The organism is Pseudomonas sp. (assembly GCF_046581935.1).
Classification (GTDB): Bacteria; Pseudomonadota; Gammaproteobacteria; order Pseudomonadales; family Pseudomonadaceae; genus Aquipseudomonas.
Genome location: NZ_JAYGFK010000028.1, coordinates 57,672 through 115,342, shown reverse-complemented (window position 1 = coordinate 115,342; position 57,671 = coordinate 57,672). Strand labels below are relative to the sequence as shown.

The 57,671-nt window shown below is 59.7% G+C and carries 47 protein-coding genes (2 of these 47 cut by a window edge); 23 read left to right on the top strand and 24 right to left on the bottom strand.

All coding sequences use genetic code 11. The features are described from left to right. From fdhA to glyA, 7 genes are all read right to left on the bottom strand, one after another. Window positions 1–1,188 carry the 5' portion of a formaldehyde dehydrogenase, glutathione-independent gene (fdhA, locus tag VCA57_RS22970; RefSeq protein WP_411187999.1) on the bottom strand. The gene continues 12 nt to the left of window position 1, outside the view, so 1,188 of the gene's 1,200 nt are visible here — the first part of the coding sequence; it begins with the start codon at window positions 1,186–1,188; its stop codon lies off the left edge, out of view. 200 nt (window positions 1,189–1,388) lie between these two features. After that, window positions 1,389–2,252, bottom strand: coding sequence for a formyltetrahydrofolate deformylase (gene purU, locus VCA57_RS22965; RefSeq protein ID WP_411187997.1), 864 nt, complete (start codon window positions 2,250–2,252; stop codon window positions 1,389–1,391). A 102-nt stretch (window positions 2,253–2,354) separates the two neighbouring features. Next, window positions 2,355–2,987 carry a sarcosine oxidase subunit gamma gene (locus VCA57_RS22960; protein WP_411187995.1) on the bottom strand — a complete coding sequence of 211 codons (633 nt, stop codon included), beginning with the start codon at window positions 2,985–2,987 and terminating at the stop codon, window positions 2,355–2,357. Continuing rightward, entirely contained in the window at window positions 2,980–6,000 is a 3,021-nt protein-coding gene (locus tag VCA57_RS22955) for a sarcosine oxidase subunit alpha (protein ID WP_411187993.1), read from the bottom strand. The genes VCA57_RS22960 and VCA57_RS22955 overlap by 8 nt, the downstream gene beginning before the upstream one ends. Further along, the gene (locus VCA57_RS22950; protein ID WP_411187991.1) at window positions 5,997–6,323 is read right to left on the bottom strand and encodes a sarcosine oxidase subunit delta; all 327 of its coding nucleotides are present in this window, start codon (window positions 6,321–6,323) and stop codon (window positions 5,997–5,999) included. Before VCA57_RS22950 ends, VCA57_RS22955 begins: the two co-directional genes overlap by 4 nt. A gap of 12 nt (window positions 6,324–6,335) precedes the next feature. Next, window positions 6,336–7,586 (bottom strand): sarcosine oxidase subunit beta family protein, encoded by a 1,251-nt coding sequence (locus VCA57_RS22945; RefSeq protein ID WP_411187989.1) that lies wholly within the window; start codon window positions 7,584–7,586, stop codon window positions 6,336–6,338. Between the two features lie 172 nt (window positions 7,587–7,758). After that, window positions 7,759–9,012, bottom strand: coding sequence for a serine hydroxymethyltransferase (glyA, locus tag VCA57_RS22940; protein WP_411187987.1), 1,254 nt, complete (start codon window positions 9,010–9,012; stop codon window positions 7,759–7,761). Window positions 9,013–9,715: 703 nt separating this feature from the next. On the opposite strand from glyA, the gene VCA57_RS22935 reads away from it, so the two are divergent. Both VCA57_RS22935 and VCA57_RS22930 read left to right on the top strand, forming a co-directional pair. Beyond that, the gene (locus tag VCA57_RS22935; RefSeq protein ID WP_411187985.1) at window positions 9,716–10,582 is read left to right on the top strand and encodes a DMT family transporter; all 867 of its coding nucleotides are present in this window, start codon (window positions 9,716–9,718) and stop codon (window positions 10,580–10,582) included. 176 nt (window positions 10,583–10,758) lie between these two features. Then, window positions 10,759–11,805, top strand: a complete 1,047-nt coding sequence (locus VCA57_RS22930) for a low specificity L-threonine aldolase (protein WP_411187983.1) — start codon at window positions 10,759–10,761, stop codon at window positions 11,803–11,805. 147 nt (window positions 11,806–11,952) lie between these two features. On the opposite strand, the gene VCA57_RS22925 is transcribed toward VCA57_RS22930, so the two are convergent. The 8 genes from VCA57_RS22925 to VCA57_RS22890 form a co-directional block, all read right to left on the bottom strand. Continuing rightward, window positions 11,953–12,204 (bottom strand): hypothetical protein, encoded by a 252-nt coding sequence (locus VCA57_RS22925; protein WP_411187981.1) that lies wholly within the window; start codon window positions 12,202–12,204, stop codon window positions 11,953–11,955. 165 nt (window positions 12,205–12,369) lie between these two features. After that, window positions 12,370–13,143 (bottom strand): electron transfer flavoprotein subunit beta, encoded by a 774-nt coding sequence (locus tag VCA57_RS22920; RefSeq protein ID WP_411187979.1) that lies wholly within the window; start codon window positions 13,141–13,143, stop codon window positions 12,370–12,372. A 68-nt stretch (window positions 13,144–13,211) separates the two neighbouring features. Next, window positions 13,212–14,435, bottom strand: coding sequence for an electron transfer flavoprotein subunit alpha/FixB family protein (locus tag VCA57_RS22915; RefSeq protein ID WP_411187977.1), 1,224 nt, complete (start codon window positions 14,433–14,435; stop codon window positions 13,212–13,214). Then, window positions 14,432–16,396 carry a dimethylglycine demethylation protein DgcB gene (dgcB, locus tag VCA57_RS22910; RefSeq protein WP_411187975.1) on the bottom strand — a complete coding sequence of 655 codons (1,965 nt, stop codon included), beginning with the start codon at window positions 16,394–16,396 and terminating at the stop codon, window positions 14,432–14,434. Before dgcB ends, VCA57_RS22915 begins: the two co-directional genes overlap by 4 nt. A gap of 132 nt (window positions 16,397–16,528) precedes the next feature. Further along, entirely contained in the window at window positions 16,529–18,589 is a 2,061-nt protein-coding gene (dgcA, locus tag VCA57_RS22905) for a dimethylglycine demethylation protein DgcA (protein WP_411187973.1), read from the bottom strand. Window positions 18,590–18,741: 152 nt separating this feature from the next. Then, window positions 18,742–19,272: a DUF5943 domain-containing protein gene (locus VCA57_RS22900; protein ID WP_411187971.1), complete on the bottom strand. Its 531-nt coding sequence runs from the start codon at window positions 19,270–19,272 to the stop codon at window positions 18,742–18,744. 201 nt (window positions 19,273–19,473) lie between these two features. After that, window positions 19,474–20,451 (bottom strand): dipeptidase, encoded by a 978-nt coding sequence (locus VCA57_RS22895; RefSeq protein ID WP_411187969.1) that lies wholly within the window; start codon window positions 20,449–20,451, stop codon window positions 19,474–19,476. 178 nt (window positions 20,452–20,629) lie between these two features. Next, window positions 20,630–21,571, bottom strand: a complete 942-nt coding sequence (locus tag VCA57_RS22890; RefSeq protein ID WP_411187967.1) for a GlxA family transcriptional regulator — start codon at window positions 21,569–21,571, stop codon at window positions 20,630–20,632. 224 nt (window positions 21,572–21,795) lie between these two features. On the opposite strand from VCA57_RS22890, the gene choX (VCA57_RS22885) reads away from it, so the two are divergent. The 4 genes from choX (VCA57_RS22885) (at window position 21,796) to VCA57_RS22870 (ending at window position 25,391) form a co-directional block, all read left to right on the top strand. Beyond that, a complete protein-coding gene (gene choX / locus VCA57_RS22885; RefSeq protein ID WP_411187965.1) occupies window positions 21,796–22,734 on the top strand; it encodes a choline ABC transporter substrate-binding protein in 939 nt (312 codons plus the stop codon). A 73-nt stretch (window positions 22,735–22,807) separates the two neighbouring features. After that, on the top strand, window positions 22,808–23,695 hold the full coding sequence (locus tag VCA57_RS22880) for a 3-keto-5-aminohexanoate cleavage protein (protein WP_411187963.1): 888 nt from the start codon (window positions 22,808–22,810) through the stop codon (window positions 23,693–23,695). A 142-nt stretch (window positions 23,696–23,837) separates the two neighbouring features. Then, window positions 23,838–24,803, top strand: coding sequence for an L-carnitine dehydrogenase (locus VCA57_RS22875; RefSeq protein ID WP_411187961.1), 966 nt, complete (start codon window positions 23,838–23,840; stop codon window positions 24,801–24,803). Window positions 24,804–24,917: 114 nt separating this feature from the next. Next, window positions 24,918–25,391, top strand: coding sequence for a thioesterase family protein (locus VCA57_RS22870; RefSeq protein ID WP_411187959.1), 474 nt, complete (start codon window positions 24,918–24,920; stop codon window positions 25,389–25,391). A 368-nt stretch (window positions 25,392–25,759) separates the two neighbouring features. Here the strand turns inward: VCA57_RS22870 and gbcA are convergent, their stop codons facing one another. Further along, window positions 25,760–27,052 carry a glycine-betaine demethylase subunit GbcA gene (gbcA, locus tag VCA57_RS22865; RefSeq protein ID WP_411187957.1) on the bottom strand — a complete coding sequence of 431 codons (1,293 nt, stop codon included), beginning with the start codon at window positions 27,050–27,052 and terminating at the stop codon, window positions 25,760–25,762. A gap of 352 nt (window positions 27,053–27,404) precedes the next feature. On the opposite strand from gbcA, the gene gbcB reads away from it, so the two are divergent. Then, window positions 27,405–28,508, top strand: coding sequence for a glycine-betaine demethylase subunit GbcB (gene gbcB / locus VCA57_RS22860; protein ID WP_411187955.1), 1,104 nt, complete (start codon window positions 27,405–27,407; stop codon window positions 28,506–28,508). A gap of 199 nt (window positions 28,509–28,707) precedes the next feature. Here the strand turns inward: gbcB and VCA57_RS22855 are convergent, their stop codons facing one another. Together VCA57_RS22855 and VCA57_RS22850 are read right to left on the bottom strand one after the other, a co-directional pair. After that, window positions 28,708–29,811 (bottom strand): GlxA family transcriptional regulator, encoded by a 1,104-nt coding sequence (locus VCA57_RS22855; protein ID WP_411187953.1) that lies wholly within the window; start codon window positions 29,809–29,811, stop codon window positions 28,708–28,710. A 463-nt stretch (window positions 29,812–30,274) separates the two neighbouring features. Further along, window positions 30,275–31,654 carry an L-serine ammonia-lyase gene (locus VCA57_RS22850; RefSeq protein WP_411187951.1) on the bottom strand — a complete coding sequence of 460 codons (1,380 nt, stop codon included), beginning with the start codon at window positions 31,652–31,654 and terminating at the stop codon, window positions 30,275–30,277. A gap of 348 nt (window positions 31,655–32,002) precedes the next feature. Here VCA57_RS22850 and choX (VCA57_RS22845) point away from each other — a divergent pair, with 348 nt between their 5' ends. From choX (VCA57_RS22845) to VCA57_RS22825, 5 genes are all read left to right on the top strand, one after another. Continuing rightward, window positions 32,003–32,941 carry a choline ABC transporter substrate-binding protein gene (gene choX, locus VCA57_RS22845; protein ID WP_411188116.1) on the top strand — a complete coding sequence of 313 codons (939 nt, stop codon included), beginning with the start codon at window positions 32,003–32,005 and terminating at the stop codon, window positions 32,939–32,941. 803 nt (window positions 32,942–33,744) lie between these two features. Continuing rightward, window positions 33,745–34,950 carry a quaternary amine ABC transporter ATP-binding protein gene (locus VCA57_RS22840; RefSeq protein WP_411187949.1) on the top strand — a complete coding sequence of 402 codons (1,206 nt, stop codon included), beginning with the start codon at window positions 33,745–33,747 and terminating at the stop codon, window positions 34,948–34,950. After that, window positions 34,943–35,824 (top strand): choline ABC transporter permease subunit, encoded by an 882-nt coding sequence (choW, locus tag VCA57_RS22835; RefSeq protein ID WP_411187947.1) that lies wholly within the window; start codon window positions 34,943–34,945, stop codon window positions 35,822–35,824. The genes VCA57_RS22840 and choW overlap by 8 nt, the downstream gene beginning before the upstream one ends. A gap of 30 nt (window positions 35,825–35,854) precedes the next feature. After that, window positions 35,855–36,799 (top strand): choline ABC transporter substrate-binding protein, encoded by a 945-nt coding sequence (locus VCA57_RS22830; protein WP_411187945.1) that lies wholly within the window; start codon window positions 35,855–35,857, stop codon window positions 36,797–36,799. A gap of 235 nt (window positions 36,800–37,034) precedes the next feature. Continuing rightward, window positions 37,035–37,886: a glycine betaine ABC transporter substrate-binding protein gene (locus VCA57_RS22825; protein WP_411187943.1), complete on the top strand. Its 852-nt coding sequence runs from the start codon at window positions 37,035–37,037 to the stop codon at window positions 37,884–37,886. A 137-nt stretch (window positions 37,887–38,023) separates the two neighbouring features. Here VCA57_RS22825 and folK read toward each other — a convergent pair whose 3' ends face one another. Both folK and folB read right to left on the bottom strand, forming a co-directional pair. Then, window positions 38,024–38,563, bottom strand: coding sequence for a 2-amino-4-hydroxy-6-hydroxymethyldihydropteridine diphosphokinase (gene folK / locus VCA57_RS22820; RefSeq protein WP_411187941.1), 540 nt, complete (start codon window positions 38,561–38,563; stop codon window positions 38,024–38,026). Continuing rightward, on the bottom strand, window positions 38,554–38,910 hold the full coding sequence (gene folB / locus VCA57_RS22815) for a dihydroneopterin aldolase (RefSeq protein WP_411187939.1): 357 nt from the start codon (window positions 38,908–38,910) through the stop codon (window positions 38,554–38,556). The genes folK and folB overlap by 10 nt, the downstream gene beginning before the upstream one ends. Before the next feature lie 74 nt (window positions 38,911–38,984). On the opposite strand from folB, the gene plsY reads away from it, so the two are divergent. Next, entirely contained in the window at window positions 38,985–39,554 is a 570-nt protein-coding gene (gene plsY / locus VCA57_RS22810) for a glycerol-3-phosphate 1-O-acyltransferase PlsY (RefSeq protein WP_411187937.1), read from the top strand. A gap of 34 nt (window positions 39,555–39,588) precedes the next feature. On the opposite strand, the gene tsaD is transcribed toward plsY, so the two are convergent. Next, entirely contained in the window at window positions 39,589–40,614 is a 1,026-nt protein-coding gene (tsaD, locus tag VCA57_RS22805; RefSeq protein ID WP_411187935.1) for a tRNA (adenosine(37)-N6)-threonylcarbamoyltransferase complex transferase subunit TsaD, read from the bottom strand. 205 nt (window positions 40,615–40,819) lie between these two features. Here tsaD and rpsU point away from each other — a divergent pair, with 205 nt between their 5' ends. From rpsU to rpoD, 3 genes are all read left to right on the top strand, one after another. Then, complete coding sequence (gene rpsU, locus VCA57_RS22800) at window positions 40,820–41,035, top strand: 30S ribosomal protein S21 (RefSeq protein ID WP_003296736.1); 216 nt, start codon at window positions 40,820–40,822, stop codon at window positions 41,033–41,035. A 164-nt stretch (window positions 41,036–41,199) separates the two neighbouring features. Continuing rightward, complete coding sequence (gene dnaG / locus VCA57_RS22795; protein ID WP_411187933.1) at window positions 41,200–43,188, top strand: DNA primase; 1,989 nt, start codon at window positions 41,200–41,202, stop codon at window positions 43,186–43,188. 66 nt (window positions 43,189–43,254) lie between these two features. Continuing rightward, window positions 43,255–45,099, top strand: coding sequence for an RNA polymerase sigma factor RpoD (gene rpoD, locus VCA57_RS22790; RefSeq protein WP_411187931.1), 1,845 nt, complete (start codon window positions 43,255–43,257; stop codon window positions 45,097–45,099). 145 nt (window positions 45,100–45,244) lie between these two features. Here the strand turns inward: rpoD and VCA57_RS22785 are convergent, their stop codons facing one another. Beyond that, a complete protein-coding gene (locus VCA57_RS22785) occupies window positions 45,245–45,775 on the bottom strand; it encodes a hypothetical protein (RefSeq protein ID WP_411187929.1) in 531 nt (176 codons plus the stop codon). A gap of 76 nt (window positions 45,776–45,851) precedes the next feature. Between VCA57_RS22785 and VCA57_RS22780 the strand changes: the two genes are divergently transcribed. The 4 genes from VCA57_RS22780 to VCA57_RS22765 all read left to right on the top strand — a co-directional run bounded on the left by VCA57_RS22780 (window position 45,852) and on the right by VCA57_RS22765 (window position 50,768). Continuing rightward, a complete protein-coding gene (locus tag VCA57_RS22780; protein ID WP_411187927.1) occupies window positions 45,852–48,494 on the top strand; it encodes a putative bifunctional diguanylate cyclase/phosphodiesterase in 2,643 nt (880 codons plus the stop codon). 66 nt (window positions 48,495–48,560) lie between these two features. Then, entirely contained in the window at window positions 48,561–49,208 is a 648-nt protein-coding gene (msrA, locus tag VCA57_RS22775) for a peptide-methionine (S)-S-oxide reductase MsrA (protein ID WP_411187925.1), read from the top strand. 39 nt (window positions 49,209–49,247) lie between these two features. Further along, window positions 49,248–49,445, top strand: a complete 198-nt coding sequence (locus VCA57_RS22770) for a putative motility protein (RefSeq protein WP_411187923.1) — start codon at window positions 49,248–49,250, stop codon at window positions 49,443–49,445. Between the two features lie 72 nt (window positions 49,446–49,517). Beyond that, window positions 49,518–50,768: an HD-GYP domain-containing protein gene (locus VCA57_RS22765; protein ID WP_411187921.1), complete on the top strand. Its 1,251-nt coding sequence runs from the start codon at window positions 49,518–49,520 to the stop codon at window positions 50,766–50,768. Between the two features lie 83 nt (window positions 50,769–50,851). On the opposite strand, the gene VCA57_RS22760 is transcribed toward VCA57_RS22765, so the two are convergent. Together VCA57_RS22760 and VCA57_RS22755 are read right to left on the bottom strand one after the other, a co-directional pair. After that, the gene (locus VCA57_RS22760) at window positions 50,852–52,459 is read right to left on the bottom strand and encodes an FMN-binding glutamate synthase family protein (RefSeq protein ID WP_411187919.1); all 1,608 of its coding nucleotides are present in this window, start codon (window positions 52,457–52,459) and stop codon (window positions 50,852–50,854) included. Between the two features lie 63 nt (window positions 52,460–52,522). Continuing rightward, entirely contained in the window at window positions 52,523–53,368 is an 846-nt protein-coding gene (locus VCA57_RS22755; RefSeq protein ID WP_411187917.1) for a 23S rRNA (adenine(2030)-N(6))-methyltransferase RlmJ, read from the bottom strand. Between the two features lie 106 nt (window positions 53,369–53,474). Here VCA57_RS22755 and VCA57_RS22750 point away from each other — a divergent pair, with 106 nt between their 5' ends. The 3 genes from VCA57_RS22750 to VCA57_RS22740 form a co-directional block, all read left to right on the top strand. Then, complete coding sequence (locus VCA57_RS22750; RefSeq protein WP_411187915.1) at window positions 53,475–54,518, top strand: NAD(P)H-dependent flavin oxidoreductase; 1,044 nt, start codon at window positions 53,475–53,477, stop codon at window positions 54,516–54,518. Between the two features lie 197 nt (window positions 54,519–54,715). After that, window positions 54,716–56,518 (top strand): acyl-CoA dehydrogenase, encoded by a 1,803-nt coding sequence (locus tag VCA57_RS22745; RefSeq protein ID WP_411187913.1) that lies wholly within the window; start codon window positions 54,716–54,718, stop codon window positions 56,516–56,518. 184 nt (window positions 56,519–56,702) lie between these two features. Continuing rightward, window positions 56,703–57,671, top strand: the 5' portion of a protein-coding gene (locus tag VCA57_RS22740; RefSeq protein WP_411187911.1) for a potassium/proton antiporter. The gene runs 777 nt beyond the window's last position; the window shows 969 of its 1,746 coding nt (coding positions 1–969); the start codon lies at window positions 56,703–56,705; the stop codon falls past the right edge of the window.

The window sequence follows — 57,671 nt, the reverse complement described above, 5'->3', positions numbered from 1 at the left end:
GAACAGCTTATGCGGGTCAATGACGAATTTCTTCGGCACGCCGGCATCGAACTCGCCGTAACCACGCGGGGCGTCGTCCAGGCTGATGACCTGCACGCCAACCACCTCGGCGATGTTGATGCGGTCCCACATGATTGCCTGCATCAGTTGGCGGTTGTACTTCATCACCGGGGTTTGCCCGGTATGGAAGCTGTGTGACTTGGCCCAGCCGAGGCCAAAGCGAATGCTCAGGCTGCCGATTTTCGCCGCAGCGTCCACCGCACCCGGATCTTCAGTGACATAGAGACCGGGAATGCCGATCTTGCCGGCCACCCGCACCACGCCCATCAGCGAGTTAAGCACCGTCGCTGGAGCTTCATGCTGCACACCGGAATGACCGTGACCACGAGCCTCGAAGCCCACGGCATCGACGGCGCAATCGACTTCTGGCTCACCCAGTAACGCGGCGATCTGCTCATGCAGCGGCGTGTCTTGCGACAGGTCAGCAATCTCGAAACCTTGGGCCTTGGCATGCGCCAACCGCACTGGATTGACGTCACCGACGATCACCACCGCCGCACCGAGCAAGCGAGCGGACGCCGCAGCAGCCAAACCAACCGGGCCAGCCCCGGCGATATACACCGAGCTACCAGGGCCAACGCCAGCCGTTACTGCACCGTGGTAACCGGTGGGCAGAATGTCGGACAGGCAGGTCAGATCGCGGATCTTCTCCATGGCCTTGTCGCGATCCGGCAGCTTGAGCAGGTTGAAGTCGGCGTAAGGCACCAGCACATACTCGGCCTGGCCGCCGGTCCAGTCGCCCATGTCGACGTAGCCGTAGGCACCGCCGGCACGCGCCGGGTTGACGGTCAGGCAGACGCCGGTGTGTTGTTCTTTGCACGAACGGCAACGGCCGCAGGCCACGTTGAACGGCACCGAGACCAGATCGCCAATTTTCAGGTTCTCAACGTCGCGGCCCTTCTCGATCACCTCGCCGGTGATCTCGTGCCCCAGCACCAGACCGGTTTGCGCCGTGGTACGGCCACGCACCATGTGCTGGTCGGAGCCGCAGATATTGGTGGAAACCACCTTGAGAATGACCCCGTGCTCGATCTTCTTGCCGCGTGGGTCCTGCATTTTTGGATAGTCGATTTTCTGCACTTCGACCTTGCCAGCGCCGAGGTACACCACACCACGATTACCAGACATACGTATTTCTCCTTTCTATTTATTAATACAAAGACGCAACCAACGGTTGCGCGGCCTTGCTCTGGAGTATTTGCGTCTGTTGCAGGGTGGGCCGAGGGATTGGCAGTCGGTGATCCACCCGTAGTCCGGATGCAATCCGGGGTCAGTTTGTGCTGCGATAACAGCTCCCGGATTGCATCCGGGCTACAACTTGATGGTAGCTAGGCGTGCAACACCACCGTGCGACCAGCGTTGAGAAACACCCGCCGTTCGAGGTGGTAACCAATGGCTTTAGCCAGGGTCTGGCACTCGATATCACGGCCCTTGGCGATCAGGTCTTCGGGGTAATGGGCGTGGTCTACCGCCTCTACGCCCTGAGCGACAATCGGCCCTTCGTCGAGGTCATTGTTGATGTAATGGGCGGTGGCACCCACCAATTTGACGCCCTTCTCGTAGGCCTGATGGTAGGGCTTGGCCCCCTTGAAACCGGGCAGTAGCGAGTGATGGATATTGATCGCCCAGCCATCCAACTGGCGGCACAGTTCAGGTGAGAGCACTTGCATATAGCGAGCGAGCACCACCAGTTCGGCACCGCTGTCCTCTATCACCTGCAGCACCTTGCGCTCCTGCGCCGGCTTATCCGCCGGATCGAGGGGAAAGTGGTAATAGGGGATGTCGTGCCAGCGCGCCAGTGGCTCTAGATCAGGGTGGTTGGACACCACGGCGACCACATCCATGGACAAGTGGCCGATGCGCTGGCGGTACAGCAGGTCGTTGAGGCAATGGTCGGCCTTGCTGACCATCAGCACCACCTTGGCGCGGTAGCCTGGCGGGGTCAGCTCAACCTGCATACCAAAGCTGCTCAGACGCTCATCAAGCCCGGCGCGAAACGCCTGCTCGTCGAAGTCATCCGGCTGGCGAAATTCGACGCGGATAAAGAAGCGTGACGAAAGTCGATCATCAAACGAATGGTGCTCGGTGACGTAACAGCGCTGCTCGAAGAGAAAGCGCGTGACCGCATCCACCGTGCCGAGCACGCTCGGGCAGTGGGCGGTGAGAATCCAAGTATCGGGGGTGCGGCTCATGGTCGGTCCCTCGGTGGTCTGCGCCTTTGCAGTGCTCGTGGGAGGGGCTTTAGCCGCGATGGCTGCTCGCGGCTAACAGCACCTCACACAAAGAGTTGATGGTTAGGACTTGATCGCCAAACCGTACTCGGCGCTAGCGTCCTGCAGCCACAGCCAGAAGTAATCGGAGAAACTGCGGCGAACCACCAGCTCCCAGGTGTCTTCAGCGGTGTGACGGATCACCAATTGCGACTTGGCGAAATGTGTACCCACCGCCTTACCCACCGGGAAGTTGCTCGGGTGCACGTCGTAGCTGGTGGATTTCATCAGCACTTCGCGCACCTTCGCGCCGCTCAGCTCCAGCAGGGTTTGCCCGCCGCTGACGTTGACGATCGAGATGTGCTGACCGTCCAGGGCTGCACGCAGCTTCTGCTCCACGGCGAATTCAGTGCCGCTCGGCACAATCAGCAGCCACTCATCGGGGGCCAGCCATTGCAGCGAGGTCTCACCATTAGCGACCAGGCCCAGTGCGGACGGCAGTTCCAGGCCCAGCGCTTTGTGCACGCCGCCGGCGAAGGCAGGGTCTTTGCCGTCGCCACGCAGGGTCAGGTGACCGAGCAGCTTCTTCTCACGCAGGGTGACGCCAGCATTTGCCGCGCCCTTCCCCGCCAACTCGTCGAGCCCCGCATGGAACAGCGGCGACTCGGCGTGTGCAGCATCTGGACGCTGCTGATAAACATTGATCAAGTTAGACATTCTGGCGATCCCCTTTCGGGTCATAGAACACGGAGCTGACGATTTCGGCTTCGATCACGCTGCCATCCACCAACGGCGCGAATACCCGCTCGCCGATGCGTTTGAGGCCGCCCTTGACCACGCCCATGGCGAAGGAATAACCCAGCGCCGCGCTCATGTAGCTGGAGGTCACGTGGCCGACCATGCTCATCGGAATGGCCTGTTTCGGGTCGAACACCAGTTGCGCACCTTCCGGCAGTACCTTGTTTGGGTCGATGGGTTTCAGCCCAACCAACTGCTTACGCTCTTCACGCAGGCTGTCTTCACGGTTCATGCCGCGCCAGCCGATCCACGAGAACGGTTTGGTCCGCCCCACGCACCAGCCCATATTGAGGTCGTCCGGGGTTACCGAGCCGTCGGTATCCTGACCGACGATGATGAAGCCCTTCTCGGCGCGCAGTACGTGCATGGTCTCGGTGCCGTAGGGCGTCAGGCCATGTTTATTGCCGGCTTCGATGATCTTTTCCCACACGCCTAGGGCGTAGTCGGCCTGCACGTTGACTTCGTAGCTCAGCTCACCGGTAAAGGAGATGCGGAACACCCGCGCCGGCACACCGCCGACCAGGCCTTCCTTCCAGGTCATAAAGGGGAAAGCGTCCTTGTCCAGGTCGATATCCGTGACCTCGGCCAGCAGCTTGCGGCTGTTGGGGCCGGACAGGGTCATGGTCGCCCAGTGATCGGTGACTGAGGTGAAATACACCTTCAGCTCCGGCCACTCGGTCTGGTGGTAAATCTCCAGCCATTCCATCACCCGTGCGGCACCGCCGGTGGTGGTGGTCATCAGGAAGTGGTTGTCGGCCAGGCAGGCGGTTACGCCGTCGTCGAAGACCATGCCGTCTTCTTTACACATCAGGCCGTAGCGCGCCTTGCCCACATCCAGCTTGGTCCAGGCGTTGGTGTACACGCGGTTAAGAAACTCGCGGGCATCCGGGCCTTGAATGTCGATCTTACCGAGGGTCGAGGCATCCAGAATACCCACCGCGTTACGCACGGCCAGACACTCGCGGGCCACGGCGGCATGCAGGTCTTCACCGTTTTTCGGGAAGTACCACGGACGCTTCCACTGGCCAACGTCCTCGAACTCGGCACCGTTCTGCAAATGCCAAGCCTGCATTGCGGTGTAGCGTTTGGCTTCAAACAACTCCCCGCAATGACGACCGGCGACTGCGCCGAAAGTCACCGGGGTGTAGTTCGGGCGGAACATGGTGGTGCCCATCTGCGGGATGCTGATGCCAAGCGAGCGGGCGGCAATCGCCAGACCATTGATGTTGCCCAGCTTGCCTTGATCGGTACCGAAGCCCAGCGCGGTGTAGCGTTTAACGTGCTCAACCGACTCAAAGCCTTCACGCGTGGCCAGTTCGATACCGGCAGCGGTGACATCGTTTTGTAGATCGACAAATTGCTTGGGCGCACGCGCCGTCGGCTTGTCGTGCGGCACCTGGAACAGCGCCAAGGTCGGCTCTTCGATACGCGCAGCGACCTTCGGCAGGGTCGCCGACACGGCCGGATAACCGGCCTCGGCCGCCGCCGATACACCGGCTTCAAATCCATCAGCCAGGGCATCGCCAAGGCTGAATACGCCATTCACCGCGCCAGCGCACAGGCGCTTCTGGAAGCCACCCTCGCCCGGCACGAACGCCAGAATATCTTCACGCCAGGTCGGCTTGCCGCCCAGGTGCGAAGCCAGGTGCACCACCGGGCTGTAGCCGCCGGAGCTGACAATCAGGTCGCAGTCGAGCACTTCGCCGGGGCTCGTAACCTTATGGCTCTGCACATCAATGGCGCAGATGCGTGCCGCCGTGACGCGCTTGCTGCCAGCGGCTTCGACCACCGCGCTGCCAGTGAGGATGCGCACGCCACGTGCCCGCGCCTCTTCTACCCAGGTGCCGCGTGGGTTGCTGCGCGCATCGGCGACGGCTACCACCTGTAGGCCGGCGTCGAGCCAGTCGAGCACTACGCGGTAGGCGTAATCATTGTTGGTCGACAGCACCAGCTGCTTGCCCGGCGCTACGCCATAACGGCGCACGTAAGTGGACACCGCATCGGCGAGCATATTGCCCGGCACGTCATTGTTGGCGTACACCAGCGGCCGCTCGTGGGCACCGGTGGCCAGTACCACACGCTTGGCGCGTACGCGGTGCATGCGTTGACGCACCATACCCATTGGCGCGACTTCACCGAGGTGATCGGTGAGGCGCTGGTGAATGGTGAGAAAGTTATGGTCGTGGTAACCATTGACCGTGGAGCGTGGCAGCAGGGTGACATTCGCCATACCCAACAGCTCGGCAATCACCTGCGCGGCCCAATCCGCCGCCGGCATGTCGTCGAGGGTTTCCCGGCTGCTAAGCAGGCTGCCGCCGAACTCTTCCTGCTCATCGGCGAGGATCACCCGCGCACCGCTGCGCGCAGCAGCCAAGGCAGCGGCCAGACCCGCCGGGCCGGCACCCACCACCAACACATCGCAGTGCTGGTTCATATGGTCGTAGCTGTCCGGGTCCACTTCGGTCGGCGAACGGCCCAAGCCGGCAGCCTTGCGGATGTACTTCTCGTAGGTCAGCCAGAGGTTCTGCGGGTACATAAAGGTTTTGTAGTAAAAACCCGGCGGCATCATCTTGCCGCCGACTTTACCGAGAATCCCCATCAAATCGGTGTTCACACTCGGCCAGCCGTTGGTGCTGCTGGCAACCAGGCCGGCATACAGCGCCTGTTGAGTAGCGCGCACGTTAGGGATTTGCGCTGCTTCGCTGCTGCCGATTTGCAGCACGGCATTTGGCTCTTCTGCACCGGCGGCAACAATCCCGCGCGGCCGTGAGTACTTGAAGCTACGGCCGACAATATCCACACCGTTGGCCAGCAACGCAGCGGCCAGGGTGTCGCCGGCAAAGCCTTGGAAGTTCTGCCCGTTGAAGCTGAATGTCAGCGGCTGGCTGCGGTCGACGCGGCCGCCTGTAGCAAGACGATTGACCTGGCTCATGCCGTTACTCCTTGGTCGATGGCCTTTTTCTCGGCAGTGCTCGCAGCGGTGACGCTGGGCTTTTCGCCGATCTTGTAGGTTTCGAGAATTTCGTAAGTCACCGTGTGACGGGTGGCGTTGAAGTACTTGCGGCAACCGGCTGCGTGCACCCACAGCTCGTGGTGGATACCGCGCGGGTTATCGCGGAAGAACAGGTACTCGCCCCACTCCGCATCGGTGCAGGCGGCTGGGTCCAGCGGACGCGGAATATGCGCCTGGCCCTTGGCATGGAATTCTTCTTCGGAGCGCAGTTCGCCACAGTGAGGGCAAAAGATATGCAACATGGGAAAGCCCTCTTAGTGAGCGACGGCAGCAGCGCCGTGCTCGTCGATCAGTGCGCCGGTGTGGAAACGGTCGATGGAGAACGGCTTGGCCAGCGGGTGCATTTCGCCCTTGGCCAGGCTAGCGGCAAACACATGGCCCGAACCTGGCGTGGCCTTGAAGCCGCCTGTACCCCAACCGCAGTTGAAGAACAGGTTCGGCACAGGGGTCTTGGAAATGATCGGGCAGGCATCCGGCGAGGTGTCGACGATGCCGCCCCACTGGCGGTTCATGCGTACCCGCGAGAGCACCGGGAACATCTCGACGATGGCTTGCAGGGTGTGCTCAATGGTGCCGTAGGAGCCGCGCTGACCGTAGCCGTTGTAGCCGTCGATACCCGCGCCGATCACCAGGTCGCCTTTGTCTGACTGACTGATGTAACCGTGCACGGCGTTGGACATGATCACGCTGTCGATGATCGGTTTGATCGGCTCGGACACCAGCGCCTGCAGCGGATGCGATTCCAGCGGCAAGCGAAAGCCCGCGAGGCCGGCCATGTGCCCGGAGTTACCAGCAGTGACCACGCCGACGCGCTTGCCGCCGATAAAGCCCTTGTTGGTTTCCACGCCGATGCACACGCCGTTTTCCTTACGGAAACCGATCACTTCAGTCTGCTGCAGCAGGTCCACGCCCAACGCATCGGCGGCACGCGCATAGCCCCAGGCCACGGCATCGTGACGGGCCACGCCGCCACGCCGTTGCACGGTGGAGCCCATCACTGGATAGCGGGTGTTCTTGCTGCAATCCAGATACGGAATCTCCTCGGCCACCTGCTTGGCGTCCAACAGTTCTCCGTCCACACCGTTGAGGCGGTTGGCGCTGACGCGGCGCTCGGAGTCGCGCATGTCTTGCAAGGTGTGGCACAGGTTGTAGACGCCACGCTGGCTGAACATGACGTTGTAGTTGAGGTCCTGGGACAGGCCTTCCCACAGCTTCATCGCGTGTTCGTAGAGGTGCGCCGACTCATCCCACAGGTAGTTGGAGCGCACGATGGTGGTGTTCCGCGCGGTGTTACCGCCGCCCAGCCAGCCCTTCTCGATCACCGCGACGTTCTTTACGCCAAACTCTTTAGCCAGGTAATAGGCGGTGGCCAAGCCATGCCCGCCACCGCCGACGATGATCACGTCGTACACCGGCTTAGGCGTTGGGTTACGCCACATACGCTGCCAGTTTTCATGGTGGCTGAACGCGTGCTTGAACAGGCCGAAGCCGGAATAACGTTGCATGGGATGCTCCTAAAATCTTGGGTACTGCTTGGTCCGCCGCTTGAAACGAGTCAGAGCGTAGGGTGGGTTAACCGCGAAGCGGCGTAACCCACCGCTGCTATGGAAGCCCCCACGCGCCTTGGCTCTGGTGGGTTACGCCTTCGGCTAACCCACCCTACGGGTGATACAAAATTTATCGGTAGACCGGGTATTCGGCGCACAACCCGGCCGCCAGGGTCGCCACCTGCGCCTCGACATCGGCATCGCCAAGGTGGTCGAGAACATTACAAATCCACCCAGCCAGCTCGATGCTCTGTGCTTCCTTGAGGCCACGCGTGGTAATCGCCGGCGTACCGATGCGCAGCCCGGAGGTGACAAACGGCGACTGCGGGTCATTCGGCACGGCGTTTTTGTTAACGGTGATGCCGGTGCGGCCAAGGGCGGCATCGGCGTCTTTACCGGTGATGCCCTGCTTGATCAGGCTGACCAGGAACAGATGGTTATCAGTGCCGCCGGAGACCACGTCATAACCACGCTCGATAAACACCTTGGCCATGGCTTGAGCGTTGTTGATCACCTGCTGCTGATAGGTTTTGAAGCCCGGTTCCATGGCCTCTTTGAAGCACACCGCCTTGGCCGCGATAACGTGCATCAGCGGGCCACCCTGGGCACCAGGGAATACGGCTGAGTTGAGTTTTTTCTCGATATCCGGGTTGGCCTTGGCGAGGATCAGCCCGCCGCGCGGACCGCGCAGGGTTTTATGGGTGGTGGTGGTCACCACATCAGCAAACGGAATCGGGTTGGGGTACAGACCGGCGGCCACCAGGCCGGCAACGTGGGCCATATCGACAAACAGCAGCGCGCCAACCTTGTCGGCAATGGCGCGAAAGCGCGGGAAATCCAGAGTCTTCGAGTAGGCGGAGAAACCGGCCACGATCATCTTCGGCTGGCACTCGACGGCCAGGCGCTCGACTTCGTCGTAATCGATCAAGCCGGTCGCGGTGTCGATGCCGTATTGCACGGCGTTGTACAACTTGCCCGAAGACGACACCTTGGCCCCGTGGGTCAGGTGACCGCCGTGGGCCAGGCTCATGCCCAGAATGGTGTCACCGGCATTGATCAGCGCCAGGTACACCGCGCTATTGGCGGACGAACCAGAGTGCGGCTGCACGTTGGCGTAATCCGCGCCAAACAGCGCCTTAGCGCGGTCGATGGCCAACTGTTCGACCACATCGACATGCTCACAGCCGCCGTAATAACGCTTACCCGGATAGCCCTCGGCGTACTTGTTGGTCAATCCGCTGCCCTGGGCTTCCATCACGCGCTTACTGGTGTAGTTTTCCGAGGCGATCAGCTCGATATGGTGCTCCTGACGGCGCTCCTCGGCGTTGATGGCGCTGAGCAATTCGTCGTCATAGCCTTGAATCTGGTCGTGCTTGCTGAACATCGCTGATCTCCTGCGGCACCGGGGTACGGCGCATCTGTGTCGAAACGGGCAACAGGCCATTGAAAAACTATCTGCGTTGCCGATACGGCGTTAAAAACAGGCTCGAAATGCTCATTTACACCAGTAAACTCCGCTTTCTCACCTGTTTTTGCCTTGTCTCGGCCGCCTCGCCTACGTTTTTCAACGGCCTGTTAAGCCCTAGTGAGCCGATGGTATGACTCGCCCTGATCGGTCAGATGCCTAGGCACGCCACGGGAGATTGCGTTTGCGACATACCGAGGTCGCAAATCGACAACGGCGTCTCGCACACTTGATAGCTGCCACTGCCGTACGTCGGAGAAGACCTGCAGTTAGCCTGCTGACCTCGCTCAAAAGCCCATGCTATAGTCCCGCGCAGCTGGCCTGCCGAGCGTTAAAGCACGGCCACTGCCTTTCAATTCAAATGGCTAAAGCACACATGAATTCCGCGCGCACATTGACTCAGGTTTCCACGGTTGCTCTAACCGCTGAGCTCCTGCGCACGCTGCCTTTAGCTATCGCCCCACCACCTGTCGTCTCAAACCCTCGCGGCGTTTGCCCGCCGCCAGCGCCATAAGCATTCGCTTACTACCGACACCCTTTTTGGCCCCACGCTAAACCCTGCACGCACTTGCGACTAATCAGCCGGTGCCTGGGGCCTATGGTTTACGACAGGTAAATTTTAATGAAATCCATCTATGCACTGGGGGCGTATGCCTCTACCACACTGTTTGTATTGCTTTGGAGCAGCGGGGCCATTTTTGCTAAATGGGGGCTTGAGCACTCGTCAGCATTTGCTTTTTTGCTGCTGCGTTTTGCCCTAGCGTTCGGCGCACTGCTGTTAATCGGCCTCTATCGCAAACGCTTTCTACCAGCAAGCGGCACACGCGGGCGCGTTGCCGCAACGGGCTTACTGATGATTGGTAGCTATTCAATCTGCTACTTGCTGGCCCTCGATAACGGCATCACCCCCGGCGTACTGGCGACGCTGTTGGGCGTGCAGCCGATCCTGACGCTATTGCTGATTGAGCGCCGCTTTCCTGCAAGCCGCTTACTCGGGCTCAGCCTCGCGCTAGCAGGACTGGTTTTAGTCGTGCTGCAAAGCCTGCTAAAAGCCAATTTCTCGGTTGTCGGGATAGCCTTTGCTCTTGGCGCGCTCCTCAGCGTCACCAGCGGCGCAATTCTGCAAAAGAGTATCCAGCAAGAACCCGCGCAAGTACTGCCGCTGCAATATGCAATCAGCCTACTGCTGTGCCTGGCAGTGGCACCTAGCCAAGCGTTGCACTTTGAACAATCAATCGGCTTTCTAATTCCGCTGCTGTGGCTTGGGCTAGTAATTTCGGTGGTTGCGCAACTACTGCTGTATCGGCTAATTCGCGCCGGCAATCTGGTCAATGTCACCAGCTTGTTTTATCTCGTCCCCGTGGTCACCGCCGTCATGGACTATGTATTTCTCGGCAACCTGCTCTCTAGCCTGAGCGTGCTGGGGATGCTGGCAATTTTGTTAGGGCTGGCACTGGTTTTTCGCCGCGCTAACGCCACGAGTACTTAGCCCATAGCGAAACGCTAAACTCTGATAAGCCGTGCCGATGATGCCTGTGGGTTTAGTCGGCACGGACCAAGATAACAACCACGCAAACCGAGCCCACAAAGGCCCAGCCTTGCGTAAAATCTGCGACATTCACCGGCCCTCACGAAGGGCACCTAGACAACGGCAGAAGAACCTAAATGACCGATTTATCCCAGCAGTTCGCCAGCGACAACTATTCCGGCATCTGTCCCGAGGCTTGGGCCGCCATGGCTGAGGCCAATCAGGGCCACCAGCGCGCCTACGGCGATGACGAGTGGACAGCGCGCGCTGCCGACCACTTCCGCCGCCTGTTTGAAACTGACTGTGAAGTGTTTTTCGCCTTCAACGGTACAGCGGCCAACTCCCTTGCACTGGCCGCGTTGTGCCAGAGCTACCACAGCGTGATCTGCTCGGAGACCGCTCACGTTGAAACCGACGAGTGTGGAGCGCCGGAGTTCTTCTCCAACGGTTCCAAGCTGCTGCTGGCCAAAACCGAGAACGGCAAGCTGACGCCCGAAGCAATCCGCGAGCTCGCCCTCAAGCGCCAGGACATCCACTTCCCGAAACCCCGTGTAGTCACTATCACCCAAGCCACGGAAGTCGGCACGGCCTATAGCCCCGAGGAAGTCAGGGCGATCAGCGCGGTATGCCGCGAACTGGGCCTGCACCTGCATATGGATGGCGCGCGCTTTTCCAACGCCTGCGCCTTTCTCGGTTGCAGCCCGGCTGAGCTGACCTGGAAAGCCGGCGTGGATGTGCTGTGTTTTGGTGGCACCAAGAACGGCATGGCCGTGGGTGAGGCGATCCTGTTCTTCAACAAGGAGCTGGCTGAAGACTTCGACTACCGCTGCAAGCAGGCCGGCCAGCTGGCCTCGAAGATGCGCTACCTGTCCGCGCCCTGGGTTGGCATTCTGCAGAACGACGTCTGGCTGAAATACGCCCAGCACGCCAACCACTGCGCGCACTTACTTGCCGGCTTAGTCAGCGATATTCCAGGGGTCAACCTGATGTTCCCGGTTGAAGCCAATGGGGTGTTTTTGCAGATGTCGGAACCGGCGCTGGAAACCCTGCGCGGCCAAGGCTGGCGCTTCTATACCTTTATCGGGGCCGGTGGCGCACGCTTTATGTGCTCCTGGGACACCGACGAAGCACGCGTGCGCCAATTGGCGGCGGATATTCGCGCGGCGATGACGGCGGCGAGCTAAGGCGGCAATAAGCCGGTAAACCGTAGGTTGGGTTGAGGAGCAACGCGACAAAACCCAACAGACAATGCTGAGAGCAATGCGCGGTTCGGCAGGACATCGCCATTGGGTTTCGTGGAGCGAAAACCAACGGGAGCACCAGCCGGCAGATCACAAAGGGCGAGGCACCAAGGCCGGCAACAAAGTGCGCGAGATCGCTTCGCGCACATTCGGAAGCAAGGTCGCGCTGCCACCGAGCAACTCCTCCACCAGCCGCCGCAACGCAACGGCGCGCTCCGGGCTCAGGCCGCTGACGGCATGCTCGCAGGCCTGCTCCGCCGTCACCCCAGGCGGAATTGAAAGGCCCAGCGCCACCAGGCGCTCACGTAGATCTTCATGATCGATCAGGTCGGCGTGCATCATGGTCAAATCCTCTAATGGTGCAGCGATAAATGGGTTCTCAACTCGGGCTCCGCATGGGTATCGCTTCGCTCAACCCATCCTACGAACTGTAGCCCGGATGTAATCCGGGGATCGCGGCCTCCCGGATTTCATCCGGGCTACGACCTTTGGCTCGCTGAGGAAGCGCTAACGCAGCACACCTTCTTCCAATAACAACTTGAAGATAGCCTCGGCGCCAACCTCTGGCGAGACATCCTTGAGTACCTGTCCGCCACCGCCGGACGCTTTGGCGGTCGCGGCTTTCATCCGTTCAGCTCCGGTTTTCGCCTTGATCACTTTGAGGCGCTTAGGCCGTGACTTGGCCGGTTGCAACTGGGCACTGGCAAACAGCGGGTCAGCGACCAGTTCCACCTCTTCAGCGCTCAACACGCCACGTCGCGCCGGGCCGAAAGCACTCTGCCGCGCGGTGGGCGCGGCGTTATCAACACTGGCGACAAACGGCAGACGCACCTGCAAACGTCTGCGTTGGCCACGCGGCAACGCCTGCAGCACCTGAGCCACGCCGTTTTCTACCTGCTCCACAGCGGCGAGGCCGACCACCAACGGCCAGCCAAGCTGCTCGGCCAATAGATAAGGCAGCATGCCCGAGCCCTCGCCGGTTTCTGCCTGACTGCCGGTCAACACCAGCTGCGCGCTGGAATCCGCCAGATAGTCGGCCAGCACCGGCAACGCATCGCTATGCGCCGGCTGTTCGAGAATTTTGATCTGATTAAGACCCATGCCCAAATAAGCCCGCAGCGCTTCCTGCTGCGGATCGCCGGCATGCAGCACCTGCAAACGCTCACCGGCCAGACGCAAACCCAGCTCGACCGCACGGGCATCCTGCTCGGCGCGACGCGGTCGACCGGAAGTCGGGTGGGCACCCACCGAAACCAGCGCAACGATATTCAAGTCAGTCATGCATCCCCCGTAGCCCGGATGCAATCCGGGAATCGGTGTTGAGGGCCCCGGATTTTATCCGGGCTACGTTACGCGGCATCGCGGGCGGCCCCGTGGCGATGAGCGGCGACGCGCTCAATCAGCGCCTGCAAGATCGCGGCGGACTCGCCAATCACCGAGAGATCAGCGCGCTTGATCATGTCGCAGGTTGGGTCGAGGTTGATCGCCACCACCTTGTCGCAAGCTCCAATGCCTTGCAGGTGCTGGATCGCCCCGCTGATCCCCACCGCCACATACACCCGTGCGGTGACCCAGATGCCGGACGCACCCACCTGGCGTTCGCGGCCCATAAAGCCATCGTCCACCGCCACCCGCGAGGCCCCTTCGGTTGCCCCCAGCGCGGCAGCAGCCTGATGGAACAGCGCCCAATCCTTCACGCCGTTACCACCGGAGAGAATAAATTCGGCCTCCGCCATAGGAATCTGCGCTGGGTCGACCGCCACCGCGCCGAGGTCCTGAATCCGAGGCAAGTGGCTGACCAGCGCCTCATTAAGGTTCAGCGCACGCACTTCGTGACGGGTCTCGCTGACCGGCTCGGCGCACTCAACCGCCGCCAGAATCAACCGTGGCGCTGCCTGCACCAAGTCTTCCCGGCCGGCACCGGCACGCCCGCTGGCCATGCCATCGGCGACCTGCCAGACCCGCGTGGCTGGGCGCTCGCCGAGCTTGGCGGCCAAACGTCGGCCCAACTCGCCACCGCCACTGCGACTGTCCGGCAGCAACCAGTGACGCGGCGACAATTGCCGCTCCAGCGCGTCCAGTGCCAGCACCCGGGCTTCCGGCGAATAACCGTCGAAACCGTCACCCTCGAACTGCAGCAGGCGGTCGACGCCGTTGCAATCAAAGGCGCTTTCCTTGTGCTCACCGAAGACCACGGCCACGACCGCACCGTCATAACCGGCGAGCTTATGCGCCAGGCCGAGCAAGTCCTTGTCGTGGGCGCTGAGACGGCCACCGACCATGTCCGGCACCACCACGATATGGAAGGCCGGTTGTTCGATCACATGCAACGGCAACTGCACCACAGCGCTGGTCGCGCTGCGTTTCTGGCTGCCACCCTGCTGAGTGCCCGAGCGGTCGATGCGCTTGAGGCCGTTGGGGCCAATAAAACCGACAGCATGGGGATTTTTGCGGATGACACCATTGGGCCCCATCCAGCTTACGGCCGCTGGCTGCGATGCAGCATGCAGCGGGTGCAGGCGATTGCGGGCGATCCACTCAACCCTAGGATCACGGCGGATAATCTCGCTCATGGACTTACCTCGGCTATATCACGCGGGGCCACTGCAGTTTTTCTGACTTCGACAGCACCCTCGATCAATACATCAGCCACCAGCTCGGCAATGTCTTTGACCTCCGGCCGCTGGCCGACCACGCCTTCGAGCATGGCGGTGCATTGCGGGCAACCGACGGCCACCAACTCGGCACCGGTCTCCTTGATGTCGCCCATGCGCATATCGGGGATGCGTTGCTTGCCAGGAATGTCGGTGATCGGCGCACCGCCGCCACCGCCGCAGCAACGCGAGCGGAAGGCGGAACGCTGCATTTCCTTCACGTCGATACCGATGGCTTTGAGCACCGCACGCGGGGCTTCGTACTCACCGTTATAACGACCCAGATAGCACGGGTCGTGATAGGTCACGCTGCCGCCTTTATGCGTTCCCAGCGTCAACTTCTGCCCGCTGATCAGCTGCTCCATATAGGTGCTGTGGTGCAGCACTTGGTAGTGACCGCCCAGTTCGCCGTATTCGTTTTTCAGCACATGGAAGCTGTGCGGGTCACAGCTGACGATGGTGTTGAACTGGTATTTGGCCAGGGTGGCGATGTTGCGTTTGGCCAGCAGTTGGAAGGTCGCTTCATCGCCCAGACGACGGGCCACGTCACCGCTGTCGCGCTCCTCCAGACCGAGCACAGCGAAGTCGACCTTGGCCGCCTTGAGCACTTTGACGAAGGCGCGCAAGGTGCGCTGATTGCGCATATCGAAGGCACCGTCGCCAACCCAAAACAGTACGTCGACCTGCTGCTTTTCGCTCATCAGCGGCAGGTTCAAGTCCGACGCCCAGTTCAGTCGGCCGCCAGGGTTGAAGCCGCCAGGGTTGTCAGTGGCGATCAGGTTATCCAGTACTTCAGCGCCTTTGTTTGGCGTGGCGCCTTTTTCCAGGGTCAGGTGACGGCGCATGTCGACGATGGCATCGACGTGCTCGATCATCATCGGGCATTCCTCAACACAAGCGCGGCAGGTGGTGCACGACCATAGCGTCTCGGCATCGACCAGCGCCTTGCCGCCCAGGTTGACGATAGGCAGGTGTGGGCCTCCAGCATGTTCACCGATCGGCTTACCCGGGTAAGGGCTACCAGCAAACTTGGCATCAGTACCGCCGGCCAGGCCAACCACCATGTCCTGGATCAGTTTTTTCGGGTTGAGCGGCTGGCCGGCGGCGAAGGCCGGGCAGGCAGCTTCGCATTTACCGCACTGCACGCAGGCGTCGAAGCCAAGCAGTTGGTTCCAGGTGAAATCCGTGGGCTTTTCCACCCCAAGTGGGGCGTTGCGGTTATCCAGATCAAGGGCTTTCAACCCGGTGGAACGGCCACCCGCGAAGCGCTCGGCGCGGCGGTGCCAGGCTAGGTGCAGGGCACCGGCAAAGGCATGCTTCATCGGCCCGCCCCAGGTCATGCCGAAGAACAGCTCGGACACGCCCCAGGCCACACCGACCGTCAGCAGGAGCGCTAATACCCAACCACCAAAATCGGCGGGCAGAATGCCGGCCACCGGCAGGGTGGCGATAAAGAAGCTGCCGGCGAACATCAGCAGGCTTTTCGGCAGGCGCATCCACGGGCCTTTCGACAGCCGCGACGGCGGATCAAGGCGGCGCTTGGCGACAAATAGCGCGCCGACAAACATCAATGCGGTTGCGCCCAACAAGGCGAAGCCGAGGATGCGGCTGTGCAGGCCAAAGCCATGCACCAGAATCGCCAGCACCGCCGCCAGAACAAAACCGCCGGCCGTGGCCACGTGGGTGTTGGCGATGTATTTGTCGCGCGCGACCACATGGTGCAGATCGACCATATAACGGCGCGGCATGGCCAGCAGGCCGCCCAGCCAATCAACCTGGCTCGGCCGACCACGCCGCCACATCAGAAAGCGCTTGCCCGCGCCGATGACCGCAAGGGCCAGGGCGGCGAAGAGCAGCACGGGGAGAATGGTTTGCAGCATTCACATGCCCTCGTAGGGTGGGTTAGCCGGAGGCGTAACCCACCATCGATGCGTCAGGCACAAACTTGGCCTGCCTGGTAATCCGATTGGTGGGTTACGCCGCTGCGCGGCTAACCCACCCTACGGGTTTCGTTAAAAATCCTTACACAACCGCAGGGCGTCGTAGATCGCCGCGTGGGTGTTGCGCTGGGCTACGCAGTCGCCGATACGGAACAGCAGATAGCCGTCACCCGTCTCGGCTAAGCAAGGCTGCGGCTTGATCGCGAACAGCGCCTCCACATCAATCTGGCCCTTGTTGCGCGAGCCTTCTTTGAGTGCGTAGTAGAGGCGCTCATCCGGACGCACGCCGTTTTCCACCACCACCTGATCGACCACCCGCTCTTCTTTGGCACCGGTGTATTCGTTCTCCAGCACCGCCACCAGCTTGTCGCCTTCGCGGTAGACCTTTTCCAGCATCATGTCGCCGGTCATGATCACTTCTTTCGGGTACATGCTGCGGTAGTAGGTTGGGAACGTGGTACCGCCCATGGCCACACCCGGTTTGATGTCGTCGGTGACGATCTCCACTTTCGCGCCTTTTTCGGCGATAAAGTCGGCCACCGACATACCGCCGAACTCGCAAATGGTGTCGTACACCAGCACGTTATTGCCCGGTGCAACCGTGCCATCGAGGACGTCCCAGCTGCTCACCACCAAGCCTTCAGCGGCGCCCCAGTGTTCGTTTTGCTCGATGAATGGATGACCGCCGTTGGCCAGCACGACGATGTCCGGACGCAGGTCGAGGATGCTCGCCTCATCCGCGCCGGTCCCCAGGCGCAGGTCGATATTCAGCCGCGCCAGCTCCAGCTGGAACCAGCGGGTGATGCCGGCCATCTGGTCACGTTGCGGCGCTTTGGCGGCCAAGGTGATTTGCCCACCGAGGCTGTCTTTCTTCTCGAACAGGGTCACATCGTGGCCGCGCTCGGCAGCGACGCGCGCTGCTTCCATACCGGCCGGGCCACCACCGACGATCACCACCTTGCGTTTCGGTCCGCTGGTTTTCTCGATGATATGCGGCAGGCCCATGTATTCACGGCTGGTGGCCGCGTTCTGGATGCACAGTACGTCCAGGCCCTGGTATTGGCGATCGATGCAATAGTTGGCACCGACGCACTGCTTGATCTGATCAACCTGGCCCATCTTGATCTTGGCGATCAGGTGCGGGTCGGCGATATGTGCGCGAGTCATGCCGACCATGTCGACGTAACCACCTTCAAGAATCCGCGTGGCCTGGTTGGGGTCCTTGATGTTCTGCGCGTGCAGCACCGGCACCTTGACCACTTCCTTGATCCCGGCAGCCAGGTGCAGGAACGGCTCCGGCGGGTAGCTCATGTTGGGGATGACGTTGGCCAGAGTGTTGTGGGTATCGGCGCCAGAACCGACCACGCCGATAAAGTCGATCAGGCCGGTGGCATCGTAATAGGCGGCGATCTGCTTCATGTCCTCGTGAGACAGGCCGTCCGGGTGGAACTCGTCACCGGAGATACGCAGGCCCACGCAGAAATCGGCACCGACCTCGGCGCGCACAGCCTTGATCACTTCAAGGCCAAACTTCATCCGTCCTTCAAAGGTGCCACCCCACTCGTCAGTACGCTTGTTGACCCGTGGCGACCAGAACTGGTCGATCATGTGCTGGTGCACGGCCGACAGCTCGACGCCGTCGAGGCCACCTTCTTTGGCACGGCGTGCGGCCTGGGCGAAGTCACCGATTACGCGCCACATCTCCTCTGGTTCAATGGTCTTGCAGGTGGCGCGGTGCACCGGCTCGCGGATGCCAGACGGCGACATCAGGGTTGGCCAGTCGAAACCATCCCAGCGCGAGCGACGGCCCATGTGGGTAATCTGGATCATGATCTTGGCGCCATGCTTGTGCATGGCATCCGCCAGGTTCTGGAAGTGCGGAATGATGCGGTCGGTCGACAGGTTCACCGAGCTCCACCAGCTGTGCGGGCTGTCGATGGAGACCACCGAAGAGCCACCGCAGATCGCCAGGCCAACGCCACCCTTGGCCTTCTCTTCGTAATACTTAACGTAACGCTCAGTGGTCATGCCGCCATCGGTGGCCATAACCTCGGCGTGGGCGGTAGACACGATGCGGTTACGAATAGTCAGCTTGCCGATTTGAATCGGCTGGAACATTGCTTCGAAAGCCATGGGGCATCCTCTGAAAACTACTGCGCTCGGTTATGCGGCGTTGGAGGCTGAAGCGAAAATGCTCATTTACAGCAGTAAACTCCGCTTTTCGCTTCAGCCTCCGCCTTGCCTATCCTTCGCTCGCTACGTTTTCTCTCACGGTTGAAATGTTTTTAGAGCGGCTTAACCACAAACAGACCATCGTCGTGGCCTTCTTCGGAACCGCTGTATGCCTGCACGGTGACGGTGCGGATTGGGCTACCAGCGGCGGCGAGAATCTGGTCGATGGCGCCGGAGAACCAGCCGGTGAACATGTAGTCCACCTTGCGATTGACCTTGCCGTAGACATACACAAAGGCCGAGTGCTTGAGTTTGACTTCGGCGTGGCCGGTCTCAAGGTCGAGCGTCTGCGTTTCGAACAATCCCCAGCCGCGCTGCGACAGGCGCTTCATGTAATGCTCAAACACCGCCGCACCGGAAATCCCATGGCACTCGGCCTCTTTCTCGCACCAGTGCCAGGCGGACTTGTAGCCGGCCTTGTAGAGAATCTCGGCATAAGCCTCAGCACCCAGCACCTCCTCAATACCCATGTGGTTATTGACGAAGAAATGCCGCGGCACATAGAGCATCGGCAGGGCATCGGTGGTCCAAACGCCGGTTTCGTCGTCGACCTGGATAGGCATTTCGGGTGCGTGGGTGGCCATGTGTTGAAACTCCGGAATCAGGTAATAAGTAGGGTGGATGGGCTGCCTAACTGGCGCTTTATCCATCCACCGCAAGGTGAATCGGTGGATGAGAAAAGCGTCATCCACCCTACGCTCGAAAGTGTTCGGCGCGTTTTTTGTAGGGTGGGTTAGCCGAAGGCGTAACCCACCAACTGGCCCGCAGGGCCGGCGAGGTATTCATCACTCGCCCCAGACGTCTGCGAGTACGTTGACCCAGTTCTCGCCCATGATCTTGCGCACCACGCGCTCGGAATGGCCGCGTTTGAGCAGGGTTTCGGTGAGGTTGGGGAACTCGCCCACGGTACGGATGCCCAGTGGGTTGATGATCTTGCCGAAGCTGGTCAGGCGGCGGGCGTAGCCCTTGTCGTGGGTCAGGTACTCGAAGAAGTCCTGGCCGTGACCCTGGGTGAAATCGGTGCCGATGCCGATGGAGTCTTCGCCGACGATGTTCATCACGTACTCGATGGCTTCGGCGTAATCGTCGATAGTCGAGTCGATACCCTTGGCCAGGAACGGCGCGAACATGGTCACGCCGACAAAACCGCCGTGATCAGCGATAAATTTCAGTTCTTCATCGGACTTGTTGCGCGGGTGTTCTTTCAGCCCCGACGGCAGGCAGTGCGAGTAGCAGACCGGTTTTTTCGATTCGAGGATGACCTCTTCCGAGGTCTTGGAGCCGACGTGGGACAAGTCGCACATGATGCCGACACGGTTCATCTCGGCAACGATCTCGCGACCGAAGCCGGACAGTCCGCCGTCACGCTCGTAGCAACCCGTGCCCACCAGGTTCTGGGTGTTGTAGCACATCTGCACAATGCCCACGCCGAGCTGCTTGAACACCTCGACGTAACCGATCTGGTCCTCAAACGCATGGGCGTTCTGGAAGCCGAAGAGGATGCCGGTTTTACCCTGTTCTTTCGCCTTGCGAATGTCGGCGGTAGTACGCACCGGCATCACCAGGTCGCTGTTCTCACGCATCAGCTTCTGGCTTTTGCAGATGCTGTCGATGGTTGCCTGAAAGCCTTCCCACACCGAGACGGTGCAGTTGGCCGCAGTCAGGCCGCCTTTACGCATGTCTTCAAACAGTTCGCGGTTCCACTTGGCGATGATCAGCCCGTCAATAACGATGCTGTCGGCGTGCAATTCGGCTGGGCTCATCAGGCAGTCCCCTAAGTATTGAATACCGACATGGCGCGTCGGTGCTTTGGGGAGAGCTTATCCCTGGGGGGCAAGGCGACCCGGTGCAAAAGCGACTGAGGGTTTGCCGAAAGCGTCAAGGCGAGGTCGCGCAGGGATATGTTGTCAGCTGCCGTGTGAGTGACTTGCCGCTAAACCCTCAGTGTCGCTCGTGACGGTCACGGCTGGGGCTGATCGCAAAACGCTTACGGTAGCCACGGGAGAAGTACGAGGCGGAATCAAAACCGCAGGCCAGAGCGACATCCAATACGCTGAGGTCGCTCTGGCGAAGCAATTGCCGCGCCTTATCCAGGCGCAGCGCGAGGTAAAAGGCCGAGGGCGTGCTACTCAGATGATGGCGAAACAGTCGCTCCAACTGCCGTACGGTGACACCCACACGCCCGGCCAACACGTCACAGGCCAGCGGTTGTTCACAATGGCGCTCCATCTCACCGATCACCTTGACCAACTTCTTGTTGTGCAGGTCGTAACGGCTGGCAACCTGCATACGCTGGTGATCTTGGCGGGTACGAATACGGCCGAGGACGAATTGTTCGGAGACCTGCACAGCCAAGGTTTCGCCATGTTGCTGACCAATCAGGCTGAGCATCAGATCGAGGCTGCTGGTACCGCCAGCGCTGGTGATGCGCCGGCCATCAATTTCGAACAGTTCCTGCGTGACGTGCAAGTGCGGGTAGCGTTCGCGAAAAGCCTCAATAGCTTCCCAGTGCAGGGTTAAGCATTGGCCCTGAAATAACCCCGCTTCGGCGAGCACAAAACTGCCGGTATCAATAGCGCCAAGCACCTTCATGGCATGCTCGTTACGCTGCAGCCAGCGCGCCAGACGCACATCGTAATGTGCCAACGGCTCAAAGCCGGCTACCACGAACACCCCATCAACCTCAGACGGCAGTTCGAGCCCAGCCTCAACGTTTAACGACATACCGTTACTCGCCGCCACTGCCGCGCCATCTAGGCTGAGCAACTGCCATCGGTACAGGACGCCACTGAAGCGGTTAGCCACGCGCAGTGGCTCGATGGCCGACATAAGCCCCATCATCGAAAAACCGGGTAGCAGAAGAAAACAGAAGGTCTGGGGCATGCACGTGTCCGCAGCAAGGATTAGGCAAATAAGAAGCCAAAGGCCACTAACCGCGCAAGCATTGAGTCGGCATAGATCAACAATCAGTCGTATTAGTCCAAATTTTTTGCCAGTTCGCCGCGTAAGGTGACTACATCGGGGCGATGCTGCCTCGGACACGGTGGGGGCCTTATGGCCTCTAAAAGAACGAAAGCAAACCGCTGTGACACGATGAGGAGCACCCGATGAAAGGTCTTACCGCACTGGCCGCATGCTGCACCCTGAGCCTTTTCAGTAGCGCCCTGCTGGCTGACGACGCCAGCTGCAAAACGGTCCGTCTAGGCGCAGTCGGCTGGACCGACGTAGTCGCCACTTCAGCCGTCGCAACGACGCTGTTGCAAGGTCTTGGCTACGAAACTAAACAGACGCAAGCCTCGCAGCAGATCATCTTCGCCGGTATCCAGAAGGGCCAGGTCGACGCCTTTCTGGGTTACTGGAAACCGATCATGGACGACAACATCAAGCCCTTCCTTGAAGCAGGCGCCGTCAAGGTGGCCGACACGCCATCGCTGAACGACGCCATCGCCGTGCTCGCGGTACCGAGCTACAGCGCCGACAAGGGACTTAAGACCCTGGCTGATATTTCCCGCTTCAAAGATGAGCTGGGCGGCAAGATCTACGGCATCGAAGCCGGCTCGGGTGCCAATACGGCGATCCAGAAGATGATCGACAGCAACCAGTTCGGCCTCGGTGGGTTCAAGCTGATCGAGTCCAGCGAGGCAGGTATGTTGGCGGCTGTCGGACGCGCAGTGAGAAGCGAAAAGCCAGTGGTGTTCTTCGGCTGGAAACCACACCCGATGAACCTGTCTATGCCGATCACCTACTTAACCGGCACCGAGGATGTATTCGGTCCTAACGACGGCGCAGCTACGGTTTCCACCGTTACCTCGCCGGACTATGCCACGCGCTGCCCAAACGCCAATCGCCTGCTCACCAACTTGCGTTTCACCAGCGCCCAGGAAGCCGAACTGATGCAGCCGATTATGGACAGAGCTGAACCGGCAACGGCCGCGCGCGACTGGCTCAAAGCCAACCCGCAAATGGTCAAGGACTGGCTAGTTGGCGTCACCACCTTCGACGGCCAGCCCGCTACGCCTGCGGTAGTCGCCGCGCTCGCCAACTAAACCCAACTCCATACCCCAACAGCCAGCGGCACCTGCCGCTGGCTACGCTCGCCCCTGAAAAGGACAGTCGAAAATGAATTACGAGGTCATTGTCACCTGCGCGGTCACTGGCGCTGGCGACACCGTTGGCAAGCATCCGGCAATACCGGTCACACCCAAAGAAATCGCCGCTGCAGCCATCGAGGCAGCCAAAGCCGGCGCCACCGTCGCCCACTGCCATGTGCGCGACCCGCAAACAGGTAAACCAAGCCGCGACGTAGCGCTGTACCGCGAACTCGTCGAGCGCATCCGTGAAAGCGATACCGACGTGATCATCAACCTCACCGCCGGTATGGGCGGTGACCTTGAGATCGGGCATGGCGAAAAACCACTGGCGTTCGGCGCGGGCACTGATTTAGTCGGCCCAATGGAGCGTTTGGCGCACATTGAGGCGTTGCTACCGGAAATCTGCACCCTGGACTGCGGCACGCTCAATTTCGGTGACGGCGATTTCATCTACGTCTCCACCCCCGCGCAACTGCGTGCTGGTGCCAAGCGCATCACCGAGTTAGGCGTGAAGGCCGAACTGGAAATATTCGACACCGGCCATCTGTGGTTCGCCAAGCAGATGCTCAAAGAAGGCCTACTCGAAGACCCATTGATCCAGCTATGCCTGGGCATTCCCTGGGGCGCACCAGCCGACACCACCACGATGAAAGCCATGGCCGACAACCTGCCACCGGGCATCACTTGGGCCGGCTTCGGCATCGGCCGTATGCAAATGCCGATGGTCGCCCAGTCCATGCTTCTGGGTGGCCATGTACGAGTGGGCCTAGAAGACAACATTTGGCTGGACCGTGGCGTACACGCCAGCAACGGCCAACTGGTGCAACGCGCGATTGAGATCATCGAACGCCTTGGTGGCCGCGCCCTGACCCCGGCCGAAGGCCGCGAGAAGATGAAGCTCAAGCGTCGCGGCTAACGCGTAACGACGCCCGGCCACTCCCGCAGATTTTCCCGGTTCTCGTGGGAGGGGCTTTAGCCGCGACCGTCCTTGATCCGAATGAAATCCGGGAAATCCCATTGCTCATCCCCGGATTGCATCCGGGCTATCGGAGTTCACCATGACCTTCATCACCGACATTAAAACCTTCGCCGCCATCGGCACCGGCGTGATTGGCGCCGGTTGGATCGCGCGCGCCCTGGCTCACGGCCTCGATGTGGTTGCCTGGGACCCCGCCCCCGACGCCGAAGCCGCGCTGCGCACACGCGTGGCCAATGCTTGGCCGGCGCTGGAGAAACAAGGCCTGGCAGCCGGCGCGTCCTTGCAACGCCTACGCGTCGTACCCAGTGTCGAAGAGTGCGTGCGCGATGCTGATTTCATCCAGGAAAGTGCACCGGAACGCCTTGATCTCAAATGCTCACTACACGCCAGAATCAGTGCAGCAGCACGCCCGGACGTATTGATCGGTTCCAGCACCTCGGGGCTGTTACCCAGCGAGTTCTATGCCGATGCCACGCATCCAGAGCGCTGCATAGTCGGCCACCCGTTCAACCCGGTTTACTTGCTGCCGCTGGTGGAAGTAGTCGGCGGCGAGAAAACCGCACCCGCGGCCATCGAAGCGGCCAAGAGCATTTATCAAGCACTGGGTATGCGCCCGCTACACGTACGCAAGGAGGTGCCAGGGTTTATCGCCGACCGTCTGCTCGAAGCGCTCTGGCGCGAGGCCCTGCACCTGGTCAAAGACGGTGTTGCAACAACCGCGGAGATTGACGACGCGATTCGCTTCGGCGCAGGCCTGCGCTGGTCATTTATGGGCAGTTTCCTCACCTACACCTTGGCGGGTGGCCCGGCCGGTATGCGGCATTTTATGGCCCAATTTGGCCCAGCACTGAAACTGCCCTGGACCTACCTGCAAGCGCCAGAGCTGACCGATGGCCTAATTGATGCCGTGGTTGAGGGGACAACCGAGCAGCAGGGTAGTCGCAGCCTTGACGAGCTGGAACGCTACCGTGACGACTGTTTGCTGGCGGTGCTTGAAGCCATCAAGACAACCAAGGAGCAGCACGGCTTGCAGTTCGCCGAATAGCCCGGCGCGAAAATGCCCTGTGGTGTGACCTTGGCCACGCCACAGGGCTCGTTGCAGCTGACAACTTCCTTACTTCACACTGCCAAACACCGCAAAACCAAGGGTGCCCTCACCATGTCTCTCACTCCCTACCGCACTGCCGTTCTCCCAGAATGGGTGGATTACAACGGCCACCTGCGCGATGCCTTCTACCTGCTGATTTTCAGCCATGCCACCGACACCCTGATGGATCAGCTCGGCCTCGATGAGGCCGGCCGCGCGCGCACCGGCCATACCCTGTACACCCTTGAGTGCCACATCAACTACTTGACCGAGGTCAAGGAAGGTGAAACGGTCGAGGTCCGCACCCAGTTGCTGGCCCATGACGGCAAGCGCCTGCATATTCATCACGCGCTGCATCGCCCTGGCGAGGCCACCAGCCTGGCGCAAAGCGAGCAAATGTTGATGAATATCGACACGGCCACCGGCCGCTCGGCGCTGTTCGACGCTGCAGTCGCGCAGCGTGTTAAACAGCTGGCCGACATTCAGCGTGATTGGCCGATGCCTGAATATGTGCAACGTCTGATTGGCTTGCCGCCAGCCAAGTAGATGCCCCTTTCTCCCTTGCAGGTATGCAACAGACCGTAGCCTGGGTCGGGTGAAGCGATACCCAGGGCACCGCTTCCCGGGTATCGCGCTGCTCAACCCAGGCTACCGACCGGGGGTTTGCCGAAAGCGTCAAATCCCGGTCGCGATCTGCCCCCCCTTTGTGGACGTCCGGCTTGCGCTAGAGGCGGACGCAGAGCGTGGGGACGATCACTAATAAAAAAGCCCCTGCCCGGGGTAACCGGCAGGGGCTAAGGAAACCCTTGAGGCGGGTCTCAGTGTGTACGGGGATGCTCAGGCCTGCGCCGCGCGGCTAGCAGGCTGTATACGCTCAGACCGATCAGCAGCCATAGCGCGAGCGACATACCGGCTTACTCCGCGCCAACCTGGCGCAAGTACGGTGCCGGCGCAGCGCCGAGGTTGTTGAGCACGCGCTCGCTGTACCAGTCGATAAAGTTGACCACGCCGAATTCGTAGGTCTTCGAGTACGGGCCAGGCTGGTAGGCGGTGGAGTTGATGCCGCGCTGGTTCTCTTCAGCCAGGCGACGGTCTTGGTCGTTGGTCGCGTCCCACACCTGACGCAGGCGCGCCACGTCGTAATCGACGCCTTCCACAGCATCTTTGTGCACCAGCCATTTGGTGGTGACCATGGTTTCCTGCGCGCTGATCGGCCAGACGGTGAAGACGATCAGGTGATCACCCATGCAGTGGTTCCACGAATGCGGTAGATGCAGGATGCGCATCGAGCCCAGGTCCGGGTCGGTGATGCGGCCCATGAGCTTCTTGCAGCCTTGCTTACCATCCATGGTCATCGACACAGTACCCTTGAGCAGCGGCATGCGCACGATGCGGTTACGCAGGCCGAAGCTGGCGTGCGCGTAGGGGATGTTGTCGTTGTCCCAGCGCGTGGTGCATTCACTTACTTGGTCCTTGAAGGCCTGGGTCGCCCGTGGGTCGGTAACGTCATCCCATTCCAGCAGGGTATTAAGCAGCTCTGGGTGCGAACCGTTGCAGTGGTAGCATTCGCGGTTGTTTTCGATCACCAGCTTCCAGTTGGCTTTTTCCATCAAGGTGGTTTGCACCGCCACCTTGGTGTTTTCCATGTCGTAGGGCTCCATGTAATGGGCCAGGGTGCTGAGGAAGTCATCGATGGCCGGCGGATTCTCCGCTAGCGAGATAAAGATGTAGCCGCCGGCCACTTTGCAGTTCACCGGTTTGAGGCTGTAGTCCTTGAGGTCGAAATCTGCGCCCATTTCGCTGCCAGCGAACAGCAAACGGCCGTCCAGCTCGTAGGTCCACTGATGGTATGGGCAGACCAGTTTGGCCACTTTGCCTTTTTCACTGGTGCACAGGCGCGAACCTCGGTGGCGGCAAACGTTATGAAACGCATGCACCACGCCATCGGCCCCACGGATGACCATGATGGGGTTGTCGCCGATCTGCAGGGTGAGGAAGTTGCCCTTGGTCGGGATCTCGCAGGTCATGCCGGCGATCAGCCATTCCTTGTGGAAGATCTCCTGCATGTCGATCTTGAACAGACGCTCATCGTTGTAGAACGGCTGCGGCAGCGAGAAGGTGCGCTCGCGGTTCTGCAGCATCTCAGCGGTGGCCTTGCGTGCGGGCTCCAGCGGGTCGCCCAGGCTCAGGTTGGAAGTGACGTCCATCGGTAACTCCTCAATGGCGACTCGCTGTGCGAGTTGCCGCAATAAAGTGGCTATTCGGTTCACGCAAGCTGGCGTTGTTGCCCCGCTCTACGCCTGCCGATGGCGTCTGGATGAATGGGGAATTCGCTCATGACCTTATGCTTCGGCTGGCTGCGAGTGTGGCGCTGAGCGCGGGCCAATCCTTATCCACGGGCGACATGCCGGCATCCGTTTCCGACGCGCTAAACCACGGCCTATGCGGCAGGTCGCGATAAGTATGCCAATGTCGCTGGCAGATAAATGAACAGGCCGTGCTGTGCGCACAATCCACCCCATATAAAGCCGATATCCGGCCACGCGCGGAGAGCCGTCCATGACGACGAACGACTTCCTCAACCCGATTACCACCCAGACCTGGAGCAACGGCAGGCATCTGGTGCGGTGCGTTAAAGTCATCCAGGAAACCTGGGACGTACGCACCTTCTGTTTTATGGCCGACCAACCGGTGCTGTACTTCTTCAAACCGGGGCAGTTCGTCACCCTGGAACTGGAGATTGATGGCCAGCCGGTGATGCGCTCTTACACCATTTCCAGCTCCCCCTCGGTGCCTTACAGCTTCTCCATCACCATCAAGCGGGTGCCGGGCGGCAAGGTTTCCAACTGGCTGCACGACAACCTTAATCAAGGTGATGAATTACCCGTGCACGGCCCGGTCGGGCTGTTCAACGCCATCGACTTTCCCGCCGACAAGGTGCTTTACCTCAGCGGCGGTGTCGGCATTACCCCAGTGATGTCGATGGCCCGCTGGTTCTACGACACCAACGCCAATGTCGACATGGTGTTCGTACACAGTGCGCGCTCGCCGAAGGACATCATTTACCACCGCGAGCTGGAACATATGGCCGCGCGGATCAACAACTTCAGCCTGCACGTGATTTGTGAAAAACACGGACTGGGCGAGGCCTGGGCCGGGTATCGCGGTTACCTCAACCAGAAAATGCTTGAACTGATTGCCCCGGATTATCTGGAGCGGGAAATATTCTGCTGCGGCCCCACGCCTTACATGAATGCAGTCAAGCGCCTGCTCGAAAGCAATGGCTTTGATATGCAGCGCTATCACGAGGAATCCTTTGGCGCGACGCCGGCAGATGTCCGTGAAGAAGCCAAGGAACTGGCCGCCGAAGCCGCCGATGCGCCGTCAATTCCGGCCGCCGAGCAGCATCAGGTGGCGTTCACCAGCACCGGCAAGAGCATTCGTGTCGACCCCGGCGAAACCGTGCACGCCGCCGCCGCCAAGCTTGGCCTGCACATTCCCAAAGCCTGCGGCATGGGTATTTGCGGCACCTGCAAGGTAATGAAAACCTCAGGTGAAGTGGCCATGGAACACAACGGCGGGATTACCGACGAAGACGTGGCCGAGGGTTACATCCTCTCCTGCTGCAGCGTGCCGCAAGGTGATGTGGCCATCGAATACTAAGCACCGCGTATCGACCACATCGCACACAGCAAAACGCCGCACTCGCCATCAAGGCCGGTGCGGCGTTTTTGTTTGGGACTACCAATCCCGTGGGAGGGGCTGGGCGGCACTCCGCTTTAGCCGCGACTAGCGATTAACAGATCGCCGCTAAAGCGCCTCCCACGAGGCCATAGCGTCCACACAGGTTATTCAGTGCGGCTTAGAGCCTGACGCTGGCAAAGGTCGATTCGCCCTGTGCACGGGTCAACGCGGCCATGGCCGAGGATGGTGATGGCCGCATCAAGTCTTCAGGCATGGGCAACAACGCCACCACATTGCTGCCTTGCTGACCGGCGCGCTCATCACGCGGCGGGATGCCGAAATACTCGCGGTAGCATTTGGAGAAATGCGGCGTAGAAACAAAGCCGCACACCGAAGCCACTTCAATGATCGACATGCTGGTCTGCTTGAGCAGTTGGCGTGCGCGGATCAAGCGTAGCTTGAGGTAATAGCGCGACGGCGAGCAGTGCAGATACTTCTGGAACAAACGCTCCAGCTGACGCCGCGACACGTCGACATACAGCGCCAACTGGTCGAGATCAATTGGCTCTTCCAGGTTGGCTTCCATCAGCGCGACGATTTCCTGCAGCTTCGGCTGGTTGGTGCCAAGCATATGTTTGAGCGGCACACGTTGGTGATCCTGCTCATTGCGGATGCGCTCGTAGATAAACATCTCGGAAATCGCCGCCGCCAGTTCGCGGCCATGCTCACGGCCAATGACGTGCAGCATCATGTCCATCGGCGCAGTGCCGCCGGAGCTGGTGTGACGATTGCGGTCAATCGAGAACAGGCGAGTGCTGACGCCAGCACGGGGGAAGGCTTCCTGCATGGAGGCCAGACATTCCCAGTGCACACTGCAATCAAAACCGTCGAGTAAACCGGCCTTGGCCAGCGCCCAGCTGCCAGTGCACACCGCGCCCATCTGCGCACCATGGCGGGCCTGGCTTTGCAGCCACTGCACATGCTCACGGGTAACGCTACGTTGAATATCCACACCACCACAAACCACCACCGCATCCAGGCGCGGTGCCGCAGCCAAGCTTGCGTCCGGAGTGATCTGCAGGCCATCGCTGGCGCAGACCGGCAAGCCGCTCTGGCTGAGGGTGTGCCAACGATAGAGCTCTTTGCCGGACAGCTGATTAGCCATACGCAGCGGTTCGACCGCAGACGCCAGAGAAATCAGGGTGAAATTGTCGAGCAGGAGAAAGCCGATGGATTGCGCCGCACGGCTCTGGGGTTGTGCCCCTTGATTGAACTGTGACATCAGATAAACCTCACGCGAAGCTAAGCACGGTAGTGAGCCCCGCTTTAAGGTGGCTCTTTTCTTATGGTTCTGGAACTGCACAACGCCAGATCGACAGACAGCACAACGCAAAGGCCGTGCCTAAATTGATCGGGCGTTCAATAAAAAATAGCCGCACTAACCCAGCGCTAGTCGCACTAGGCGTCGCAGACGCGACAAAAGTGTTCTGGTTACGACCGCAAACACCCGACTGACGGGCGCTTGAGCATTTCGGTAGCACTGCCAGAGAGAGAGGTTGTAACCCCGCTACGCAGGGTAAAAATAGTCCGGTAACGGACCAACGGTCGGCTCGCATTCAGTGCCACTGCAAAGCCTTAATGCCGTTGTTGATCAGCACGCACCACAGTCGAGCACAGCGCTTGCTGCGCACCCATATTGCGCCACTCAGCGCTAGCGCTTCACCGCGCAAAGAGCACGCAAATACTCAGCACTCGACCGCGCTAACTGCCAACCCGCCGCGCGAGGTTTCCTTGTACTTGTCGTGCATATCCGCGCCGGTATCGCGCATGGTGCGGATCACCCGATCCAGCGAGATAAAGTGCTCACCGTCGCCCCGCAGTGCCATTTGCGCGGCATTGATCGCCTTCACGGCGGCAATCGCATTGCGCTCAATGCACGGCACCTGCACCAGCCCGCCAACAGGGTCGCAGGTCAGGCCGAGGTTGTGCTCCAGGCCGATCTCGGCGGCGTTTTCTACCTGCCCAGGCGTGGCACCGAGAATCTCCGCCAAACCCGCCGCTGCCATGGCGCAGGCCGAACCGACCTCACCCTGACAGCCGACTTCGGCACCGGAGATGGAGGCGTTCTTCTTGCACAGAATGCCAATCGCAGCGGCCGCGAGTAGGTAATCCACCACATTGGCCTCGCTGACTGCGGGGCTGAAGCGCACGTAGTAATGCAGCACCGCCGGAATGATCCCCGCCGCACCATTGGTCGGCGCGGTGACCATACGCCCGCCAGCGGCGTTTTCCTCATTCACCGCCAGGGCGAACAGGTTGACCCACTCCATGCCACTCAGGGTGGAGCCGATCACATTGGGTTTGCTCATCTCCTGCAAGCTGCGGTGCAACTTGGCGGCGCGGCGCTTAACGTTGAGCCCACCCGGCAGAATGCCCTCATGTTTGAGGCCTTGCTCGACACAGTCACGCATGGCCTGCCACAGGCGCATCAGCCCGCTACGAATTTCCGCCTCACTGCGCCAAGCCTTCTCGTTGGCCATCATCAGCTCCGACACACGCAAACCATTGCTCTGGCACAGCTGCAACAGCTGCTCGGCGCTGTCGAAGTCGTAAGGCAAGACGGTGTGATCCTGATCCAGCAAACCACTCGCGGCCTGTTCGGCATCCACCACAAAGCCGCCACCGACCGAGTAATAGGTGTTTTCGTGCAGCAGACTGCCATCAGCCGCAAAAGCGCTGAGGGTCATGGCGTTGGGGTGATAAGGCAGATTCTCGTCCAGCAGGAGCATGTCGCGCTGCCAGTTGAAAGCGATACTTGAACGCCTGCCGAGCAGCAGCGTGCCACTATTCAACAGCTCGGCAATATGCGATTCGATGCTGCCGGGGTCGACCTGATCGGGCCACTCGCCCATCAGCCCCATGATCACCGCACGGTCACTGCCATGGCCAACACCGGTGGCCGACAACGAACCGTACAAGCGCACCTGCACCCGCGCGGTTCGTTCCAGTAAACGTCGCTCGCTAAGCGCACCGCTGAATAATGCCGCCGCGCGCATTGGCCCGACGGTATGCGAACTGGACGGGCCGATGCCGATTTTGAACAAGTCAAACACGCTGATAGCCACGACTCTCTCCTGCATGATTGCGCGATGCACAGCATGATCAGGATTTCCGTCTAACAGCGGCGCTCCACACCGACTCACCCATGCCTAAATCCGTCAGCCGCCAAGCCAGGCCGCAAATGGCTAAAACAACATGAATGACTGGGCTATAGCCCGCGTCATGGCCTCAACACGTGGCGCAGCCAATCACGACAACAACGTTCTACTTGCGACTTGCCGCGTAGGCAGCACAGGAAATCTATCGGCATGATCACCTGCCAATGGACCGGCCAGTTGCTGTTTACCCAGCCGTTCCGAGGCCATGGCGCGCCGGCTCCAGGCGCGCCCGCTACCGCAATGGGGGAAGGCTTAATGAAATGGGATAAACGCTGGCTGCTGGCCGTCGCCCTCAGCACACCGCTACTGGCCCAAGCCGCAGAACCGGCCCAATGCGGGCTGATTCGCTTCGCGGATGTCGGCTGGACGGACATCACCGTCACCACCGCCGTCACCCGCCAGGTACTCAGCGAACTGGGTTACCGCACTCAGGTCAAGCGCCTCTCCGTGCCGGACACTTACAAAGCCATGCAGGACGGCAAAATTGATGTGTTCCTCGGCAACTGGATGCCGAGCATGGAGAACGACATCAAACCTTACGCCGCCAACGGCTCGGTCAAAACCCTAGGTGCCAACCTCGAAGGGGCCAAGTACACCCTCGCGGTGAACCAGGCGGCGCATGACGGAGGTGTGAACAACTTCGCCGATCTAGCACGCTTCAGTAAGAAATTTGACGGCAAGGTGTATGGAATCGAGCCTGGCAACGACGGCAATAAGTTAATCCAGCAAATGATCGACCAGAACGCTTTCGGCATGGCTGGCTTCAGCCTGGTGGAATCTAGCGAGAGCGCCATGCTGGCCCAGGTCAAACGCGCCGATCACCTCAAACAGTGGAGCGTATTCCTCGGCTGGGCACCCCACCCGATGAACAACCAATTACAGCTGTATTACCTGGATGGTGGTGATGAGTTCTTCGGCCCCAACTACGGCGGCGCCACGGTGTACACCAACGTGCGCGCTGGCCTGGCGGAAGAATGCCCGAACGTCACCCGGCTGCTGCAAAACCTGCGCTTCAGCCTGGAGATGGAAAACTACCTGATGGGGGCAATTCTCAACCAAAACACCAACCCACGCCGTGAGGCTAAAGCCTGGTTAAAAGCCAATCAGTCGACAGTCGATACCTGGCTGCAAGGCGTAACAAAATTGAACGGTCAAACAATAAAAACCAGCGAAAACCTCGCCGCAGGAAAATAATTTGTCATTTTTTTCGAACAGCGCGCAGCCCCCAGCTCATCGCGCCTGCGGCCATTTGAAAAGCTGCAAACCACGGCCGGCGCGGCTTGCAGCCTTGGCATCAGAGGTAAAAAGTCTGTTATGGTTTTTTAGCTCAAGGGCATGTCGTGGCGTAACACGTCAGGGTCGCAAACCGACAATTGCGCCAACCCGAAGGCTATATCGTTGAGTCAGCCGAATTCGTCGCTGTCAGATTCCGGCAAGTTGTTGAAACGTAGCGAGCGAAGGTTAGGCAAGGCGGAATCAGCCGAAAAAGCGGAGTGTACGAGTTGTACATGAGCATTTTGAGACTGAGTCCAACGCCGCATAACCGAGCGCAGTAGTTTCAGCAGCTTGCATCAGGGTCGACAGACCGGGAGCCCATAGCCCCGGACCGAAGCATAGATAAGCGCTGGCTCATCACTTATGGGTGCCAGCCCAACAAGAAATTTCGGATGTACGCGCACCTCGGAATGAGGTGTGTAAAACCCAAGGATGGGACTTCGTAACACTGCCAGAGGGTTTGGAACGCGGTTTGCAGCACGGCACAGCAAGGTTTATTCGACAACACATCCCCGTAACGCCCATTGCTCACAAGGCAACTGGAGCGTCGCAGTGGTTGTGCCCGAATCTCCGAAGGTGTTGCGCAGCAAGGCACGGCCCCGACCCCGGAACCCAGTAAACCCACACAGGCAAGAACAGTCGGCATCACCGTAGATACGCCAGCTGGCGTAGACGCGGTTCCGCAGCACTGATCTGGATGTCTACTGAAGGGGAATCATCCCATGCAGTCTGGAAAAATCGTCGTCGAAAACCTCTACAAGGTGTTCGGCGCAGAACCACAAGAAGCCATTGACCTGCTCAAGCAGGGCTGGAGCAAGGAACGAGTCCTTGCAGAAAAAGGTGCCGTAATTGGCGTCAGTGACGTGTCGTTCAGCGTCGAGGAAGGTGAAATCTTCGTGCTGATGGGCCTCTCCGGCTCCGGCAAGTCGACCCTGATCCGCCTGATCAACCGCCTGGTTGAACCCAGTGCTGGTAACGTCTATATCGACGGACAAAACGTCGCCAAGATGCCCAAGGCAGAGCTCATCGACTTACGCCGTCGCGATATGAGCATGGTCTTCCAGTCCTTTGCGCTGATGCCATCGCGCAGCGTACTGGACAACGCCGCCTTCGGTCTCGAAGTTGCCGGCAAGAGCAAGAAGGTGCGCGAAGAGCGCGCCATGCAGGTACTCAAACAAGTCGGCCTGGACACCTTTGCGCACAAGCTGCCGCATGAACTGTCCGGCGGCATGCAGCAGCGCGTTGGCCTGGCCCGCGCGCTGGCGGTCGACCCATCCATGATCATCATGGACGAGGCCTTCTCCGCCCTCGACCCGCTCAAGCGCCGCGAGATGCAGGACGTGTTGCTAGAGCTGCAAAAGACCGACCGCCGCACCATCATTTTCGTCTCCCACGACATCGAAGAAGCCATGCGTATCGGCACCCGCATCGGCATCATGGAGGGCGGCAAACTGGTACAGGTTGGTACGCCACAAGAGCTGGTCGACAACCCCGCCAACGATTACGTGCGTAACTTCTTCAACACCGTCGACACCAACCGCTACCTCACTGCCGGCCAACTAATGGCCGACAGCGTGCCGCTCTACGTGCACAACGGCAAAGCCCCAGATGCACAAACGGTCTGCCAGGAACTGCAGGCGCTGGACAAGCACTACGCCTTTGTCGTCGATGAGCAGAACAACTTCCAAGGCTCCATCAGCCTAGAAAAGATCGCCCTACTGGTCGAAGGCGGCAACAGCTGCGGCCTGGACGGCGACGTGCTGAAGCAGATCTGTCCGATTTCCGAAGACACCCCGCTGGATCAAGTCATCGGCCGCCTGGTGGACAACGAAGGTCCAATCCCGGTAATCGACGAACACGGCCACTACAGCGGAGCCATCAGCAAGGGCCGCCTGCTGACGCGTCTACAGGGAGAGTCCCATGAGTGAGAAAAAACTCGACCTGGGTAGCTGGGTCAATGACATCGTGCAGCACCTGCTGGACAACTACAGCAACGGTTTCGACAGTATTGGTGCCGTGGTTAATGGCTTCTCCGAGGGCATCGAATGGGTGCTGATGCTGCCGCCTGCTTGGCTGCTGATTGCCATCTTCGTCGGCCTTGGCCTCTGGCGCATCGGTTACAAATTCGCCATTTTCACTGCCGTGGCCTTCGTATTGATCGTGCTCACCGGCTTCTGGGAACAGACCGTGGTCACCCTCGGCCTGACCTTCTCCGCCACGCTGATTAGCCTGATCCTGGGAATACCGCTGGGCATTTGGGCGGCGCGCCGTGAACGCGTGGCGACCATCATCCGGCCGATTCTCGACTTTATGCAGACCATGCCGGCCTTCGTCTACTTGATTCCGGCGGCCATGCTCTTTGGCCTCGGCCGCGTGCCGGGGATCATCGCCACAGTGATCTTCGCCATGCCACCTGCGGTGCGCCTGACCAACCTGGGCATCCGCCAGGTCAACAAGGAGATCATCGAAGCTGGACAATCCTTCGGTTGCACCCCGCGTCAGCTACTGTTCAAGGTCCAACTGCCTAACGCTATGCCGTCAATCATGGCCGGGGTTAACCAGACCATCATGATGGCCCTGTCGATGGTGATCATCGCCTCGATGGTTGGCGCAGGCGGCCTGGGTAACGACGTACTGGCGAGTATCCAGCGCCTGGACATCGGCCTGGGTTTTGAAAGCGGCATGGCCGTGGTGCTCCTGGCGATCATTCTCGACCGCATCACCGAAAGCTTCGGCACCCCGCAAGTAGCCAAGAGCAACAGTCTATTCAGCTGGGTCAACAGCAAGCTTCAACGCCAGTAATCTAAATTTAACCATCACAGGGAATCGCAGATGAAGACGATTAAACAGCTCGCAGGCATTGGCCTGCTGTCCGCCGCCATGCTGCAGAGCGCTTGGGCGCAAGAGCCGGAAAGCTGCAAGATGGTGCGCTTCGCCGAGATCGGTTGGGCCGACATCGCCGCCACCACCGGCGTGGCCATGACCCTAAGCGAAGGCCTTGGCTACCAGACGCGCAAAATCATGGCCTCGGTGCCGATTGCCTTTACCGGCGTGCAGAAGGGTCAGATCGACGTATTCCTCGGTTACTGGGCACCGTCGATGGATGCGGTAATCGAACCCTTCACCAAGGATGGCGGCGTTAAAGTGCTGCCCAAGCCTAATCTCGAAGGGGCCAAGTACACCCTCGCCGTACCGACCTACGCCGCTGAAGCCGGGCTGAAAAGCTTTGCCGACATTGCCAAATTCAAAGACCAGCTGCATGGCAAGATCTTCGCCATCGAGCCAGGTAACGACGGCAACCTGCTGATCGAAGGCATGATCAAAGGCAACCAGTTCGGCCTTGGCGACTTCAAAATGGTCGAATCAAGCGAAGCCGGCATGCTGGTACAGCTGCAACGCGCTGTAAGGAAGAAAGAGCCAGCGGTATTCCTTGGCTGGGCACCGCACCCAATGAACACCCAGTTCGACATCACCTACCTGGAAGGTGGCGATGACGTCTTTGGCCCGGACTTCGGCGCAGCCAAGGTCTACACCGTAGTACCGCCTGATTACGAAGCACGCTGCGCCAACGTCGGCAAAATGCTGAACAACCTGCAGTTCAGCGTCGCGATCGAAAGCCAACTGATGGAAAAGGTTCTGGAAAAACAGGACCCGACCGACGTTGCCAAAGACTGGATCAAAGCCAACCCGGCGATCCTCGATCAGTGGCTGGCCGGCGTGACCACCTATGACGGCCAGGACGGTGTTGCTGCAATGAAAAAATACTTGGGCCTTTAAGCCCTACCCGTTTCAGCCCCGCCACACCGGCGGGGCTGAACGCCTCTCCTCATAACACACCCGGCCGCTTGGCCGCGCCAAGGGAGAGGCATTAGCCGCGAACCGACGATCAACAGCGCCTGTCGGTCATCGCAAAGGTTGTTACCCGCGTAGATACACGGAGACAACAGTTAGGCCCGCAATCAGAACGAGCCCGCACTACACCTGAACTGCCACTCAACTGACGGAGCATCTAATGCGCACATTGAAAACCCTCTGCCTCGGCGTTGCCGCCCTGGCGCTCGGTATGAGCACAGCCATGGCGGCTGACAAACCAACCCTGAAGATCGGTTACGTAAACGGCTGGGACGACAGCGTCGCGGCCTCCTTTGTTGCCGGTGAAGTACTGCAAAGCAAGCTCGGCTACAGCGTCGAACTGAAGCCCGTTGAACCCGCCATCATGTGGCAAGGCGTAGCCCGTGGTGACCTCGACGCCACCCTCTCTGCCTGGCTGCCAGCGACCCACGGCGAGTACTTTGAAAAGCTTAAAGACAAAGTCGAAGTGCTCGGCACCAACTACGCCGGCGCAAAAATCGGCCTGATCGTGCCTGACTACGTGCAAGCCAAAAGCATCGCTGACCTGCAAACCTACGCCAAGGATTTTGACGGCAAAATCACCGGTATCGACGCCGGTGCAGGCGTAATGCGCCGCGCCGAAGAAGCCATCACCAAGTACGACCTGAGCGACATCAAACTGATGCCAAGCTCCGGCCCGGCCATGGCTACCGCCCTGACCCGCGCTGAAAAATCGCAGAAGCCGATTGTTGTCACCGGCTGGATCCCACACTGGATGTTCGCCAAGTGGAAACTGCGTTTCCTCGAAGACCCGAAAAAAGTCTTCGGCGATGACGAGCATGTCGACACCGTGGCCAACCCAAGCATCAACAGCAAAGCCCCAGAAGCCGCAGCTTTCCTGAAGAAATTCTCCTGGAGTGGTGAAGAAGTCGGTGCCGTTATGCTCGCCATCCGCGAAGGCGCTAAGCCAGAAGAGGCCGCCAAAGACTGGGTCAGCAAAAACCCAGAGCGCGTCGCCGAGTGGCTTAAATAAGCCAAAGCGTCACCTCTATATAGAAGCGGGCTACAGGCCCGCTTCTTTGTGGGCGCAAATCAAGGACGAGTATTCGGGAATGGCTGGCAAGGGCGCAGAGTCGCCCGCACCTGAGGTCGACCCGAGTCAGGCAAACTTCACGCAGAAGCCGGATGCGCCTGAATCAACGCCAACGGCGTCAGCGACTGATCGCGCCAACTGAACGCCACAGGCCATAGCTGCTGCTCAATCTGCGCCGCCTGCCATAGCTCGGCAAAGCTGCGCTGCTGCGCGGGATGCAGCGCATCCGGCACCAACAAGGACAGCGGCCACAGGACAAAGGCATTTTTCAGAATTTCTGCACGCGGCAAAATCAGGCCGTCGAAGTTGCCGACCAGATCGCCATACAGCAGCACATCGATATCCAACGGCAGACCGATGCGCTCCGGCGCATAACGACCGTTATCGGCCTCGATAAACTTCAGTCGACGGTCTAACTCACCCAGAGGTAACTCGCTGTAGCCGGCCACCACCAGATTGAAAAATGCTCCGCTCTTGATGCCGACCGCCTGGCTCTCGAATACCGGCGAACAACGCATCTCACTGAGCAGGCCAGCAAGGGCATCCAGGCCGGCACGCAGGTGCGCTTCACGGCCAATATTGCTGCCCAACCCTAACAACACTGGCGTTAGAGACATCCGCGCTCGATCTCCACACCAACCCCACCGCTGGCCGCCGGCACAGCGCCAGGCTTGGTCAGTTTGAGCCGTACCCAGGGAATCTGAAACTCACTCATCAGCAGTTGTGCCAGGCGCTCAGCGAAGGTTTCCACCAGGATGAACTGCGCCTCGCTGGCAAATGCCTGAATGCGCTGTGATACACGGGCATAATCCAGCGCCTTGTCCAGCTCATCAGCGGCCGCAGCGGGGCGGTTATCCCAGCCCAGATACAGATCAAGACGCAAACACTGACGAATGGTGCGTTCCCAGTCGTAGGCCCCAATCACCGTGTCGACTTCCAGGCCCTCGATAAAAACTATGTCCAAGCACGCTCTCCGTGGCACGACAAGGCTGTCGCACCTAGTTAGAATCAGGGCTCATTGGCCCCGGAATGGCTACCATGTTTTGGTTGTTGGCGATCCTCGCCTACCTGCTCGGTTCATTGTCCTTCGCTATTCTGCTCAGCCGCTTAACCGGCGGACCAGACCCGCGCGCCAGCGGCTCGGGTAATCCCGGTGCCACCAACATGCTCAGACTGGCAGGCAAACGCCTGGCCATCCTGACGCTTATCGGCGACCTGTTCAAAGGCCTGTTGCCGGTACTACTGGCGAAACTGGCTCAGTTCAGCCTGCAAGAACAAGCCTGGGTCGGCCTGGCAGCCGTTATCGGCCACCTGTACCCGCTGTATTTCAAATTCCGTGGTGGTAAAGGCGTTGCAACGGCGGCCGGTATGCTCCTCGGCCTGTACCCACCAGCCGCCTTGCTGGCCGTCGCTGCGTGGTTGCTGACCTTCACCCTGACCCGCACCAGCTCGCTAGCCGCCTTGATTGCCACGCCCCTGACTCTACCTCTATTGGCCTGGCAACAACCCGCCGCGCTGATGCCCGTTTGCGTTCTGACCGGGCTTATCGTTTGGCGCCATCGCGGCAATTTACGCGATCTGTTCGCCGGTAGTGAACGGCATTTCTAAATCAGTAACATGAACCTGGCTGATTACGCAGCGCTTACAGCGCTGGCAATTGCTCCATCGGCCAGCGCGCCTGCACCTTGATCGACAAATCTTCATGCTGCCCAACCAGCAAACGCTGGCAACCGGCATAGGCAATCATTGCACCGTTGTCGGTACAGAACGCCGGACGCGCATAGAACACCGCACCATTCAACTCGCCGAGCATTTTTTCCAGCGACTCGCGCAACGCGCGGTTGGCGCTCACACCACCGGCGATGACCAGGTTATTCAACCCAGTTTGCTTGAGGGCACGTTTGCACTTAATGGTGAGGGTGTCGACTACCGCCTGCTGGAACGCCAGAGCGATGTCGCAACGGGTCTGCTCGGAATTGTCACCCGCCGCCTGACATTGCTGCCAAGTGTTCAGGGTAAAGGTCTTCAGCCCACTGAAGCTGAACTCCAGGCCAGGGCGATCCGTCATCGGCCTCGGAAACTTGAAGCGACCAGGGGTACCACTCAGGGCCAACTTGGCAATCTCCGGCCCGCCTGGATACTGCAGCCCCATCAGTTTGGCCGTCTTGTCGAATGCCTCGCCAGCGGCATCATCCAGAGACTCGCCGAGCAACTGATATTGGCCAATGCCATCGACGCGAACCAACTGGGTATGCCCACCCGACACCAACAATGCGACGAACGGAAAAGCCGGCGGTTTTTCCTCCAGCATCGGCGCGAGTAAGTGACCTTCCATGTGATGCACACCCAGTGCTGGAACCCCCCAAGCAAACGCCAGCGCCTGCGCACAAGAGGCACCCACCAGCAACGCACCAACCAGACCGGGACCTGCGGTATAGGCAATAGCATCGATATCCGATTTGCTCTTGCCAGCCTCTTCAAGCACCTGACGAATCAGCGGCAGCATGCGCTTGACGTGATCGCGCGACGCCAACTCAGGCACCACACCGCCATAAACACGATGCAAATCAATCTGACTAAACAGCGCATCAGCCAGCAAACCGCGCTCACTGTCGTAAAGTGCGACACCGGTTTCGTCGCAAGAGGTTTCCAATCCCAGAACCAGCATGGGCAGTGCCTTGTAGTAGTGTGTGCAACTTCGAAGGCGCGCATGATAATGGCCGCTGACGCGAGCCGGCCAGCGCTTTTCGATCAGAGGCTTTGCATTCGCGTCAATGAGGAGGTAACATCCGCAACCCTTAAAAACCTACGTTCTCCAGCGCCATCTGCCAGGAGGAACGTTAACCCCCGGTAATAAAGAAGGTACGCCCTGGATGCCAGCCGTCAAAGTTAAAGAGAACGAACCCTTCGACGTCGCTCTGCGTCGTTTCAAGCGCTCCTGTGAAAAAGCCGGTGTTCTGGCTGAAGTTCGCAGCCGTGAATTCTACGAAAAGCCGACTTCCGAGCGTAAGCGTAAAGCAGCAGCCGCTGTTAAGCGTCACGCCAAGAAAGTGCAGCGCGAACAGCGCCGCAGCGTTCGCCTGTACTAATCGCCGCGGCTTTCGCCAGCACGATTAGCTACAAGCAGCGCCTGATACCCGGCCACGGCCGGGTTTCGCTTTTAGACTCCGCGCCACCCCCGGGTGACGACGGAGTCTTTTAGTTTTTGCCCATAGCTGTTTTGCCAAAGGGCATAACAGTATTCTGAGCGCCTATGGCCGGCCTAATTCCACAGTCTTTTATCGATGACTTGCTCAACCGCACCGACATCGTCGACGTGGTGGCCTCGCGCATCCAGTTAAAAAAAGCCGGGAAAAACTACACTGCCTGCTGCCCTTTCCACAAAGAGAAAACCCCCTCTTTCAGCGTTAGCCCAGACAAACAGTTCTACTACTGCTTTGGCTGCGGGGCCGGCGGTAACGCCCTCGGCTTTGTCATGGACCACGATCAACTGGATTTCCCCCAGGCAATCGAGGACCTGGCCAAGCGCGCCGGCATGGAAGTGCCCCGCGAGGAAGGCAGCCGCAACAACAAGCCGCGCCAACCTACAGACTCACCGCTCTACCCACTGCTTACCGCCGCCGCCGAATTCTACAAGCAGGCACTGAAAGGCCACCCGCAACGCAAAGCCGCGATTGACTACCTGAAAGGCCGCGGCCTGTCCGGCGAGATCGCCCGCGACTTCGGCATGGGCTTCGCCCCACCCGGCTGGGACAACCTGCTTAAGCAGCTTGGTGGCGACGCCCTGCAGCAGAAGGCGATGATTGATGCCGGCCTACTGATCGAAAACGCCGAAACCAAGCGCACTTACGACCGCTTTCGCGACCGCATCATGTTCCCCATCCGCGACAGCCGCGGCCGGGTGATCGCCTTCGGCGGCCGCGTGCTGGGCGACGAAAAGCCCAAATACCTAAACTCCCCGGAAACACCGGTGTTTCACAAGGGCCAGGAACTGTACGGGCTGTTCGAGGCACGCAAACACAATCGCGACCTCGACGAGATCATGGTGGTCGAAGGCTATATGGACGTCATCGCCCTCGCCCAACAAGGCCTGCGCAACGCCGTCGCCACCCTCGGCACTGCCACCAGCGAAGAACACCTCAAGCGCCTGTTTCGCGTCGTACCGAGCGTATTGTTCTGCTTCGATGGTGATGCCGCCGGTCGTAACGCCGCCTGGCGCGCCCTAGAAGCCACCCTGCCGAGCTTGCAAGACGGCCGCCGCGCGCGCTTTTTGTTCCTGCCCGACGGCGAAGACCCAGACACCCTAGTCCGCAGCGAAGGCACCGACGCTTTCCGCGCACGTATCAATCAGCATGCCCAGCCACTGGCCGACTACTTCTTCCAACAACTCAGCGAAGAAGCCGACCCACGCTCCCTGGAAGGCAAAGCGCACCTGATGACCCTGGCCGCACCGCTGATCGACAAGATTCCCGGCAACAACCTGCGCACCCTGATGCGTCAACGCCTGAGCGAGATTACCGGCCTGTCCGGCGAAGCCTTGCAGCCGACGCCCCAGCCCGCACACAGCAACCAGCCCAATCACAACACCCCACCGCCCAGCGACTACCCGGATTACCCAGACATCCCCGACAGCGCCTATTACGATGTCGAACCCAGTCGCAACGAATACGAAAACCCCAGCCCCGCACCAGCATTCGAGCGCAATAACGGCAAGAGCAAAGGCAACTGGAAAAAAGACGGCGGCGGGAAACAGTGGAACAAAAAAGGCCAGAATGACTTCGCGCCACGCGCACCACGCACCGCAATCAGTGTTGAATCACCGCACCTGAGCGCCCTGCGGACCCTACTGCACCACCCACAGCTGGCGCAGAAAGTCGAAGATGTTAGCCACTTCGCCGCCGAAGACGACACCTACGCGCAACTACTGGTCGCACTGCTTGGCGCCCTGCAAAAAGCGCCCAACCTGCGCTCACTGCAACTGATTGCGCGCTGGCACGGCACCGAGCAAGGCCGCCTACTACGCGCCTTAGCAGAAAAGGAATGGTTAATTTCAGCCGATAACCTTGAACAACAGTTTTTCGACACTATAACTAGCCTTGTCGCCCGCCAACGCGAGCGCAGCTTGGAACATTTGCTGCGCAAAGCCCGTCAAAGTGAGCTAAGCGCAGAAGAGAAAGATCAGCTGCGTGACTTGCTTAGCCGTAATGCATCACCAGTATTCCCGAGCCCAACTGGCGCTTAGGGCAGTTACTCGGGTATAATCCGCGGCTTGTTTTTGCCCGCCAAGACCTTCAGTGGATAGGGTGTTATGTCCGTAAAAGCGCAACAGCAGTCTCGTATCAAAGAGTTGATCACCCTGGGTCGTGAGCAGAAGTATCTGACTTACGCAGAGGTCAACGACCACCTGCCGGAAGATATTTCTGATCCGGAACAGGTGGAAGACATCATCCGCATGATCAACGACATGGGGATCCCCGTACACGAGAGTGCTCCGGATGCGGACGCCCTTATGTTGGCCGACGCCGATACCGACGAGGCAGCAGCTGAAGAAGCTGCTGCGGCGCTGGCAGCGGTTGAGACCGATATCGGCCGCACAACGGACCCCGTGCGCATGTATATGCGTGAAATGGGTACCGTGGAATTGCTGACCCGCGAAGGCGAGATCGAAATCGCCAAACGCATCGAAGAAGGCATCCGTGAGGTAATGGGCGCTATCGCCCATTTCCCGGGCACTGTCGACAGCATTCTTGCCGAGTACACTCGTGTCACAACCGAAGGCGGTCGCCTGGTCGAAGTCCTCAATGGCTATATCGACCCGGACGACGGCATCGTTCCAGCCGAAGCAGCTGCGCCTGTTCCTGCCAAAGACGGCGACGCCGCCGATGACAGTGACGACGACGCTGATGACAGCGACGACGAAGAGGAAGAAGAAGGCGACGGCGGTCCGGACCCTGAAGAGGCCCTGCGCCGCTTCACCGCGATCAGCGAAGCTCTGGATCTCGCCAAGAAAGCCCTGAAAAAGCACGGCCGCTCCAGTAAGCAAGGCATTGCTGCGCTGAAAGAAATGGCTGAGCTGTTCATGCCGATCAAGCTGGTGCCTAAGCAGTACGAAGCATTAGTCGTGCATGTACGCGGTGCTCTGGAGCGCCTACGTGCTCAAGAACGCGCCATCATGCAGCTTTGCGTTCGTGATGCGCGCATGCCGCGTGCCGACTTCCTGCGCCTGTTCCCAGGCAATGAAGTCGACGCTGACTGGGCTGCTGGCCTAGCCAAAGGTAAAGCCAAGTACGCAGAAGCCATTGGTAACTTGCAAGGCGACATTCAGCGCTGCCAGCAAAAGCTGTCCGCCTTGGAGGCCGAGTGCGATCTGACTCTGGCCGAGATCAAAGACATCAACCGCCGCATGTCGATCGGTGAGGCCAAGGCCCGCCGCGCGAAGAAAGAGATGGTTGAAGCGAACTTGCGCCTGGTGATCTCGATCGCCAAGAAGTACACCAACCGTGGCCTGCAGTTCCTCGATCTGATCCAGGAAGGCAACATCGGCTTGATGAAAGCGGTAGACAAGTTCGAATACCGTCGCGGCTACAAATTCTCGACTTATGCCACCTGGTGGATCCGTCAGGCGATCACTCGCTCGATCGCCGACCAGGCCCGCACCATCCGTATTCCGGTGCACATGATCGAGACGATCAACAAGCTCAACCGTATTTCCCGGCAGATGTTGCAGGAAATGGGTCGCGAACCGACCCCGGAAGAGCTGGGCGAACGCATGGAAATGCCTGAGGACAAAATCCGCAAGGTATTGAAGATCGCTAAAGAGCCGATCTCCATGGAAACCCCAATCGGTGATGACGAAGACTCCCATCTGGGCGACTTCATCGAAGACTCGACTATGCAGTCGCCAATCGATGTCGCCACCGTTGAGAGCCTGAAAGAAGCAACTCGCGAAGTACTCTCTGGCCTCACTGCCCGTGAAGCCAAGGTACTGCGCATGCGCTTCGGCATCGACATGAATACCGACCACACCCTTGAGGAAGTCGGTAAGCAGTTCGACGTTACCCGCGAGCGGATTCGCCAGATCGAAGCCAAGGCGCTACGCAAGCTGCGCCACCCGACGCGAAGCGAGCACCTGCGCTCGTTCCTCGACGAGTAATACCAGCCTTAAGTACGGCTGAGTGCGGCTCGCTTAAGCACTTCAGCTTTACCGGCTCATAAAAAATCCGATACCAGCGCTCTGGTATCGGATTTTTTATTGGGCAAACCCAACGCTCCGCCAAGGCCGCCAGACGAGTAGCCAATCAGCCTTTTTGCATATTACGAATGAGAAAGCTCATGGCCTTGGCCAACTCGGCAGCCCCCTTGTGATCACGCACGATGGTCAGTAGCGGGCTACCATCACTTGGATTACGCAACACGCAACTGATGCCGCTGCTCGGGCACTCATAGCGCACGAACGGGTCGACCCCGAACACAGGGACGCGCTGATTGCGCACAGCAATATCGGTACCCTGTTGACCGCGAGTCTCTTCACGCAGCAATAGCTCTCCGACACGCCCCTGACTTAGCTGATACAACAAGTCCTGTCGCCGGGCTTGCCCAACCTGATAGGCCGCGCGCAAGGCATATGTTTTCAGCAGATCATTGCAGTGCGCCAGCAATGCCTGACGCTCATCTTGAGTCAGATAAAGGCGCTTGAGCTCAAGCAAATAATTGCCCTGTTCAGCGCTGCTCAAGCGACTTTCAGGCTCGGCAGCAAGTAGCGGCGTAGTGACAACACCGCCACTCAACAACACTGCGAATATTAGTTCTCTTGTCAGTCGCAATTGCATGATGCACCCTTACCGACGGAATAAGTGATGTAGGTAGATTGCCGCCCCGATCAGCATACTGGAAGCCTGCCACCGAATGAAAAGCCATCCTGATGCCGCAAGTCGTTTAGCGGCCGAGGTTGTGACGCAGTTGCCAGCGCCCTCGCGCCTTGGCTTACTGCGTTTCGAGCGCTTGAATGAAGCGAGCTGGACCTTGCTGTACCTCGACTCGAACTGCGAGCAACAAATTGGCCTAGCGGCTGATCAACTTTGCTCGCTGCTCGACGCACCCTACGCAAGCCTGATGGAGCCTAATGCGCGCTATCAATTGCACGACGCCATCCAGCAGCAAATTGTCCAACAGAAGCATTACTGTGTGCAGTATCGCCTGCATAGCCCACACGGCAGCTTGAACCTAATGGAGCTAGGCGAGAGCTACCAACAGCATGGCCGGCAGCTACTACGCGGCTACCTGCGGGTACTAAGTGAGCAGGACGCTGCTGCGCTTCAACCGCCCTCCCTCTCCAGCCTTCCCCAGACAACACGGCAAGAACAGCAGCAACGTTCGCAAACACAGCAACAACTGCTTACTTCACTGGCACGCCATCACTACAGCGACAGCAACCCGCTGCGCGAAGCGGCTGAGCTAATCAGCAAGAGCGCCTGTGAATTTTATGACACCTACCGCTCAGGTATCTGGACGCTCAACGGAAACCTGCTGCACTCGGTAGCGCTATACCAAAACGACCTGAATCAGCATGTCGAGCAAAGCGATATCAATGTCAGCGCGTACCCTGCGTACTTACAAGCCCTGCACAGCGGCAACGTTGTTGACGCGCACAACGCCCATCGGGACCCACGCACCTGCGAGTTAGCCAGCAGCTATCTGGAACCGATGGGGGTCACCTCAATACTCAATGCCAGCATCCGCATCGACGGTGACGTGGTCGGCATGTTGTGCCTAGAACATAACGGCCTACCCCGCACCTGGCAGGCCGACGAAATTGCCTTTGCCAGCGAACTAGCCGAGCTATACGCCCAGGTACTGACCCAACACAAACACCGCACCGCGACTGATGCTCTGCGCCTATTCCAACGCGCTGTCGAGCAAAGTTCTAGTGCTTTTATTCTGCTCGACCGCGACGGCATCGTGGAGTACGTCAACCCCAGCTTCACCGCCATCACCCTGTACAGTGCAGATGAAGTAAAGGGCCGGCGTCTGGCAGAAATACCCGCCCTGGAAAATCTCAGCGACTTATTATTTGACACTCGTGCCAACCTCTCCGAGCTGAACAGCTGGCAAGGCGAATTCAAGAGTCGTCGTAAGAACCTTGAGCCTTACTGGGGGCAGCTGTCGCTATCCAAGGTGTACGCTGAAGACGGCAGTCTGACCCACTACATCGGTATTTACGAAGACGTCACCAGTAAAAAACAGACGCAACAACATATTGAGCGCCTCGCCTTTCGCGACAACCTCACGGGGCTGGACAACCGTTACGCTTTTATCCGCTCACTGGAAAGATATTTCAGCGCACGCCCAGACCAACCGATCAGCTTGCTGCTGGTAGACATTGATAACTTCAAACGGATCAATGACAGCCTCGGCCATCAGACCGGCGACAAATTGCTGGCCAGCCTCGCCCGCCGCTTGCGCAACAGCCTGCCGGCCAACAGCGTTCTGGCACGCTTTGCCAGTAACGAATTCGCGGTACTACTCGAAAACAGCCAGGCCGCTAGCGAATTGGTGGCTCAAAAACTGCTGCGCACCATAGAAAAGCCACTGTTCGTCGACAATCAACTGATCAGTGTCACCGGTTCCATTGGCCTGAGCTGCGCGCCCGAACATGGTGACGACCCGCAAACCCTGATGAAACACACAGGCCTGGCGCTGCACAAAGCCAAGGCCAACGGCAAAAACCAGCTACAGATATTTACCGACACCCTGAACGCCGAGGCGCACGACAAGCTGTTCGTCGAGAACAACCTGCGCAGAGCGCTGATGCAAAACGAACTGGAAGTGTTCTATCAGCCCAAGCTATGCCTGAAGAGCGGCCAGTTACTCGGCCTGGAGGCACTGCTGCGCTGGAACCACCCCCAAAAGGGCATGATCAGCCCGGATAAATTCATTAGCGTGGCGGAAGAAACCGGCCTAATCATCCCGATCGGCAAATGGGTCACACGTCAGGCCTGCCGCATGAGCAAACAGCTAATCGCGCTCGACCGCAACCAGCTGCAGATGGCCATCAACCTGTCACCTAAACAGTTCTCCGACCCCGACCTGGTCAGGGAAATCGCCACCATCCTGCATGAAGAACAACTCGATCCGGCGCTGCTGGAACTGGAGCTAACCGAAAGCCTCCTGCTAGACGCCACCGGGAATACCCACCAGCAGCTCAGCAGCCTAAAGAGCCTAGGCCTGACGTTGGCTATGGATGACTTCGGCACCGGTTACTCGTCGCTCAGCTACCTGAAAAAATTCCCCATCGATGTAATCAAGATTGATCGCAGCTTTATCAAGGATATCCCGCAGAATCAGGACGACATGGAAATCACCTCGGCGGTCATCGCCATGGCCCACAACCTGAAGCTCAAGGTGGTAGCCGAGGGGGTCGAAACCATTGCACAACTGAACTTTCTGCGTCGCCATCGCTGCGATATCGGCCAGGGTTATCTATTCGACAGGCCTATTCCAGGGCGCGATTTGCTGGAAACCCTGAAGCGCTATCCAAAGCGCGGCTGAGCCAGCTGTAACAAGCCCGTACTTTGCTTGTCCATTGCACACATGCTTCTGCTGAGGAAATAGCTCATGGTTCTGCGCTCGCAAATTCTCGCCCACAAACTCGAACTGCCCACAGCCGAGCAGGCGCTGCCAGGGCGAGCCGCAGCCATGCAGGTTGCCGCCACACATTTCGTCAACGGCAATGCATTGCAAGCACCGTTCCCCGCAGGTTTTGCCCAGGCGGTATTTGCTATGGGCTGTTTCTGGGGTGCTGAGCGACGCTTCTGGCAGCAACCTGGCGTATGGAGCACCGCTGTTGGCTATGCCGGCGGCCATACCCCCAACCCCACCTATGATGAAACCTGCTCTGGGCTGACCGGCCATACCGAAGTCGTGCTGGTGGTATTCGACCCGCAGCTCACCAGCTACGCCGCCTTACTGAAAGTATTCTGGGAGGCGCACAACCCGACCCAGGGCATGCGCCAGGGCAACGACACCGGCAGCCAATACCGCTCGGCTATTTATTGTTATGGCGCCGACCAACTCGCGGCCGCCCAAGCCAGCCGAGATCAGTTCCAGGCTGAGCTGGCAAAAGCCGGTTTCGGCCCAATCACCACAGAAGTCCGTGAAGCACCGCCCTTCTACTACGCAGAGACTTACCACCAGCAGTACTTGGCGAAGAACCCAGGCGGCTATTGCGGACTAGGTGGTACAGGGGTGTACTTGCCGGCTTGAGACAGCCAGCAGACACCGAGCAGATAAAGGAAAGCCACCATGGAACTAAGCGCCCTGAGCAACCAGCTCTCTAGCCAAGCAGCGACACAGGCCTCTGCATTGGCATCGCTTATGTTGCTGCGCAAGACTCTGGAACTACAGGCCGCGAACATCGACGGTCTTATGCAGACCGTCGCACCTACCAGCGCGCCGAGCAACCCGCCCAACCTGGGAAACAACATCGATCTGCAGGCCTAACCATAAGTCTGCTGCCAGGCCACAGGCAAAACGCTAGACTGCAAGCCAATAGCCACCATTGCCGATATCCGCATGCCTGCAGCCGCCACCTACATATCCCCTGACCAGCTATGTGTCGGCCTGTATATCCAGCTCGAATTGGCGTGGTGGGAACACAACTTTGCCTTCAGCAATTTCAAAATCAAAGATGAACGACAGATCAAATCCCTGCGCGCCCTTGGGCTGGAGCGCCTGAGCTATGACCCGGCCCGCAGTGATTGCGAGCCGCTGGAGATAGCAACCAGCTTACCTGCCGACGAAGCACCCAGCGCACCAGTGCTCACCCCGCAAGAACAGGCCAAGCGCATTCGCGCCGATAAACTCAAGGCGCTGCGCAAGCGTTTAGCAGAAGTTGATCGCAAGTTCGTCCAGGCCGGCCAGCAGGTCAAAACCCTCAACCAGACACTGCGCAGCCGGCCTGAAGATGCCCTCAAGCAGGCCGGCGAGATTGTCGGCGCCATGGTCGATACGTTACTCAGTGGCAGCGGTGCCGTGCTGCACAGCATTAACAGCAAGGCTGCCGAAGAGCATTATTACCATTCCCTGAATGTCACTACGCTCAGCCTGTTGCTGGGTCGTCAACTGGGGCTGGACAGTGAGGACTGCCACACCCTTGGCCTGGGTGCTCTGCTGCATGACGTTGGCAAACTACAGGTTCCCAGCAAGGTACTGCTGAAAAACCAACCCCTGAATCGCCCGGAACAACAACTGCTGCAACTGCACTGCGAGTTTGGTTTACGCATGGGGCAGAAACTGATGTTCGACGACGAAGTGCTACGCGTCATCAACGAGCACCACGAGTACTGCGACGGCAGTGGTTATCCGCGCCAGCTAAGCGAGTCGGCTATTGGTCGACTAAGCCGGCTGGTGTGTATCACCAACCAGTTCGACAACCTATGTAACCCACTCAACCCGCGTGACGGACTAAGCCCGCACGAGGCCTTGGCACTGATGTTCAAGCAATACAATGCGCGCTTCGACGCGGTGGCGCTGAAGGCTTTCATTCGCTGCATGGGCATCTATCCGCCGGGCAGCCTGGTGCAACTGGACGACCAGCGCTATGGCCTGGTATTGGGCATGAACCCAAGCCAGCCACTGAAACCGACATTGATTGTCTACGATGCCGAAGTGCCCAAGCACGAAGCTCTGATCGTCGATCTGGAGCAAGAACCCCGCCTGGCCATCGCCGCCTGCCTGCGTCCTCCCCAGCTGCCACGTGAGGCGCTGGAATACCTCAACCCGCGCCCGCAACTGAGTTACTTTATTGAGCCCGCCAAGCAATAAGCGCTGCCTGGCGCTGGCGTTACGCCAATGGCGCACGACCGCCCACCAATCGCGCGCCAACCGATAACCCTAGCCAAGGCTGCTTAAGCCGGCGCGAAGCTGTTGGCCTGCGCCATATGCCACATCCGCGAATAAAACCCGCCAGAGACCTCACCGCTGAGCAACTCGCCCGGCTTGAGGAACACATGCAGCTGCGAGTACAGCTTGATCTCACTCGCCGACATACGTCGCACCAGGTGCTTGGCCTCCACTTGTGCGGGATGCTCAAGGCCGGCTGCGGCGAGCATCTCCGCCAGCGCCTTGAGGGTATTGCGGTGAAAGCTGTGCACGCGTTCAGCCTTATCCGGCACCACTAGCGCGCGCTGGCGCAGAGCGTCTTGCGTGGCCACACCGGTCGGACATTTGTTGGTGTGGCACGACTGGCTCTGAATACAGCCGATGGCAAACATAAAGCCACGGGCCGAGTTGGCCCAATCGGCCCCCATCGCCATCACGCTGGCAATATCGAAGGCGCTGACAATCTTGCCACTGGCACCGATACGGATTTGCTCACGCAAACCGACGCCGACCAAGGTGTTATGCACAAACAACAGCCCTTCACGCAGTGGCACACCGATGTGATCGGTAAACTCCACAGGCGCCGCGCCGGTGCCGCCTTCCTTGCCATCGACGACGATAAAATCCGGCAGAATTCCGGTCTCCAACATGGCCTTGGCAATGCCCATAAACTCCCACGGATGGCCCAGGCAGAACTTGAAACCTACCGGCTTGCCTGCCGACAGCTCGCGCAGTTGGGCGACAAACTGCAGTAACTCGATGGGCGTAGAAAATGCGCTGTGGCTCGCCGGTGACACGCAGTCCTGGCCCATTGGCACACCGCGAGTCTCGGAAATTTCGGCAGTAATCTTGTGCTTCGGCAGAATCCCACCGTGCCCAGGTTTGGCGCCTTGACTGAGTTTGATCTCAATCATCTTCACTTGCGGGTTGGCTGCCTGCGCGGCAAAACGCTGCGGGTCAAACTGGCCATTGTCCTGGCGACAGCCGAAGTAGCCGCTGCCCAGCTCCCAGACCAGATCGCCGCCATGCTCACGGTGATAGGGGCTGATGCTGCCTTCACCGGTGTCGTGATAAAAACCGCCGAGCTTGGCACCTTGGTTCAACGCGCGAATCGCATTGGCACTGAGCGAGCCAAAACTCATGGCCGAGATATTGAACACCGATGCCGAGTACAGCTGCGTGCACTGCGGCCCACCGATACTGATGCGAAATGTGCTGGGGTCAACATGCGCAGCCGGCAACATCGAGTGGCCAATATACTCAAAGCCGCTCTGGTACACGTCAGCCAAGGTACCGAAGGCCTTGTCCGCACTCTGATTCTTCGCCCGCGCATACACCAGCGAGCGCTGCGCACGCGAGAACGGCAACTGCTCGCTATCGGACTCCAGCAGGTATTGGCGGATCTCCGGGCGAATCCCTTCGACCAGATAGCGGATGTTGCCGAGAATCGGGTAATTGCGGCGCACCGCATGGCGACTCTGCAACAGGTCATTCACCCCCACCGCGCTAAGCAGCCCGGTTATCAGCAACACCGCCCACAGCCAGGCATGCCCCGCAACAAACGGCAAACCACCGAGCGTGAACAACACGCAGAAAGCAAAGAAGGCGTAGCGATTCAACAGCGACAAACTCATACAAGCTCCTGACGGTGTGCAGTGTTGCAATACATGAGTGCGCCCGAGCCCTAACCAGCAAGCTTAGGCGGTTTTCTCCTCAATCAGCCAATCCATGCACCAGCCGCCTTGGCTCTGCCCGAGCAACTGCGCCAGCCAGGGCAGAATCTGCTTGAGTTCCTCTTCCAGGCCCCACGGCGGATTACTGATCACCAGGCCAGAGCCATTCAAGCGCGTCGGTTCATCCGTGGAGTGCACATAGAGTTCCACGCGCAGCAGCTTGGGCGCTTTGCTCTTTTCCAGATCACCGAAGAAGCGCCGCATCTGACGCAGGTCCTTGATCGGGTACCAGATCGCCACCACCGCCTGGCGCATACGGCCGATAGCTTCGCTCAGCGACTGGGCGCAGCGCTCCATTTCATCGGCCTGTTCGAACGGCGGGTCGATCAGCAGCAACGCGCGTTTCTCGCGGGTCGGCAGTAAGGCACGTGGCACATGCCAACCTTCGCCCAAATGCACGGCCACGCGGCGGTCGCCGTGCATGTTTTCTTTGAGCAAGCGACCGTCTTCCGGGTGTTTCTCATTGAGATGCAGACGATCCTGCTCGCGGGTCAGCAAGCGCGCCAGCTCGGGCGAACCGGGGTAATGGCGCAGCTCGCCATCCGGGTTCATCGCCCGGATCACTTCCAGATAATCCAGCAGCGGGTCTGGCACATCGTTGGCCTGCCATAGGCGGGCGATGCCTTCGAGCCATTCGCCGGTGCGGCTGGCCTGATCACCACGCAGGTCATACAGACCAATGCCAGCATGGCTGTCGAGGTAGGCAAAGGGCGCCTCCTTGCGTGACAGCAGGGTAATCAAGCGACTGAGGACGTAGTGTTTCAACACATCGGCATGGTTGCCGGCGTGGAAGGCGTGACGGTAGTTCATCGGGCGGGCTCCTGTGGCCGAGCAGTTTAACAGGGTGGCAGCATTTGCCATGTGCCAGATGGATCAGTACGGTTGCCACTGATCCGCCTGGCAAGGGAGAACCGACATGCAACTGCAAGACCTCTTGGGCATTGAGCTACCACTGATCCAGGCACCGATGGCCGGCGTGCAGCTGCATGGCTTAGCGGCCGCGGTGTCGAACACCGGCGCACTCGGCTCGCTGCCTTGCGCCATGCTGGATGCCGCCGGGCTGCGCAAAGAACTGCAAGCACTGAACGAGAAAACCAGTAAACCCTACAACCTGAATTTCTTCTGCCACGCCCCGCCGGCCGCTGACACTACGCGCGAGGCAGCCTGGCGCGTAGCGTTAAGCCCTTACTACGCCGAACTCGGCATCGACCCGGCAAACATCGGCAGTGGCCCCGGTCGCCAACCGTTCAGCGCCGAGATGGCCGATGTGCTCGATGAATTGCGCCCAGCGGTGGTGAGCTTTCACTTCGGCCTGCCTAGCGCAGAACTACTGGCGCGGGTCAAAGCCTGCGGAGCCAAGGTGCTCAGCTCGGCGACCACCGTTGAGGAAGCGCTCTGGCTGGAAGCTCATGGCGCTGATGCGATCATCGCCCAAGGACTGGAAGCCGGCGGCCATCGCGGCATGTTCCTCACTGATGAATTGAGCAGCCAGCTCGGCACCTTTGCGCTACTCCCGCAGATCGTCCAGGCCGTGCAGCCCCCGGTCATCGCCGCCGGCGGTATCGCCGATGCCCAGGGCGTGCGGGCAGCCATGGCCCTTGGCGCAGCCGGGGTGCAGGTCGGCACCGCCTATCTGTGTTGCGACGAAGCCAGCACCAGCGCTATCCACCGCGCCACTCTGCTCAGCCCGGCAGCGCGACATACGGCACTGACCAACCTGTTCAGCGGTCGCCCGGCGCGCGGCATTGTTAACCGAGTGATACGTGAGCTCGGCCCCATCAGCCCACTTGCGCCGGCGTTTCCGCTGGCGACAGCGGCGATTGCGCCACTGCGTAGCCAGGCGGAAGGCCAGGGCTGCGGCGATTTCTCACCACTCTGGGCCGGGCAGAATGTCAGCGGTTGCAAGGCCATCGGCGCCGCAGAACTAACCCGCGAGCTGGCTCAAGGCTTTATCCAATAACTAGGAGTTTGGTTGCGCAACTTCGTAGGGTGGATGACGCCTTTTTCATCCACCATTGCGATCTGGCGGATGGATAAAGCGTCATCCACCCTACTCGACCGCCCCAGCCCAACGCCCCGCTATCACGCTTATTAATAGTGCTGTGAGCCACGCGCGCACCTGCTTAGACTCGGCCCATTGCAACCGGAGGTATAAGCATGTCCGAGTCCCTGCTCAGTTCCCGTAACCTGGCCTTCGAGCTGTATGAAGTGCTGGACGCCGAAGGCCTGACCCAGCGCGAGCGCTTCGCCGAACACAGCCGCGAAACCTTCGATGCCGCCATCGACACCGCGCGCAGCATCGCCGAGAACCTGTTCGCCCCGCACAACCGCAAAAACGACGAACACGAACCGGAATATGTCGACGGCGCGGCGGTGCTGATCCCTGAGGTCAAGCCAGCGGTAGACGCCTTCCTCGAAGCGGGCTTCCTCAATGCCACCCGCGAGTTCGATGTTGGCGGCATGCAGCTGCCTAACCTGTTGTCGCAAGCCTGCTTTGCGCACTTCCAGTCAGCCAACGCGGCGACCACCTCGTATCCGTTTCTGACCATGGGCGCGGCCAACCTGATCGAAGCCTTCGGCAACGCAGAACAGAAGCAGCGCTTTCTGCAACCGATGATCGACGGCCGTTTCTTCGGCACCATGGCACTGACCGAACCGCACGCAGGCTCATCCCTGTCGGACATCCGCACCCGCGCCGAACCGGCTGAAGACGGCACGTACCGGATCAAGGGCAACAAGATCTTTATCTCCGGCGGCGATCACCCGCTCAGCGAAAACATCGTGCATATGGTGTTGGCCAAACTGCCGGATGCACCACCTGGGGTTAAGGGCATCAGCCTGTTTATCGTGCCGAAGTTTCTGGTAAACGACGACGGCAGCCTGGGCAAACGCAATGACGTGGTGCTGGCTGGCCTGTTCCACAAGATGGGCTGGCGCGGCACCACCTCCACGGCGCTTAACTTCGGCGATAACGGCGACTGCATCGGCTATCTGGTGGGCAAACCACACCATGGCCTGAGCTACATGTTCCAGATGATGAACGAGGCGCGTATCGGCGTCGGCATGGGCGCAGTCATGCTTGGCTACGCCGGCTACCTGTATTCGCTGGACTACGCACGCCAACGCCCGCAAGGTCGCCTGCCCGATGGCAAAGACCCAACCTCCAGCCAAGTAGCGATCATCGAGCACGCCGATGTACGGCGCATGCTGCTGACGCAGAAAGCTTATGTGGAAGGCTCCTTCGACCTCGGCCTGTATGCCGCCCGCCTGTTCGACGACACCCAGACCCTGGCAACGGAAGAAGAACGCCGCAGCGCCCTGGAATTGCTCGACCTGCTGACGCCAATCGTCAAATCCTGGCCATCGGAGTTCTGCCTCAAGGCCAACGAACTGGCGATCCAGATTCTTGGCGGCCATGGTTATACCCGCGACTACCCGGTGGAGCAGTACTACCGCGACAACCGCCTCAATCCGATCCATGAGGGCACCCACGGCATCCAGTCCCTCGACCTGCTTGGCCGTAAAGTCTCGATGAACGGTGGCGCGGCACTCAAGCAGTTGCTCAAGCTGATTCACAGCACCTGCCAGCGCGCCGAAGCGCACGCCTCGCTGAGCGCTCTGCGTGAGCCGCTGGAACAACTGTTGGCGCGCCTACAGACTGTCACGCTAGCGCTGCTGGGCGACTTGATGAACGGCAAGGTCAATGAGGGCCTGGCCAACTCGGCGCTGTACCTGAAAGTGTTTGGCCACACGGTGATCGGCTGGCGCTGGCTGGAGCAGGCGATTCGTGCGGAAGAAGGCCTGGCGCGCGGCAATACTGCTGATATCGACTTTTACCAAGGCAAGCTGCAGGCCGCGCGTTACTTCCTGACCTGGGAAGTGCCGAGCTGCCACCACGACCTGGCCATCCTCGAAGCCCGCGACGATACCTGCCTGGGTATGCAAGACGCCTGGTTCTAAAGGCTGGCACGGCGAGCGCCATGATCCCGCCAGCCACCTAACAGGTTGCTGCACAGCATGCTGTTACAAGACGCCCGGCCTCTGCCGGGCGTTTTTTTGACAGCAGCCCAAGGGCGCAGGTTAGAATCTCTGGCACGCACCATGCATAGCCGTGCATGATCGAGCCCGCCAGGAGTAAGCCGCTTTGGATGCCAGCACCATCAATAACCTGTTTTTGATCGGTGGCGTACTAGTCGCAATGAGCATCCTGGTCAGCGCATTCGGCTCGCGCTTTGGCATCCCTATTCTGGTGATCTTCCTTGGCGTCGGCATGCTCGCCGGCACCGACGGCCCTGGCGGCATCATCTTCAACAACTATCCGCTGGCTTACCTGGTCGGCAACTTGGCACTGGCCATCATTCTGCTCGACGGCGGCATGCGCACGCGCGTGTCGAGCTTTCGCGTGGCGCTATGGCCTTCGCTGTCGCTGGCCACGCTCGGGGTGCTGATTACCGCCGGGCTCACCGGTATTGCTGCCGCCTGGCTATTCGACCTGAGCTGGATGGAAGGTCTGCTGATCGGCGCTATCGTCGGATCCACCGATGCGGCAGCTGTATTCAGCCTGCTCGGCGGGCGCGGCCTTAACGAACGGGTCAGCGCCACCCTGGAAATCGAGTCCGGCAGTAACGACCCGATGGCGGTCTTCCTCACCGTGACGCTGATCGCCATCCTCGCCAGCGGCCAGGACGGCCTGAGCTGGAATCTGCTGCTGCAACTGCTGCAACAGTTCGGCATTGGCGCACTGTTCGGCCTCGGTGGCGGTTGGCTGCTGCTCAACCTGATCAACCGCATGGAGCTGGCCAACGGGCTTTATCCTCTGCTGGTAGTTAGCGGCGGCCTGATCATCTTCGCGATTACCACGGCCGTCGGCGGCAGCGGCATCCTCTCGATCTACCTGTGCGGCCTGCTGCTGGGCAACCGACCAATCCGTTCACGCCACGGCATCCTGCACATGCTCGATGGCCTAACCTGGCTGGCGCAGATCGGCATGTTTCTGGTCCTCGGCCTGCTGGTCACGCCGCACGAGCTGCTACCGATTGCCTTGCCGGCACTGGGCTTGGCGCTGTGGATGATCCTGTTCGCCCGACCGCTGTCGGTGTTCATCGGCCTGCTG

Coding starts and splice junctions, on each gene's coding strand:
- purU (WP_411187997.1), bottom strand. CDS start 2,252: ATGAGCCGCACCCCCGATACTTGGATTCTCACCGCCCACTGCCCGAGC.
- VCA57_RS22960 (WP_411187995.1), bottom strand. CDS start 2,987: ATGTCTAACTTGATCAATGTTTATCAGCAGCGTCCAGATGCTGCACAC.
- VCA57_RS22955 (WP_411187993.1), bottom strand. CDS start 6,000: ATGAGCCAGGTCAATCGTCTTGCTACAGGCGGCCGCGTCGACCGCAGC.
- VCA57_RS22950 (WP_411187991.1), bottom strand. CDS start 6,323: ATGTTGCATATCTTTTGCCCTCACTGTGGCGAACTGCGCTCCGAAGAA.
- VCA57_RS22945 (WP_411187989.1), bottom strand. CDS start 7,586: ATGCAACGTTATTCCGGCTTCGGCCTGTTCAAGCACGCGTTCAGCCAC.
- glyA (WP_411187987.1), bottom strand. CDS start 9,012: ATGTTCAGCAAGCACGACCAGATTCAAGGCTATGACGACGAATTGCTC.
- VCA57_RS22935 (WP_411187985.1), top strand. CDS start 9,716: ATGAAATCCATCTATGCACTGGGGGCGTATGCCTCTACCACACTGTTT.
- VCA57_RS22930 (WP_411187983.1), top strand. CDS start 10,759: ATGACCGATTTATCCCAGCAGTTCGCCAGCGACAACTATTCCGGCATC.
- VCA57_RS22925 (WP_411187981.1), bottom strand. CDS start 12,204: ATGATGCACGCCGACCTGATCGATCATGAAGATCTACGTGAGCGCCTG.
- VCA57_RS22920 (WP_411187979.1), bottom strand. CDS start 13,143: ATGACTGACTTGAATATCGTTGCGCTGGTTTCGGTGGGTGCCCACCCG.
- VCA57_RS22915 (WP_411187977.1), bottom strand. CDS start 14,435: ATGAGCGAGATTATCCGCCGTGATCCTAGGGTTGAGTGGATCGCCCGC.
- dgcB (WP_411187975.1), bottom strand. CDS start 16,396: ATGCTGCAAACCATTCTCCCCGTGCTGCTCTTCGCCGCCCTGGCCCTT.
- dgcA (WP_411187973.1), bottom strand. CDS start 18,589: ATGGCTTTCGAAGCAATGTTCCAGCCGATTCAAATCGGCAAGCTGACT.
- VCA57_RS22900 (WP_411187971.1), bottom strand. CDS start 19,272: ATGGCCACCCACGCACCCGAAATGCCTATCCAGGTCGACGACGAAACC.
- VCA57_RS22895 (WP_411187969.1), bottom strand. CDS start 20,451: ATGAGCCCAGCCGAATTGCACGCCGACAGCATCGTTATTGACGGGCTG.
- VCA57_RS22890 (WP_411187967.1), bottom strand. CDS start 21,571: ATGCCCCAGACCTTCTGTTTTCTTCTGCTACCCGGTTTTTCGATGATG.
- choX (WP_411187965.1), top strand. CDS start 21,796: ATGAAAGGTCTTACCGCACTGGCCGCATGCTGCACCCTGAGCCTTTTC.
- VCA57_RS22880 (WP_411187963.1), top strand. CDS start 22,808: ATGAATTACGAGGTCATTGTCACCTGCGCGGTCACTGGCGCTGGCGAC.
- VCA57_RS22875 (WP_411187961.1), top strand. CDS start 23,838: ATGACCTTCATCACCGACATTAAAACCTTCGCCGCCATCGGCACCGGC.
- VCA57_RS22870 (WP_411187959.1), top strand. CDS start 24,918: ATGTCTCTCACTCCCTACCGCACTGCCGTTCTCCCAGAATGGGTGGAT.
- gbcA (WP_411187957.1), bottom strand. CDS start 27,052: ATGGACGTCACTTCCAACCTGAGCCTGGGCGACCCGCTGGAGCCCGCA.
- gbcB (WP_411187955.1), top strand. CDS start 27,405: ATGACGACGAACGACTTCCTCAACCCGATTACCACCCAGACCTGGAGC.
- VCA57_RS22855 (WP_411187953.1), bottom strand. CDS start 29,811: ATGTCACAGTTCAATCAAGGGGCACAACCCCAGAGCCGTGCGGCGCAA.
- choX (WP_411188116.1), top strand. CDS start 32,003: ATGAAATGGGATAAACGCTGGCTGCTGGCCGTCGCCCTCAGCACACCG.
- VCA57_RS22840 (WP_411187949.1), top strand. CDS start 33,745: ATGCAGTCTGGAAAAATCGTCGTCGAAAACCTCTACAAGGTGTTCGGC.
- choW (WP_411187947.1), top strand. CDS start 34,943: ATGAGTGAGAAAAAACTCGACCTGGGTAGCTGGGTCAATGACATCGTG.
- VCA57_RS22830 (WP_411187945.1), top strand. CDS start 35,855: ATGAAGACGATTAAACAGCTCGCAGGCATTGGCCTGCTGTCCGCCGCC.
- VCA57_RS22825 (WP_411187943.1), top strand. CDS start 37,035: ATGCGCACATTGAAAACCCTCTGCCTCGGCGTTGCCGCCCTGGCGCTC.
- folK (WP_411187941.1), bottom strand. CDS start 38,563: ATGTCTCTAACGCCAGTGTTGTTAGGGTTGGGCAGCAATATTGGCCGT.
- plsY (WP_411187937.1), top strand. CDS start 38,985: ATGTTTTGGTTGTTGGCGATCCTCGCCTACCTGCTCGGTTCATTGTCC.
- tsaD (WP_411187935.1), bottom strand. CDS start 40,614: ATGCTGGTTCTGGGATTGGAAACCTCTTGCGACGAAACCGGTGTCGCA.
- rpsU (WP_003296736.1), top strand. CDS start 40,820: ATGCCAGCCGTCAAAGTTAAAGAGAACGAACCCTTCGACGTCGCTCTG.
- dnaG (WP_411187933.1), top strand. CDS start 41,200: ATGGCCGGCCTAATTCCACAGTCTTTTATCGATGACTTGCTCAACCGC.
- rpoD (WP_411187931.1), top strand. CDS start 43,255: ATGTCCGTAAAAGCGCAACAGCAGTCTCGTATCAAAGAGTTGATCACC.
- VCA57_RS22785 (WP_411187929.1), bottom strand. CDS start 45,775: ATGCAATTGCGACTGACAAGAGAACTAATATTCGCAGTGTTGTTGAGT.
- VCA57_RS22780 (WP_411187927.1), top strand. CDS start 45,852: ATGAAAAGCCATCCTGATGCCGCAAGTCGTTTAGCGGCCGAGGTTGTG.
- msrA (WP_411187925.1), top strand. CDS start 48,561: ATGGTTCTGCGCTCGCAAATTCTCGCCCACAAACTCGAACTGCCCACA.
- VCA57_RS22770 (WP_411187923.1), top strand. CDS start 49,248: ATGGAACTAAGCGCCCTGAGCAACCAGCTCTCTAGCCAAGCAGCGACA.
- VCA57_RS22765 (WP_411187921.1), top strand. CDS start 49,518: ATGCCTGCAGCCGCCACCTACATATCCCCTGACCAGCTATGTGTCGGC.
- VCA57_RS22760 (WP_411187919.1), bottom strand. CDS start 52,459: ATGAGTTTGTCGCTGTTGAATCGCTACGCCTTCTTTGCTTTCTGCGTG.
- VCA57_RS22755 (WP_411187917.1), bottom strand. CDS start 53,368: ATGAACTACCGTCACGCCTTCCACGCCGGCAACCATGCCGATGTGTTG.
- VCA57_RS22750 (WP_411187915.1), top strand. CDS start 53,475: ATGCAACTGCAAGACCTCTTGGGCATTGAGCTACCACTGATCCAGGCA.
- VCA57_RS22745 (WP_411187913.1), top strand. CDS start 54,716: ATGTCCGAGTCCCTGCTCAGTTCCCGTAACCTGGCCTTCGAGCTGTAT.